The sequence below is a fragment of the Micromonospora sp. NPDC048935 genome, assembly GCF_043197875.1.
Lineage (GTDB): Bacteria > Actinomycetota > Actinomycetes > Mycobacteriales > Micromonosporaceae > Micromonospora.
Genome location: NZ_JBICTZ010000003.1, coordinates 515,032 through 556,315 on the forward strand (window position 1 = coordinate 515,032; position 41,284 = coordinate 556,315).

At 71.0% G+C, this 41,284-nt stretch carries 32 protein-coding genes and 2 pseudogenes (1 of these 34 cut by a window edge); 14 read left to right on the forward strand and 20 right to left on the reverse strand.

The genetic code is table 11. The features are described from left to right. From ACGFIW_RS13040 to ACGFIW_RS13055, 4 genes are all read right to left on the reverse strand, one after another. Positions 1-688: the 5' portion of an ABC transporter permease gene (locus ACGFIW_RS13040; RefSeq protein WP_393313908.1), read on the reverse strand. The gene continues 239 nt to the left of window position 1, outside the view; only the first 688 of its 927 coding nucleotides appear in the window; it begins with the start codon at positions 686-688; its stop codon lies beyond the left edge, outside the window. 148 nt (positions 689-836) lie between these two features. After that, on the reverse strand, positions 837-2,474 hold the full coding sequence (locus ACGFIW_RS13045; protein WP_393313911.1) for an ABC transporter substrate-binding protein: 1,638 nt from the start codon (positions 2,472-2,474) through the stop codon (positions 837-839). A 582-nt stretch (positions 2,475-3,056) separates the two neighbouring features. Next, on the reverse strand, positions 3,057-3,743 hold the full coding sequence (locus tag ACGFIW_RS13050) for a response regulator (RefSeq protein WP_393313914.1): 687 nt from the start codon (positions 3,741-3,743) through the stop codon (positions 3,057-3,059). Between the two features lie 2 nt (positions 3,744-3,745). After that, entirely contained in the window at positions 3,746-5,011 is a 1,266-nt protein-coding gene (locus tag ACGFIW_RS13055; RefSeq protein WP_393313917.1) for a PspC domain-containing protein, read from the reverse strand. Positions 5,012-5,167: 156 nt separating this feature from the next. Between ACGFIW_RS13055 and ACGFIW_RS13060 the strand changes: the two genes are divergently transcribed. From ACGFIW_RS13060 to ACGFIW_RS13070, 3 genes and pseudogenes are all read left to right on the forward strand, one after another. Next, positions 5,168-6,883 carry a PspC domain-containing protein gene (locus tag ACGFIW_RS13060; protein ID WP_393313920.1) on the forward strand — a complete coding sequence of 572 codons (1,716 nt, stop codon included), beginning with the start codon at positions 5,168-5,170 and terminating at the stop codon, positions 6,881-6,883. Further along, positions 6,880-7,101, forward strand: a pseudogene (locus tag ACGFIW_RS13065) (hypothetical protein); the annotation flags it as partial. The gene ACGFIW_RS13060 and the pseudogene ACGFIW_RS13065, both read left to right, overlap by 4 nt. A gap of 556 nt (positions 7,102-7,657) precedes the next feature. After that, entirely contained in the window at positions 7,658-8,911 is a 1,254-nt protein-coding gene (locus tag ACGFIW_RS13070; RefSeq protein WP_393313923.1) for a phosphatidylserine decarboxylase, read from the forward strand. A gap of 59 nt (positions 8,912-8,970) precedes the next feature. On the opposite strand, the gene ACGFIW_RS13075 is transcribed toward ACGFIW_RS13070, so the two are convergent. From ACGFIW_RS13075 to ACGFIW_RS13085, 3 genes are all read right to left on the reverse strand, one after another. Next, a complete protein-coding gene (locus ACGFIW_RS13075) occupies positions 8,971-9,984 on the reverse strand; it encodes a CDP-alcohol phosphatidyltransferase family protein (RefSeq protein WP_393313926.1) in 1,014 nt (337 codons plus the stop codon). Positions 9,985-10,256: 272 nt separating this feature from the next. Further along, positions 10,257-11,360: an NUDIX hydrolase gene (locus ACGFIW_RS13080; RefSeq protein WP_393313929.1), complete on the reverse strand. Its 1,104-nt coding sequence runs from the start codon at positions 11,358-11,360 to the stop codon at positions 10,257-10,259. Between the two features lie 866 nt (positions 11,361-12,226). After that, positions 12,227-13,177 (reverse strand): NUDIX hydrolase, encoded by a 951-nt coding sequence (locus ACGFIW_RS13085; RefSeq protein WP_393313932.1) that lies wholly within the window; start codon positions 13,175-13,177, stop codon positions 12,227-12,229. A gap of 143 nt (positions 13,178-13,320) precedes the next feature. Between ACGFIW_RS13085 and ACGFIW_RS13090 the strand changes: the two genes are divergently transcribed. Then, on the forward strand, positions 13,321-13,722 hold the full coding sequence (locus tag ACGFIW_RS13090) for a PspC domain-containing protein (RefSeq protein WP_393313934.1): 402 nt from the start codon (positions 13,321-13,323) through the stop codon (positions 13,720-13,722). A 7-nt stretch (positions 13,723-13,729) separates the two neighbouring features. On the opposite strand, the gene guaA is transcribed toward ACGFIW_RS13090, so the two are convergent. Together guaA and ACGFIW_RS13100 are read right to left on the reverse strand one after the other, a co-directional pair. Then, on the reverse strand, positions 13,730-15,286 hold the full coding sequence (guaA, locus tag ACGFIW_RS13095; protein ID WP_393313937.1) for a glutamine-hydrolyzing GMP synthase: 1,557 nt from the start codon (positions 15,284-15,286) through the stop codon (positions 13,730-13,732). Positions 15,287-15,433: 147 nt separating this feature from the next. Continuing rightward, positions 15,434-17,131, reverse strand: coding sequence for an FAD-dependent oxidoreductase (locus tag ACGFIW_RS13100; RefSeq protein WP_393313939.1), 1,698 nt, complete (start codon positions 17,129-17,131; stop codon positions 15,434-15,436). Between the two features lie 145 nt (positions 17,132-17,276). Here ACGFIW_RS13100 and ACGFIW_RS13105 point away from each other — a divergent pair, with 145 nt between their 5' ends. Continuing rightward, on the forward strand, positions 17,277-18,392 hold the full coding sequence (locus ACGFIW_RS13105) for an LCP family protein (protein WP_393313942.1): 1,116 nt from the start codon (positions 17,277-17,279) through the stop codon (positions 18,390-18,392). A gap of 5 nt (positions 18,393-18,397) precedes the next feature. On the opposite strand, the gene ACGFIW_RS13110 is transcribed toward ACGFIW_RS13105, so the two are convergent. From ACGFIW_RS13110 to guaB, 4 genes are all read right to left on the reverse strand, one after another. Beyond that, a complete protein-coding gene (locus tag ACGFIW_RS13110) occupies positions 18,398-19,852 on the reverse strand; it encodes a M1 family metallopeptidase (RefSeq protein ID WP_393313945.1) in 1,455 nt (484 codons plus the stop codon). Positions 19,853-19,950: 98 nt separating this feature from the next. After that, positions 19,951-21,366, reverse strand: coding sequence for a M1 family metallopeptidase (locus tag ACGFIW_RS13115; RefSeq protein WP_393313948.1), 1,416 nt, complete (start codon positions 21,364-21,366; stop codon positions 19,951-19,953). A gap of 150 nt (positions 21,367-21,516) precedes the next feature. Then, entirely contained in the window at positions 21,517-22,635 is a 1,119-nt protein-coding gene (locus ACGFIW_RS13120; RefSeq protein WP_393313951.1) for a GuaB3 family IMP dehydrogenase-related protein, read from the reverse strand. Between the two features lie 30 nt (positions 22,636-22,665). After that, positions 22,666-24,228, reverse strand: a complete 1,563-nt coding sequence (guaB, locus tag ACGFIW_RS13125) for an IMP dehydrogenase (RefSeq protein WP_393313954.1) — start codon at positions 24,226-24,228, stop codon at positions 22,666-22,668. 185 nt (positions 24,229-24,413) lie between these two features. Here guaB and ACGFIW_RS13130 point away from each other — a divergent pair, with 185 nt between their 5' ends. Then, positions 24,414-24,833 (forward strand): DUF5319 domain-containing protein, encoded by a 420-nt coding sequence (locus ACGFIW_RS13130; RefSeq protein ID WP_393313957.1) that lies wholly within the window; start codon positions 24,414-24,416, stop codon positions 24,831-24,833. 12 nt (positions 24,834-24,845) lie between these two features. Here the strand turns inward: ACGFIW_RS13130 and ACGFIW_RS13135 are convergent, their stop codons facing one another. Then, a complete protein-coding gene (locus tag ACGFIW_RS13135; protein ID WP_393313960.1) occupies positions 24,846-25,664 on the reverse strand; it encodes a response regulator transcription factor in 819 nt (272 codons plus the stop codon). Between the two features lie 252 nt (positions 25,665-25,916). Here ACGFIW_RS13135 and ACGFIW_RS13140 point away from each other — a divergent pair, with 252 nt between their 5' ends. Then, a complete protein-coding gene (locus ACGFIW_RS13140; protein ID WP_393313963.1) occupies positions 25,917-26,300 on the forward strand; it encodes a WhiB family transcriptional regulator in 384 nt (127 codons plus the stop codon). A 1,042-nt stretch (positions 26,301-27,342) separates the two neighbouring features. Next, positions 27,343-27,903, forward strand: a complete 561-nt coding sequence (locus tag ACGFIW_RS13145; RefSeq protein WP_393313966.1) for a hypothetical protein — start codon at positions 27,343-27,345, stop codon at positions 27,901-27,903. A gap of 130 nt (positions 27,904-28,033) precedes the next feature. Here ACGFIW_RS13145 and ACGFIW_RS13150 read toward each other — a convergent pair whose 3' ends face one another. The 3 genes from ACGFIW_RS13150 to ACGFIW_RS13160 all read right to left on the reverse strand — a co-directional run bounded on the left by ACGFIW_RS13150 (position 28,034) and on the right by ACGFIW_RS13160 (position 30,361). Next, complete coding sequence (locus tag ACGFIW_RS13150) at positions 28,034-29,473, reverse strand: MFS transporter (RefSeq protein ID WP_393313969.1); 1,440 nt, start codon at positions 29,471-29,473, stop codon at positions 28,034-28,036. A gap of 85 nt (positions 29,474-29,558) precedes the next feature. Further along, positions 29,559-29,795, reverse strand: coding sequence for a hypothetical protein (locus tag ACGFIW_RS13155; protein ID WP_030491902.1), 237 nt, complete (start codon positions 29,793-29,795; stop codon positions 29,559-29,561). 128 nt (positions 29,796-29,923) lie between these two features. Then, positions 29,924-30,361 carry a hypothetical protein gene (locus ACGFIW_RS13160; RefSeq protein ID WP_393313972.1) on the reverse strand — a complete coding sequence of 146 codons (438 nt, stop codon included), beginning with the start codon at positions 30,359-30,361 and terminating at the stop codon, positions 29,924-29,926. A 90-nt stretch (positions 30,362-30,451) separates the two neighbouring features. Here ACGFIW_RS13160 and ACGFIW_RS13165 point away from each other — a divergent pair, with 90 nt between their 5' ends. Then, positions 30,452-31,612, forward strand: a complete 1,161-nt coding sequence (locus ACGFIW_RS13165) for a geranylgeranyl reductase family protein (protein ID WP_393313974.1) — start codon at positions 30,452-30,454, stop codon at positions 31,610-31,612. Positions 31,613-31,696: 84 nt separating this feature from the next. Beyond that, positions 31,697-31,870, forward strand: coding sequence for a hypothetical protein (locus tag ACGFIW_RS13170; RefSeq protein WP_167362358.1), 174 nt, complete (start codon positions 31,697-31,699; stop codon positions 31,868-31,870). A 57-nt stretch (positions 31,871-31,927) separates the two neighbouring features. Here the strand turns inward: ACGFIW_RS13170 and ACGFIW_RS13175 are convergent, their stop codons facing one another. After that, complete coding sequence (locus ACGFIW_RS13175; protein ID WP_393313977.1) at positions 31,928-33,718, reverse strand: bifunctional metallophosphatase/5'-nucleotidase; 1,791 nt, start codon at positions 33,716-33,718, stop codon at positions 31,928-31,930. A 186-nt stretch (positions 33,719-33,904) separates the two neighbouring features. On the opposite strand from ACGFIW_RS13175, the gene ACGFIW_RS13180 reads away from it, so the two are divergent. Further along, the gene (locus ACGFIW_RS13180) at positions 33,905-34,807 is read left to right on the forward strand and encodes an SDR family oxidoreductase (RefSeq protein ID WP_393313980.1); all 903 of its coding nucleotides are present in this window, start codon (positions 33,905-33,907) and stop codon (positions 34,805-34,807) included. Between the two features lie 169 nt (positions 34,808-34,976). Here the strand turns inward: ACGFIW_RS13180 and ACGFIW_RS13185 are convergent, their stop codons facing one another. Then, complete coding sequence (locus ACGFIW_RS13185) at positions 34,977-35,636, reverse strand: nucleotidyl transferase AbiEii/AbiGii toxin family protein (protein ID WP_393313983.1); 660 nt, start codon at positions 35,634-35,636, stop codon at positions 34,977-34,979. Then, on the reverse strand, positions 35,633-35,974 hold the full coding sequence (locus ACGFIW_RS13190) for a hypothetical protein (protein ID WP_393313986.1): 342 nt from the start codon (positions 35,972-35,974) through the stop codon (positions 35,633-35,635). The genes ACGFIW_RS13185 and ACGFIW_RS13190 overlap by 4 nt, the downstream gene beginning before the upstream one ends. A 671-nt stretch (positions 35,975-36,645) precedes the next feature. On the opposite strand from ACGFIW_RS13190, the gene ACGFIW_RS13195 reads away from it, so the two are divergent. The 3 genes and pseudogenes from ACGFIW_RS13195 to ACGFIW_RS13205 form a co-directional block, all read left to right on the forward strand. Beyond that, positions 36,646-37,206 (forward strand): hypothetical protein, encoded by a 561-nt coding sequence (locus tag ACGFIW_RS13195; RefSeq protein ID WP_393313989.1) that lies wholly within the window; start codon positions 36,646-36,648, stop codon positions 37,204-37,206. A 387-nt stretch (positions 37,207-37,593) separates the two neighbouring features. Next, complete coding sequence (gene fdh / locus ACGFIW_RS13200) at positions 37,594-40,866, forward strand: formate dehydrogenase (RefSeq protein ID WP_393313992.1); 3,273 nt, start codon at positions 37,594-37,596, stop codon at positions 40,864-40,866. After that, positions 40,856-41,284, forward strand: a pseudogene (locus ACGFIW_RS13205) (4Fe-4S ferredoxin); the annotation flags it as partial. The gene fdh and the pseudogene ACGFIW_RS13205, both read left to right, overlap by 11 nt.

Consider the following 41,284-nt stretch of genomic DNA (forward strand, 5'->3'; position numbering starts at 1 on the left):
GCGAGTTGCGCAGCAGGTGCACGCCCACCACCCGACGCATCGGCAGACCCTTGGCGATCGCGGTGCGCACATAGTCGGCGCGGCGGTTCTCCGCGATGCTGGTTCGTGCCACGCGGGCGATGTAGGCGACCGACGCACTGCCGAGCACGAAGCCCGGCACGATCAGCTCGGACCACCTCATCTCGGAGGAGACGGTCGGCTTGACGATGCCCCACTGCACGCCCAGCAGCCACTGGAGCACGAAGCCGACGACGAAGACCGGCAGCGCGATCAGGAAGAGCGTGGAGACCAGGACAAGGTTGTCCAGGAAGCCGTTGCGGCGCAGACCGGTCAACACGCCGGCGCCCAGGCCGATCACGGCCTCGATGGCGAGCGCCACCAGGGCCAGCTTCAGCGTGTTCGGGTACGCCGTGGCGATGATGTCGCCGATATCGCGTTGCGAGAACGTCTGACCGAAGTCACCCTGGAGCAGATTCTTCATGTAGTTGCCGTACTGCACGAAGACGTTCTGGTCGAGGTGGTACTTCTCGGTCATGAAGGCGATGTACTGGTCCGGGCAGCGGCGCTCACCGCACTTGCCGGCGAACGGATCGCCGGGGACGGCCCAGACGAGCCAGTAGATCAGGAACGTCGTACCGATGAAGACGGGCACGAGTTGGAGCAGCCGTCTCAACAGATAACGGCCCATGGGGTGGTCCTCCAGACAGGGGGCGCGTCGGACGGCCGACACGGTGGTGACAACGTGCGCATCGAGTGTTGTAACACCCAATCGCGGAACGGCCCCGGGTCGGGCTCACCGGATGTGGCGAGCCCGACCCGGGGTCAGACCGTTCGGATCAGAGCTCGACCGAGGTGATGTCGAGTTCGCCGACGTTGTTCAGCTCGAGCTTCTTGATCTTCTCCGAGTGGCCGGACTGCTGGCCGTAGAAGTAGATCGGGATGCTCGGGACGTCCTGGTCGACCTTCTCGACGGCCTTGGCGAACGCCTCGTGCGAAGCCTCCAGGCTCGGCGCGGCGCTGGCCTGCTTCGCCAGGGCGTCGACCTCCGGGTTGCTGTAGAGGCCGTCGTTCGAGGAGCCACCCGTGACGTACAGCGGGTTGATCCAGTTCTCGACGTCCGGGTAGTCCTGCTGCCAGGCAGCGCGGTACGGGCCCTTCATCGAGTGGGCGTTCACGTTCTGACGGAAGACCGCGAAGGTCGGCACGCCCTCGGCCCGGGCGTTGATGCCGAGGTTGGTCTTGATCTGCTGCGCAACGGCGTCCATCCAGTCCTTGTGGCTGGAGTCCGAGTTGTAGTAGAAGACCATCTCACCGGAGAAGCCGCCGGCTTCGGTGAGCAGCGTCTTGGCCGTGGCCACGTCGAACTTGCAGGCGGTGCAGTTGCCCGGCTTGGCGCCCGGGGTCAGCGGGTTCGCCCAGCTGTCGGCCGGCTTACGGGTGCCGAAGAAGATCTTGTCCGAGATCTCCTGCCGGTTGATCGACAGGGACACGGCGCGGCGCAGCTTCGCGTTCTGGAAGCGCTTGTCGTAGAGCGGGAACGCGATAAGCGCGGTCGTCGGCGTGACGGTGTTGCGGCCCCGCTCACCGAGGTCGGTCTTCCACTTGTCGCCGGCGAGCGCCGAGGTGGGGATGACCTCCATGAAGTCGAGGTTGTTGGCGAGCAGGTCGGCGTAGGCCGCCGTCTCGTCCTGGTACAGCTTGACGTCGACGTCCTTGACCTTCATCTTGTCGCGAAGGTTGTAGTCGTCGAAGCGGGTCAGCTTGACGAGGACGTTGTCATCCCACGACACGAACTTCACCGGGCCGTTGCCGATCGGCTTCTTGCCGAACTCGTCGGGCTTCATGGTGAAGAAGGCGTCCGGCAGCGGCATGAAGGCCGCGTAGCCGAGCTTGGTCGGGAAGACCGCGGTCGGCGCCGCCAGGGTGACCTCGAAGGTCTGCTCGTCGATGATCTTCAGGCCGGACATCTTCTCGGCGGTCGGGGCGGGGGCCTTCTTCGGGCCGTCCGCGCCATCCGGGTCCGACGTGTAGGTCTGGTCGAAGCCCTGGATGTCGGAGAAGAAGCTGCCGTTCTGCGCGCCGTTCGGCGAGTAGGCGGCCCAGTTCCAGGCGTCGACGAAGTTCTTCGACTTCACCTCGGTACCGTCGTGGAACTTGGTACCCTTCTTGATCTTGATCGTGAAGACCTTGGAGTCCGTGGTGTTGATGGACTCCGCAAGCGCGTTACGCGGGGCCCCACCGTCGTTCGGGTACTCGACCAGGCCGGTCCACAGCCAGTCGACGATCTTGCCGCCGCCGGTCTCCGTGGTGTTCGACGGGACCAGCGGGTTCTCCGGCTGGACACCGTGGATGACAATCGCGCCGTCGCCGCTGGCGGCATTCTCGCCGTCGCCACCGCTCGAGCAACCGCTCGCGACAAGCGCGGCAGCCGCGCTGAGCGCGATCGCGCTCGTCGCCCGCTTCGAGACTCTCATTCCGAGGGGCCTCCTCTTTCTAACCAGGTTCCGTCGTGGGTTTCACGCACGTTTGGGGGTGACACCGCCCGACCACCCCGGGGCGCGGGTCGCCGGGACCACAGGGAAGTTGGAGACACCCCTGATGTTCCGATCCGCCGGGCTCCCCCGCCAACGAGGCGTGACACGACGCGGAAGGCACGGCCACGAGCCGCCGCGAAGGGCGGGGACATGGTCATGGGCCGTACGGAGTGCCACACACCGATGGTGAGGTGCTGCCACTGTGACACCAACTGGCCTCTTCCGTGAAGGTGCCGTTATCAAGCCGTTAGTTGCCCGCCACGCTGCCGATACTTGAAAAATGATCATAAAACGGTCGACGCGGGCCGCACTGAGCAGGAAATACGTTGCGCCACCCGAAGAAGCGCACCTGGGCGGCGCGCGGGCCCCGGGCCCACCTCTGCCCGTTAGGACGTCCGTTCCGACCCGCATTTCGACCCATCCGGACAGGTCGACTACGGCTGCACGGACACGATCACCGGCTGGGTGGACGAGGGCGCGATGATCGCCTGTCTGATCCTCGCCGACCCGGACGGGGCGAGGTCACACCAGCCGGCGATCCGCCGCCCACCGGGAGAGCTCGTAGCGGTTGGACATCTGGAGCTTGCGCAGCACGTTCGACACGTGCGTCTCCACCGTCTTGATGGAGATGAACAGCTCCTTGGCGATCTCCTTGTACGCGTACCCCCGGGCCAGCAGCCGCAGCACCTCCCGCTCACGGTTGGTGAGCTGGTCCAGCTCCGGGTCGGCCACCGGGGCGTCCGGACGGGCCGCGAAGGCATCCAGCACGAACCCGGCAAGCCGTGGGCTGAACACCGCGTCCCCGTCGGCGACACGGCGGATCGCCGCGGCCAATTCGTCCGGGGAGATGGTCTTGGTCACGTAGCCCCGGGCACCGGCACGGATCAACCCGATCACGTCCTCCGCCGCGTCGGAGACGCTCAGCGCCAGGAACTTGACCTGCGGGTGCGTACGCCGCATCGCCTCCAGCACCGCGCGCCCGCCGCCGTCGGGCATGTGCACGTCGAGCAGCACCACGTCCGGGCCGACAGCCGCGATCCGGGTGACCGCCTCGGCCACCGTGCTCGCCTCGCCCACCACCTCGACGTGGGCGCCCAGCTCCGCGCGCACCCCGGCCCGGAACATGGCGTGGTCGTCCACCAGGAACACCCGGAGCCGCTCGGGGCGGGCCTGGGCCGGGTCGACGTGCTCGGTCGGCTGCTCGGCCATGATCATCTGTTCCTCTCCGCTGCGGACGAGTCCCGGGAGATCGGCAGGATCAACCGGACCTCGGTCCCCTCCCCCGGGCCGGACCGGATCTCGGCCCGTCCGCCGTGCCGCTTCATCCGCCCGATGATCGAGCCGCGTACGCCGTGCCGGTGGTCCTCCACGGTATCCGGATCGAAGCCCTTCCCCCGATCCCGGACGAAGGCGCTTACCTGTTCGGGCTCCACCTCCGCGTACAGCGAGACAGTCTGCACCCCGGCGTGCCGGGCCGCGTTGACCAGCGCCTCCCGCGCGGCCGCGACCAGCGCACCGACCTTCTCGTCGGTCTCCCGGTCCCCCACCACGACCGCCTCCACGGTGATCGCGTAGGTGTCCTCGACCTCGGCGGCGGCCTGCTCCAGCGCGGCGGCGAAGCGCTCGTTCGGCGACGCCGTGGGCTTGTAGAGCCAGTTACGCAGGGAACGCTCCTGCCCCCTGGCCAGCCGCTGCACCATCTTGACGTCACTGGCGTTGCGCTGGATCAGCGCCAACGTGTGCAGCACCTGGTCGTGCACCATGGCGGCCAGCTCGGCCCGCTCCTGCTCGCGGATGCGCCCCTCGCGCTCCGAGCGGAGCTGACTGTACGTCCGCCACAGCACGGGCGCGGCGACCACGCCGACCCCCGCCAGCCCGACCAGCGCGAAGATCACGCCGTTGATCACCGCGTCGAAGTTCTGCGCCGGCGAGTAGACCGCCGCGACACCGATGATGCCGACCGCGACCAGCACCCCGCCGCCGATGAACCGGAGGACGAACGCGCGCCTGTCGCTCTCCTCGACCACCGCGCCGAGCCAGGGCACCGGCATCGCCTCGCCCCACTGTCGCCGCCGTTCGGGTGCGGACTGGTGCCAGATGACCCCGGCGCCGACCGCGATGATGGCCACGAGCCAACCGGCGGTGCCGGCCGCCCCGACCGAGTCGAAGACCATCACCTGGATCAACAGGACACCGAGCCCGATCCCCACGAACGGCAGGAGTTGGGCGACGTCGCGACGCGGCGGCACGGCGGTGTCGCCCGGCCGCAGCGGCACCACCGCCCAGAAGGCCGCGTAGAGCAGCAGGCCGAGCCCACTCAGGCCGAGCAGCACCATGAACGCGACGCGCACCCGCAGCACCGAGATGCCGAGATGGTCGGCGATACCGGCGGCGACGCCGGCGGCCATCCGGTGCTCGGGTGCGCGGTAGAGGCGCGGGGTTGGAGTCACGGTGCTGATCGGAGGCTCCCTGGTCACGGTGGCGGGTGTGGTTCGGGTCGGTGATCCGATCGTCACACGCTGCGGCGCCCACGACCACGGGGACGCCCCCGACATTCCGGCCGCCGGATCTCAGGGTGGGGTCAGGGTCGTGTCCTGAGGTCGCTCGGGCTCACCTGGCAGCAGGATCGAAGCATGACCCAGGAAGCTGCCCCGCCGCCCCGACCGGGGTCGGCACAGCCGGGCGGTTCAGCACCGCCCCCGCCCGCCGCGACGCCCACCGAATGGACCGAGCCCACCACGTTCGGTCCGCACACCGGCAGCACACCAGCCGATCCAGCCGGCGGCCACTACCCGGGCCCGGGGTTCGCGGCCGGCACCGGCTACGGTGCCGGCGGCACGCCACCCGGGCCGGGTGGTCCCGGTCCGTCCGCGCCGCCGCCGTTCACCGGCACCGGCTTCACCTCGCGGTACGGGTTGGTCCGGCCCCGCGAGGGGCGGTATCTGGCCGGTGTCTGCGCGGCGATCGGGCGGGCCACCAACACCGATCCGGTGCTCTGGCGGGTGCTGCTCGCGGTGCTCGGGTTCTTCGGTGGCATCGGCATCCTGGTGTACGTCGCCGCCTGGTTGATCATCCCGAACGAGGGCGACACGGCGTCCCCGATCGAGTCCATGCTCGGCCGCGGCCGGTCCAGCATGTCGCCGGTGACCGTCATCATCCTGGGCATCCTGGTCGCGGCCAGCTTCGGCTACATCGTCACCGACGCCTTCCGCGCGGTGCTGCTCGGCGCGGCCATCCTCGTCGCCGGCGCGCTGCTGCTCAACCGGGACAGCCGTAACCCACAGCCGGGCACCCCGGGAGGGCCGACACCGGCCGGCAACCCGCCCGGTCCGGTCCCGCCGGTGACCTGGCCCGCGCCGACGTACGGCATGCCGCCGTCAACCACGCCGGTGCCGGCCACACCGGTGGTCAGCGGCGCTCCGGCGTACGCCACCACGGCCATGGCGCCCACCGTCACCACCCCGGGGTACGACGTACCGCCGGCCGCCCCGGCCCAGCCGGTGTCCGGGCAACCGGCCGACACGACGGTCGCCGGAGCCGGCTGGCCGGTCACCAACACGCCCAGCGCCGGATGGCCGACGGCGCCGGTGACGGGCGCACCCGCCACCCCGCCCGGCTATCCGACCGCCGCCCCACCGTCCGGCTACCGTCCCCCGTTCGCGCCGCACGGCCCGTACGCTTCGCCGGCCCCGGCCGCGTCCCCCCCGCCCAAGCCACCGAAGCCACCGAAGCGGCCCAAGGAACGCTCTCCGCTCGGTGCGGTGACCTTCTCCCTGATCTTCCTGGCCCTCGGCGTGGTCGCCCTGCTCGACCTGCTCGACGTCTTCGCCATCAGCGCCGCGTCGTACTTCGCGGCCGCGCTGGCCACGATCGGGCTGGGCCTGCTGGTCGGCACCTGGTTCGGCCGGGCCCGTTGGCTCATCGCGCTCGGTCTGGTGACCGCGGCGGCGCTCGGCACGGCGACTGTCGCCGATTCCTACGACCGGATCCGCGGGGTCGACGGCGCGGTGACCTGGGCACCGACGGACTACCGCGATCTTGCCGACCGGTACGAGAACAGCTTCGGTGACGCCGTACTCGACCTGCGCGGGATCGACTTCGCGAAACGGGACAGCCAGGTGACGGTCGCCATCAACTTCGGCAAGGCGACAGTGGTTGTCCCACCGAACGTGGACGTCACCACGGTGGCCGACGTCAACGCCGGCGACGCCGTCGTCTTCGGCAATCACTCCGGCGGGCTGGACGGCCGCCAGCAGGAGTCCACCGACCTCGGCGCCGACGGTGCCGGCGGCGGAAAGCTGCGCCTGTACATCCACGTCAACGCTGGCAACCTGGAGGTGACCCGGTGAAGGCTCACCGCACGGATCTGGTGTCGTTCGCCTTCGGGCTCGTGTTCCTGGCACTGTCGGCCTGGTGGCTGCTCGCCCAGATACTCGGGTTCGCGCTGCCGGCGGTCGGTTGGTTCCTGGCCAGCGCTCTCATCCTGATCGGGGTCTTCGGGCTGGTCGGCGCACTGCGCTCGGGTCGGTCGGGCCCGCCGAAGCAGACCGCCGAGGCCGGCGTCACCGAGGCCACCGTGCCCGTCTCCGGCGCGTCCGCTCCGGTTTCCGGTGCCGGCACGCCGACCTCCGGGGCGCCGCTGCCGGTCTGGGAGGCGGAGCGCTCCACCTGGGACACTCCCCTGCCGGCAGCGACCCCACAGCCGGCGACCACCGAGGTACGAGCACCGGCGGCACCGACCACCGACGTGATCCACCCGGCCTGGCTGGCCCACCAACCGTCGGAGCCGCAGACCGTTCCGATTCCCGGCCGCTCCGACGAGCCGACCATCGGGATCGCCACCCGAACGACCCCGCCGGACGACGACGAGCCGACCCGGCCCGACCAGCCGACAGCCGGCGCGAGCGGCGACCAGTCGGGTGACGGGCGGGAGGGTCGACGCGGAGAGATCTGATCCTCGGGCACCCGCCGGCCTCGGCTCCTCCAGCACCACGGCGGTGCCGCCGGCACGGACGGGCGCATATGCTGGCCGGTGGAGATCTCGCCTCCGCCGGCCGGCCCGTCCCCGCCGTGGCGGGCCCGCCGCGATTCCCGTCTCTACCCCCGTCAGGAGCCCGCCCGACATGACCCAGTCCCCCGCCGTGCGTACGACCGGCCGGTCCGGTCCGGTCCGCATCGGCGAGCGAGCCGCCCGTACCCTCGTCACCGAACTGGCCCGGATCAACGACCCCAAGGCCGCCCTTCTGGTCGGGGTGGGCCCGGAGTCCGCGGTGCTGGCCGCGGCGATCGACGCGCTGCTCCCCGGTGACCGGCTCACCGTGGTGCCCGCCGAGCCGTTCGGCGCTGCCGCCCTCCGCGAGCACGTCAACGCCCAGGGCCGGTGGGTCGCCGACCGGGTGGGCGTCGTCGACTCCCTGGCCGAGGCCGAAGCCGCCGAGGTCGTCATCGCCGGCGAGGTCTTCGGCGGCACCGCCGAGGAGACCCGCGACGGCATCGAGGGCCTGACCAAATACCTGTCCGACGGTGCGGTGCTGAGCGTGGCGACCCCTGCCACGCCCGGCCGGACCAGCGGCGCCGCCGCGGAGCTGGCTCGGCAGGACGCCCTCTACGGCGTCGGCGCCGACCTGGTGCTGCGCAACTCACCACCGATCCGGGTCCACCGACTGCGCTTCACCCCGGCCAGCCCCGCCACGGCCGACAGGTTGGCCCCCGCGTACCGGCCGTCGAGTGTGCCGCTGACCCGCGGCATGCACATCGACTCCAACGGCGTGGCCGCCGCCGGCATCACGCTGGGCCTCGCCGCGCTGGCCCGGGTGGCGCGTCCGTCGTCCAAGCTCTGGCTGCTGCCGGCGCTGGCCGCCGGGCCGGTCGCCGCGTTCTTCCGGGACCCGGAACGCGACGTGCCGGAAGACCCGAACGCCGTGGTCGCCAGCGCGGACGGCAAGGTCCTGTCGGTGCAGCGACTGCACGACGAGCGTTTCGGCGACGGCGAGTGGCTGCGGGTCGCCGTCTTCCTGTCGGTGCTGGACGTGCACGTCAACCGTTCCCCGGTCGCGGGCAAGGTGGTGGACTACTTCGTCGCCGACGGCGGCTTCGTCAACGCGATGAAGCCGGACGCCGAACACAACGTCGCGGCGTACACGGTGCTGGACACCGCTCGCGGCACGGTGGTGGTCGCGCAGCGCACCGGGCTGATCGCCCGCCGGATCGTGCAGCGCGCGCCGATTGGCGCGCTGCTGGCCAAGGGTGAGCGTTTCGGGCTGATCCGTTTCGGCTCGCGGACCGACGTCTACCTCCCGGCCGACGCCGCGGACCCGCTGGTCGGGCCGGGCGACAAGGTGGTGGGCGGCTCCACGGTCATCGCCCGCTGGCGCTGACCCACACAAACGAGGAACGGGGCACCGCTGTCCGCGGCGCCCCGTTCTGTGTCCGAAAATCAGGCGGTACGACGCTGCCGCAGCCAGAGCACCGGCCCGCTGACCAGATAACCCACCACGATCAGCGCGAACGTGAGCCGGATGTCGATGAGCGCGCCGATCACCGGGGCCAGCCACAGCCACGGCGGCAGCTTCACCAGGCGGGCGAGCTTGGCGTACGGGAAGCTGGAAACCATCGCGAAGGCGAGCAGCGCGACCCCGGCGACCAGCACGGCACCGGGCACCGGCAGCCCGATGGCCACCGTCACGGCGAGCACCGCCGCCGCCATCGTGGTGGGCACGCCGCAGAAGAAACGGCCGTCCTTCGGCGAGACGTTGAAGCGGGCCAGTCGAATCGCGGCGCACGCCGCGACCAGGGCACACGCCACCGCCGCCGCGGCCGTGGAGACGGAGCCGGCGAGTGAGGCGTAGACCACCACCGGTGCGGCGAGGCCGAACGAGCACATGTCGGCGAGTGAGTCCATCTGGGCCCCGAACGGGCTGGCTACGCCCAGTCGGCGGGCCAGTGCGCCGTCCAGACCATCGAAGCCGACGCAGGCGATCAGGCAGAGCGCGGCGATGCGAATCTCGCCCTGCATGGCCAGGAAGATGGCCAGCATGCCCAACATCAGGCTGGCCAGCGTGCAGGCGTTGACCAGACCGAACTTCACCCGGCGGGCGATGGTGCGCTCGCCGGGAAGCAGCGGGATCGACCGCGACGAAGCCTCGTCGACGGGCGTCATGGGCGGCATCGCCGGGCTGACCGGCATGATCGCCTCGATCTCGGCGCGACCGACGCCCAGAGCCGGACGGCTCAGCCGGTCCAGGCCGTAGCGGCGACGCTGCCGGTCGGCGTACCGATGCTCGGTCGGGGCCATGTTGGTCGCGTGCAGGTCGCCGTCGCGGCGACCGACGCGGACCAACAGCACCTGGCGGGCGAATGTGCTGCTGCGGCGTAACGGGCCCGCCCAGCGACGCCCTGCGGGGCGCGGACTGTCAGTAGTACGACGCCGGCGCCATGGGGCTCTCGGCACGTTTCCTCCATCACCGGATCGGCTGGCCGCCGCGGGGCGGGTGTCCGGCTGTCTCGTGCCGGACCGTGCGTGGCCCGGCAGCCGTTTTGCGCGGAGTACACCATCGCATAGGGGGACATGGCTTGGCGATAGCTGCCGGCGGTGCTTACAACTGGTCTAAACCGCTCGAACCGCTCGCTTATTCCCATCCCGGGCTTCATCGCCCTTTTCCTCCATCATTCCCGCCTTTGACTGTACCGGAGGGTCACCAACTCGGCTCATCGAGCGGAGTGCTATCGGCCACCCTGTCCGATTGCCGAGGCAGCGATATCGCTCAACGGCAGGTCGAGAGCCTGCTCGCGGGTGAACCACCCCGCCCGAGCCGTCGACCCTCCGGCAGACTCGGTGACCACCGCATCAGTGGGTACGTCCACCAGCACCCGATAGATCACCCGTACGCCATGCCAGTCCAACGGACGACCCTCCGGGCCGAGCGCGGCAGGATTGTGCAGGTTGTCCACGCCGAGGATCTCCCCCACCCGACCCCGCTGACCACCCTCCTCGACCAACTCCCGGAGCAGACCGGTCGCCGGCTGCTCGCCATGGTCGGTCCCACCGCCGGGCAGGTGCCACAGGCCAGCCCCGGGATAACCGGCCGCGATCTCGGTCAGCAGGATCCGCCCAGCCGGGTCGGTGACCAGCCCGTACGCCCCGAAGCGCAACCTGCGGTCGGGATGCGCCGGCGGAAACGACTCACCCGACGGGCGCGTTCCGGGCGGCAGCGCGGCGACCGGCAGGCCGAGCACCCCGGCGGTGAACGGTGCCAACGGCACCCGCGCCGCCTCCTCCAGGGTGAGCCAGCGCACCTCGTCGACCACTCCACCCCCGGCCGCGTCGGACAGCAGGCCGTCGTGCGGTGCGCCGTCGCGTAGTGCGCCGTCGCGTAGTGCGCCGTCGCGCGGTGCGCCGTCGCGCGGTGCGCCGTCGCGCGGTGCGCCGTCGCGCGGTGCGCCGTCGCGCGGTGCGCCGTCGCGCGGTGCGCCGTCGCGTAGTGCGCTGCCGTGCGGTGCGCTGCCGCGCCGAACGCCGTCGCGTAGTGCGACGTCGTGCGCCGCAAGGTCGAACAGCAGCCGGTCGGTGTGCAGCGCGACGGTGTCCTCCGGGTAGGTGACCACGTCGGCGAGCACTGCCCGGAGCCGACCGACCGTCACGGTCAACCCGGCCTGCTCGGCGAGTTCACGGACCACGGCGTGCTCCGGGTGCTCGGCGTGCGCCACAGCACCGCCGGGCAGCCGCCAAATCCCCGGGAACTCACCCTCGCCCCCGTCCCGGACCACCAAGACCCGGTCCGAATCCCACAAAATGCCATAAACGCCAACTCGCCGCAGAAGGTCCATCCCCACCAACTCCGCTCCCCCGCCGACCGCCCCGGCCAACTCATCCGACCAACCCGACCGTCCACCCCACCCAGCCGCCCCGCCGACCCGCCCGGCCAGCCCGACCGCCCGGCCAGCCCGACCGCCCGGCCAGCCCGAGCGCCCGGCCAGCCCGAGCGCCGGAGCGCCGGAGCGCCGGAGCGCCGGAGCGACCGCCCGACCGCCCGACCGCCCGACCGCCCGACCGCCCGACGATCATGAGGTTATTGCCGTCCGTCTCGGCGTGTCCTGACAATAACCTCATGATCGACGCTGGGAGCCCGGAGATCCGCGCAAAGGGTGTCCGCTTTGGGCCGTTAGGTCCGGCCTGTGTTCCCCGGCCGCGCCGCAGGAGACTGATCCAGGGATGATCGACTCGGGTTCATGAATGTCGGGGGCATCCTGGCGCTGGGACCCCCCGACATCAGCAAAACCGAGTCGATCATCGGGCCCGTACCGCTCTTCGGGACTCCTCGGCGATCCCCATCCCAGGGAGGGCCGGATAGCCGTCGGACCACCCGGCACCGACGCCCGGCACCCGGACACCCCGACACCCGGCAGCACGCCGCCCGGCACCCGGACACCCCGGCACCCGGCACCACGCCGCCCGGCACCCGACACCCAACGCCGGACACCCGGCACCACACCGCCCGACACCACGCCACCCGGCCAGATGCGCTGCCGTCAGCGAGCACCCGCGCCGGAGACTTCCCACCAGCACCAGCACGCACCACCACCGGTCAAGCGCCTGTCCAGCACACCCCACGACCGGTCAAGCGCCCAGCCAGCACAGTCACCACCGACCACCAGCCGTGCGACCCGCTCCAACGGCGGAACGGGGCCGGGGGTCAGGTGAGCTGGGCGGCCTGGACCGCTTCGGCGGTTACCTCGGTGAGGTGGTGGGTGGGGAGAGCGCCGAGCTCCTCCCGGGCGAACCAGCGGGCTTCGCAGGTGGAGCCACCGACGTCGGCCACGGTCAGCGGGTTGGGCTGGTCGACCACGACCCGGTAGAAGGCACGCACCCCGTGCCAGTCGATCGGGTAACCCTCGGGGCCGAGCGACGCGGCGTCCCGGTGGCTGGCCACGCCGAGCAGCTCGACCAGTCGGCCGGTCTGCCCGGTCTCCTCGACCAGCTCGCGGATCAGCGCCGCGCCGGGCTGCTCGCCGTAGTCGGTGCCACCGCCGGGCAGGTGCCAGCAGCCGGCGCCCGGGTAGCCGTCGGAAACCCTGGTGAGCAGCACTCGGCCGGCCGGGTCGGTGCACACCGCGTACGCGGCGAAGCGCTGCGCCCGGTGCAGCCCGTCCGGGCCGGGCACCGCGTAGAAGGAGGGGAATTCGGGTGCCTCGTCGGGGACCACGTCGGCGGAGGACGCGGGCAGCCCGAGGGCACGTGCGGTGAACGAGCGCAGCGGCAGCTCGCGCGCCTCGTCGAGGGTGTACCAGCGGGCCAGGTCGGTGGGGCGCTCGCCAACCCGGTCGGCAAGCGTGCCGCCGCGGACCCCCACCCGGTAGATCAGCCGGTCGGTGTGGATGGTGATGCCGCGTTCCGGCAGCGCCCGCATGTCGGCGAGGACGTCGGCCAGGCCCGAGACGGCGACCGAGAGGCCGGTCTCGGCGGCGGTTTCGCGGACCACCGTGTGGTTGGGGTCCTCGCCGTGGTCGACCGCCCCGCCGGGCAGGGACCACGTGCCGGGGGTACCGGAGCGCTCCGAGGCGCGAACCAGCAGGACTCGGCCTGTCGAATCAGCACAGACTGCGTATGCCGCGATCCTGCGGAGCGGCTCCAGCAAGGTGGTCACGAAATCAAATTCTCCCCGGGCCGGGTTACCGGGACGGAAAAGAGTCGGATTCCTGACTGTCTGGCCCCGATCAGGGATTGGTCAGGGTAAGGATCCGGGCGGTCACCGAGGGCGGGGCGGGCATCGGCGCGGACCGTGGAGTCATGACATCGACCACCGCTCCCCACGCCCCGTACAAGCAACTCCGTCGACCCACCACCGACCGCATGGTCGCGGGGGTCGCGAGCGGCGTCGGCCGCTACTTCGCCGTCGACCCCACACTGGTCCGGGTGGCCTTCGCGGTCACCGGCCTGCTCACCGGCGGGCTCGCGCTGCTCGCGTACCCGATCATGTGGTTCCTGATGCCCGAGGAGCCCAGCAGCGCGCCGGCCTGGCCGCACGCGGCGGGCGTCGCGCCGCAGGCGGGTCCGCCGCCGGCCGCCGGGCCCGCGCCGGGCGGGCCGATGCCGGGGTACGCCCCGACGTCGTCGCCCTACCCGCCGACGACCCCGTTCAACGCGCCTCCGAGCCCGCCGCACGACAGCAGCCCACCGCCGGCGGCGTGAGCGGCGGTCACTCCCACTCGATGGTGCCCGGTGGCTTGCTTGTCACGTCCAGCACCACACGGTTGACCTCGGCCACCTCGTTGGTGATCCGGGTGGAGATCCGGGCCACCACCTCATAGGGCAGTCGTGACCAGTCGGCGGTCATGGCGTCCTCGCTGGAGACGGGGCGCAGCACGACGGGGTGCCCGTAGCTGCGCCCGTCTCCCTGCACACCGACGCTGCGCACGTCGGCGAGCAGCACCACCGGGAACTGCCAGACGCCCCGGTCCAGGCCGGCGGCGGTCAACTCCTCGCGGGCGATCAGGTCGGCCTCGCGCAGCAGGTCGAGGCGCTGCTGGTCGACCGCGCCGATGATCCGGATGGCCAGGCCGGGCCCCGGGAACGGGTGCCGCCAGATCATTGCCTCGGGCAGGCCCAACTCCAGGCCGAGCGCGCGGACCTCGTCCTTGAACAGGGTGCGCAGGGGCTCGACGAGCGCGAACTTGAGGTCTTCCGGCAGGCCGCCGACGTTGTGGTGGCTCTTGATGTTGGCGGTGCCGGTGCCGCCGCCGGACTCCACCACGTCGGGGTAGAGGGTGCCCTGGACCAGGAACTCCACGTCGCCGTGCGAGGCGATCTCGCGGGCCGCGGCCTCGAAGACCCGGATGAACTCCCGCCCAATGATCTTGCGCTTCTGCTCCGGGTCGGTCACCCCGGCCAGCGCGCCGAGGAACCGGTCGGCCGCGTCGACCACCTTCAGCTTGATGCCGGTGGCGGCGACGTAGTCCTTCTCCACCTGCTCGGCCTCGCCCGCGCGCAGCAGGCCGTGGTCGACGAAGACGCAGGTGAGCTGATCGCCGACGGCCTTGTGCACCAGCGCGGCGGCGACCGCCGAGTCCACCCCGCCGGACAGACCGCAGATGACCTCCTTGTCGCCGACCTGCGCGCGGATCCGGGCGACCTGCTCGTCGATGATGTTCTCGGGCGTCCAGGTCGGCTCGATGCCGGCGATGTCGTACAGGAAGCGGGTCAGCATCTCCTGGCCGTGCGAGGTGTGGCCGACCTCCGGGTGGAACTGCACACCGGCCCGACGCCCGGCCAGGTCCTCGAAGGCGGCCACCGGAGCGCCCGCCGACTCGGCGGTCACCGTGAAGCCCTCGGGCGCCTCGGTGACGGCGTCGCCGTGGCTCATCCAGACCGGCAGGTCCGCCGGCAGGTCGCGCAGCAGCACGCCGGGGTCGAGCAGGCGGGGGCGCAGCGGGGTGCCACCGTACTCCCGGTTGCCGGTCCTCGCGACAGTGCCGCCGAGCGCCTGGGCCATCGCCTGGAAGCCGTAGCAGATGCCGAAGACCGGCACGTCGGCGGTGAACACACCCGCGTCGATCTGCGGCGCGTCCGGCGCGTAGACGCTGGACGGGCCGCCGGAGAGGATGATCGCGGCGGGGTTCTTCGCCAGCATCTCGGCGATCGGCATCGAGTGCGGCACGATCTCGGAGTAGACCTTCGCCTCGCGGACCCGGCGCGCGATGAGCTGGGCGTACTGGGCTCCGAAGTCCACCACGAGGACGGGGCGAGGCAGGCTCATGTGCGCAAAGCCTACCGACTGCCAGGACCAGATCCGGCACCGCCACACACCCCCGCCCCCTCCCCTCGCGATCTTGCACTTTCTGCCGGGACAGAAGCGCAGAATTGCCGCATAAGGGCGACAGAAACTGCAAGATCGCGGGGGAGGTCAGGGGTGGAGCGCGCCCGGGGCGTTTGCCGGGACTGCCGGGTTCTTGGGGGGTACGGGATTCAGCCTGCGGTACGGGGTTCCCAGGGTCGGCCTGGGGTCCTTCTCGTCCTTGTTGGGCCAGAAGGACATCGCCCGTTCCGCCTGGGCGGTGATCGTCAACGAGGGGTTCACGCCGAGGTTGGCCGAGACCGCCGCGCCGTCGACCACGTGCAGCCCCGGGTGCCCGTACACCCGGTGCCAGGGGTCGATCACCCCGTCGGCCGGGGTCGCCCCGATCACCGCCCCGCCCAGGATGTGTGCGGTCATCGGGATGTCGAACGGCTCGGTGAGTGAGCCGCCGGGAGTGCCACCGATCTCGTCGGCGAGCAGTCGGGCGGCGGTGTTGCCGGCCGGGATCCAGGTCGGGCTCGGCGTGCCGTGCGCCGGCCCGGTGACCAGCCTGTGGCCGAGCGCGGCGCGCCGCCACCGGGTGGTCAGTGAGTTGTCGACCGACTGCATCACCAGGGCGATCACGGTCCGTTCCGACCAGCCGCGCACGGACAGCATCCGGGCGGCCAGCCCCGGTTGTCGCACCATGCTGCCCAGCCAGCGCCGCACCCGGTGCGGACCGCCGTCGACGAGCAGCGACTGGAGCAGACCCATGGCGTTGGAGCCCCGCCCGTAGCGGACCGGCTCGACGTGGGTCTGCGGGTCGGGGTGGAACGAGCTGGTGATGGCCACCCCCTCGGTGTAGTCCAGGCGCTCGGACCGGGCCCGGTGGCGGGACACCGAGGCACCCAGGATCGCCTCCGAGTTGGTCCGGGTCAGCTCACCGAGGCGGGACGAGAGCCCGGTCAGCACGTCGTCGGCCCGCATCCTGTGCAGCAGCCGCTGGGTGCCGAGCGCACCGGCGGCGAAGACCACCTGGTCGGCGTGGATCACCTGCCGTCGCCTGCGCAGCCAGGCCCCCGTGCGCTCGGTGCGCACCTCGTACCCGCCGTCGACGGCCGGCCGGACGGCGGTCACCGTGGTCAGCGGGTGCACTGTGACCCCGAGCCGTTCCGCCAGCCAGAGATAGTTCTTGACGAGCGTGTTCTTCGCCCCGTGCCGGCAGCCGGTCATGCACGCGCCGCAGTGCAGGCAGCCGGTGCGCTCCGGGCCGGCACCACCGAAGTACGGGTCGGCGACCCGCTGGCCGGGGCGGCCGATGTGGACACCGACAGGCGTGGCGTGGAAGGTGTGCCCCACCCCCATCCGCTCGGCCACCGCGCGCATGGCCCGGTCCGCGGCGGTGTCCAGGGGGTACGTGGTGACCCCGAGCATCCGCTTCGCCTGGTCGAAGTGCCGGGCCAGCTCGGCACGCCAGTCGGTGATGTCCCGCCACTGCGGGTCGGTGTAGAAGGCCGGCAGCGGCTCGTAGAGGGTGTTCGCGTAGACGAGTGAACCCCCACCCACACCGGCGCCGGACAGCACCAGCACTCCGCCGCCGGAACGCCTGTCGGCCGGGCGGAGCAGGGTGAGCCGCTGAATGCCGTAGCAGCCCAGCCTCGGCGCCCAGAGGAAACGGCGTGCCCGCCACGACGTCTGCGGGAACTCGTCGTCGGCGAAGCGCCGGCCGGCTTCCAGCACGGCGACGGAGTAGCCCTTCTCGGCCAGCCGGAGCGCGGTGACACTGCCGCCGAAGCCGGACCCGATGACGACCACGTCGTACCGCATGGACGCATCATTACCCGTCGGTAGCAGTCGCGCCAGCGGCAGTTTTGCGCGATCATGCACCGGCCAACCGACCCGACACCTCCGGGGCCGCAACCCGGAGTACCTGTCGGAGCGTTGTTCCCCCGACGGGTGGAAGGAATCCAAGATGATCCTCGGGTCGATGGCACCGCGCCGGCGGTGGCTGCTTCTGGGCCTGGCGGCTCTCGCCGTCGTCGCGTTGATAGCGGGCGGCGCGGTGGTGATCACCCGACTGACCGGCGACAACAAACCCGACGCTCCGGTGGCCGGCTCGCCGACCCCGTCGCCACTCGGCACGCCCACCCCCAGTCCGAGCGGCCCACCGCCGGGCGCGGACATCACCGGCCCGCTCAACCTGCTGCTGGTCGGGGTGGACACCCGGGTCAGCGTGCCCGGGTGGGAGCCGCACGGGGACGCCGTGCTGGTGCTGCACGTACCCAAGGGTCTGGGTCAGGCGTACCTCTTCTCGCTCCCCCGCGACCTGCTGGTGGACATCCCGGCGTTCCCGAAGGCCGGCTACAAGGGCGGCAAGACCAAGCTCACGCACGCCATGAGCTTCGGCAGCCGGGTGCCGGGCAAACCCAAACAACCAAGCACCGCCCAGGGGTACGAGCTGCTGCGCAGCACGGTCAGCGGCTACACCGGGCTACGCATCGACGCCGGCGCGGTGCTCACGTTCAACGGGTTCGACCGGCTGGTCAACGCGCTGGGTGGGGTGGACATCTACGTCGATCAGCGGGTCGCCTCGCTGCACCGCCGACCGGACGGCAAGTACCGGGAGAGCGCACCCGGCGGATACACGGGGCCGCAGCAGGTCTACGAGAAGGGCAACCAGCACCTCAACGGCTGGCAGGCACTCGACTACGCGCGGCAGCGCTACATCACCGGCGGCGACTACGCCCGGCAGCGCCACCAACAGCAGCTCATCCGGGCACTGACCCGCAAGATCCTGGACGAGGGTCTGGCCCGGCAACCGGAGCGCGTCGACCAGGTGGTCGCCGCGCTCGGCGACACCCTCGTGTACGCGGGTGGGCCTCGGATCGTCGACTTCGCGTACGCCCTCGGTGGGGTGCCGCAGGACCGTTTCACGCTCGTCGGCCTGCCCGGGTCGGGTGTCGGCAAGGGCAGCGCCTACCGCGGCGAACAGCTGACCAAGGACGGCCGGCAGTTCCTCACCGAACTCCGCGCCGGGCGCGCCGACGCCTACCTGGCGTCCCACCCCGCCCTGGTCGTCAGGAACTGAGCCGGTCAGAGCCGCTTGGGCAGGGCGGGGCGCTGGGTGCCGTAGAGCCAGGCGTCGAAGAGCGCGTCGAGCTGTTTGCCGGAGACGCGCTCGGCGAGGGCCACGAACTCGGCGGTGGTGGCGGTGCCGTTGTGCTTCTCCGCTGCCCAGGCCCTGACGATCTGGAAGAACGCCTTGTCACCGACGGCCACCCGTAGCGCGTGCAGCGTCATGGCACCGCGCTGGTAGACCGACTCGCCGAACAGCTCCTTCGCCCCCGGCTTGCCCGGCGGCGTCTTCCACACCTTCGCGGACGCCCCGGCGTACCGGCTGTCGAACGCCTGCTTGGCTGTCGAATTCCTGGTGTGCTCGGCCCAGAGCCACTCCGCGTACGTGGCGAAGCCCTCGTTGAGCCAGATGTCCTCCCACCTGCCCAGGGAGACGCTGTCCCCGAACCACTGGTGCGCCAGCTCGTGGGCGACCACCTCGGTGTTCACGCCCTGCCGGAAGAAACCCGCCGAGTAGACCGGGCGGCTCTGCGTCTCCAGGGCGTAGGAGATCCGGCTGTCGGAGATCACCACACCGCCGTACGCGTCGAACGGGTACGGCCCGAACACGGTCTCCAGGTAGTCGGCGACCTTGGTGGTCTCGGCGATCGACGAATCCGCGGAACCGTTGGCCGCGATCGCGACAGCGTTGTAGACCGGCTTGCCCCGGTGCGTGGCCGTGGTGATCCGGAACTCGCCGATCACCAGCGTGCTCAGGTAGCTGGCCATCGGCGACTTCTCCGACCACTTCCAGGTGGTCCAACCGTCCTTGCTGGCCTTGCCGCCGGGTACGCCGTTGCTGACCGCGGTGAGACCGTCGGGGACGGTGACCTCGAAGTCGTAGGTCGCCTTGTCGGACGGGTGGTCGTTGACCGGGTACCAGGTGCTTGCCGACTCCGGCTGCCCGAGGGCGATGGCCCCGTCGGCGGTGTGCAGGAACCCGCCCTCACCGAGGGTCTCGTTCCTCAACGGCTTCGGCACGCCCTCGTAGGCGATCTCGGCGACGAACCCGTTGCCGTTGACCAGGCCGGAGGCTGGCTTGATCACCAGCTCGTTGCGCTCCCGGCGATGGCTTGCCGGAGCGCCGTCCACGGTGACCGCGGTGACGGTCAGGCCGGCCAGGTCGAGGTTGAACGTCGACAGGTCCGCCGTCGCGGTGGCCTGCACGGTGGTCGTACCGGTCAGGTGGTCCTTCGCGGGGTCGTAGCGCACCTTGACCGCGTACCGGGAGACGTCGTAGCCGCCGTTGCCGTAGCTCGGGAAGTAGGCGTCGCCGGCCCCCGGCGCGCCCGCGGCGAACGTCCGCGACGGCGTGGGGGACGTGCTCGGCGACGGTGCCGCCTCCGTGCCCGTCGAGTCGCATCCGGACAGTACGAGTGCCCCGGTCACCAGCAGAGCCGCGCCCACCCGCAACCTGCGCCGCGTCACCCGCATCCCACATCCTCCCCGTGACGGCCTACGCCGCTCGCCGCGAGCGGGCCTGTCCCCGCCGTCCCCGGGCGGCAGCATATCGACAGGCCGGCACGGCGCCGTCACGGCAGTGTGGGCGCCGACCCGCCCACCAACCAGGCGTCGAAGAGCGGTCGGAGCTGCCGACCCGCCACCCGCTCGGCCAGTGCGACCAGGTCCGCGGTGGTCGCGTTACCCGCCGCCCGCTCGGTGGTCCAGGTACGCAGGATGCGGAAGAACGTGTCGTCACCGACGGTCCGTCGCAACGCGTGCACGGCGAGCGCGCCGCGCTTGTAGACGGCCACGCCGAACATCTGTTCCCGCCCCGGCTCGACCGACGGCTGCGACCAGTCGGTGGCCGCGTACTGGAGCTCGAAGGTGCGCTGGGCGGTGCGACCGCCGTCGTGTTCCTCCCACAGCCACTCGGCGTAGCTGGCGAAGCCCTCGTTCAGCCAGATGTCGCTCCACCTGCCCACCGACACGCTGTCGCCGAACCACTGGTGCGCCAACTCGTGCGCGACGACGCCCGGGTTGGGCCGGTCGTCGGTGAAGAACGCGGGTCCGTAGACCGGGCGGGACTGGGTTTCCAGCGCGTAACCGATCCGGTCGTCGGCGACCGCGATCCCGCCGTACGAGTCGAACGGGTACGGGCCGAAGCGGCTGGCCAGGAAGTCGGCGATCGCACCGGTGCGGGCCAGGGAGCTGGCCGCGCCGCCGGCCGGGGGCAGGCTCGCCGCCACCGCCGTGACCATCGGCCGACCGGCGTGCGTGCCGGTCACCACCCGGTAGTCGCCGATCACCAGCGTGCTCAGGTAACTGGCCATCGGGGTGCGCTCCGACCAGCGCCAGGTGGTCCAACCGTCGGCGTTGCTCTTCGGCCCGGGCACTCCGTTGCTCAGCGCGGCCAGCCCGTCCGGCACGGTCACCGCCAGGTCGTAGCTGGCCTTGTCGGACGGGTGGTCGTTGACCGGGAACCAGGTGGCGGCCGAGTCGGGCTGGCCGAGCGCGACCGCGCCGTCGGCGGTGTGCAGGAAGCCGCCACTGCCCAACGGCCCGTCGACGACCGCGGTGGGCACGCCCGCGTACTCGACGGTCACGGTGAACTGCTGACCGTGCGGGAGCCCGTCGGGCGGGGTCACCACCAGCTCGCCGTCGTCGCGGCGGTGCTCGGCCCGCGCGTCGCCCACCCGGACGGCACTGACGGCCAGGCCGGAAAGGTCCAGATTGAACCGGGACAGGTTCTGGGTGGCCGTGGCGGTGATGACGGCGCGGCCGGTCAGCCGGTCGGTCGACGGGTCGTAGCGGACGTCCAGACCGTAGTGCGAGACGTCGTAGCCGCCGTTGCCGCGCCCCGGCACGTACGGGTCACCGGCGTCGGCCGCACCCGGTCGGAAACCGTCGGGCCGCGCGCCCGTACAACCGGCCAACACCAGCCCGATGACGCAGGTCAGCGCGGCGGCGAGCCGGGTGCCGGCGGGTGTCCGTCCGGTCCGGACCATGCACACACCTCCCGCGCGGGGTCCCGAGTCAGGACGAGCGTAGCCAGCGGTACCGGTCCTGCGACCGGCCTTTGGTGGATTCTCGCCGCAACGCACCGAAGGCCGACCCCGCATCGCGCGGGGCCGGCCTTCCGGCGTCTGACGGATCGGTCAGCGGTCGAGGACCAGGCCGACCTTCTGGAACTCCTTCAGGTCGCGGTAGCCGCACTTGGCCATCGCCCGACGCAGCCCACCGAACAGGTTGAGCTGGCCGTCGGCCTCGTCCGCCGGGCCGAAGAGCAGCTCCTCCATCGACCCGAGCGGCTCACCGGCCACCTCGAACGCGCCCCGGGGCAGCGACGGGTGGCTCGCCGCCGAGTGCCACCAGGCACCACCGGCGGGCGCCTCGTCACACAGCGACAGCGGCTCACCGAGCATCACCGCGTCCGCACCGCAGCCGAGCGCCTTGGCGATGTCACCCGACGTCTGGATGTCACCGTCGGCGATCAGGTGCACGTACCGGCCGCCGGTCTCGTCGAGGTAGTCGCGGCGGGCCGCCGCGGCGTCGGCGATCGCGGTGGCCATCGGCACCCGGATGCCCAGCACCGACTCGGTGGTCGACCACTCGTCGCCGCCGATGCCCACGATCACGCCGGCCGCGCCGGTACGCATCAGGTGCAGAGCCGTCTTGTAGTCAGTGCAGCCACCGACGATCACCGGCAGGTCGAGGTCGGCGATGAACTCCTTGAGGTTGAGCGGCTCGTCGGTGGTCGACACGTGCTCGGCCGACACGATGGTGCCCTGGATGACCAGGATGTCCACCCCCGCGTCCAGGATCACCGGGGCCAGCGCGAGGGTGTGCTGCGGAGAGACCCGCACCGCCACCGTGCCGCCACCGGCACGCAGCTCGCGCACCCGCTCGGCAATCAGGTCCGGACGGATCGGCTCCGCGTACACCTCCTGGAGCCGCTTGGTGGCGCGGGCGTCCTCGTCGAGACCGGCCAGCTCGTCCAGCACCTTCGTCGGGTTCTCGTAGCGGGTCCAGAGACCCTCGACGTTGAGCACGCCGAGACCGCCGAGCTGGCCGAGCCGCACCGCCGAGGCCGGGCTCATGGTGGCGTCGGAGGGGTGGCCGACGCACGGAATGCCGAACGGGTACGCGTCGAGCTGCCAGGAGGTCGACACGTCGTCGACGTCCCGGGTGCGGCGGCTCGGCACGATGGCGATGTCGTCCAGGTGGTAGCCGCGCTGCGCGGTCTTGCCCAGCCCGATCTCGACCACGTCACGCATGGGGGACTCCAGGTGGTTGGGGGTGTTGGGTCAGCGGGTGTGGTAGTTGGGCGCCTCGACGGTCATCTGGATGTCGTGCGGGTGGCTCTCCTTCAGCCCGGCCGCGGTGATCCGGATGAGCTGGCCCCGGCGGTGCAGATCGGGGATGTTCTCCGCACCGGCGTACCCCATGGCCAGCCGCAGCCCGCCGACCAACTGGTGGGCGACCCGGGACAGCGGCCCCCGGTAGGGCACCTGGCCCTCCACGCCCTCCGGGACCAGCTTGTCGTCGCTGAGCACGTCCTGCTGGAAGTAGCGGTCCTTGCTGTACGACTTGGCCTGGCCCCGGGACTGCATCGCGCCGAGCGAGCCCATCCCGCGGTAGGTCTTGAACTGCTTGCCGTTGACGAAGATCAGCTCGCCGGGGCTCTCCTCGCAACCGGCCAGCAGGCTGCCGAGCATCACCGTGTCGGCGCCGGCCACCAGGGCCTTGGCGATGTCGCCGGAATACTGGATGCCGCCGTCGGCGATCACCGGCACGCCGGCCGGGCGGGCGGCCCGAGCCGCCTCCATGATCGCGGTCACCTGCGGCACGCCGACCCCGGCGACGATCCGGGTGGTGCAGATCGCGCCCGGCCCCACACCCACCTTGACACCGTCGGCGCCGGCGTCGACGAGCGCCTTCGCGCCGGCGTACGTGGCCACGTTGCCGCCCATGATGTCGACGCTGACGTCGGCCTTGAGCCGGCGGACCATGTCCAGCACGGCCCGCTGGTGACCGTGCGCGGTGTCCACGATCAGCACGTCGACGCCCGCGTCGACAAGGGCACGGGCCCGCTTGTACGCGTCCTCGCCCACGCCGATGGCGGCGGCGACCCGCAGGCGGCCGGCGTCGTCCTTGCTGGCGTCCGGGTACTGCTCGCTCTTGGTGAAGTCCTTCACCGTGATCAGGCCACGCAGCCGGCCCGAGTCGTCGACGATCGGCAGCTTCTCGACCTTGTGCTGGCGCAGCAGCGCCAGGGCGTCGTCCTTGCTCACACCGACCCGGGCGGTGATCAGCGGGGTGTGGGTCATGATCTCGCGGACCGGAGTGTCCGGCTCGGAGACGAACCGCATGTCCCGGTTGGTGACGATGCCGACCAGTTGGCCGTCGCCGTCCACCACCGGCACGCCGGAGATGCGGTAACGCCCGCACAGCTCGTCGACCTCGCGCAGCGTGTCGTTCGGGCTGGCGGTCACCGGGTTGGTGATCATGCCGGACTCGGAACGCTTGACCAGGTCGACCTGGAGCGCCTGGTCCTCCAGCGAGAGGTTGCGGTGCAACACGCCGATGCCGCCCTGGCGGGCCATGGCGATCGCCATCCGCGCCTCGGTCACCGTGTCCATCGCGCTGGACAGCAGCGGGATGGACAGCTCGACGTTGCGGGTGAGCTTCGTCCGGGTGTTGACCCGGCTGGGCACCACGTCCGACTCGCCCGGCTGCAACAGCACGTCGTCGAAGGTGAGCCCGAGCGGAACCACGCGGGCGGAGCCGGCCGGCAGCTCGGGCAGGTGGCCGCCCAGGTCGGCGTGCTCGACGCCGGCCGGAAGATCGTTGCTGGGCGAATTTTCCACGATTGCTCCCCTGAGCTGCTCGGATGGGCTTCAGCGAGGTGGCGCGGACGGGCACCGGAGCGCACCACGGTGCCGGCACGTCGCCTCATCGTACCCAGTGAGCTGGGCGACTCGTCCGTGGCGGGCCGGGCCGTCCCAAGGCCCGGGGGCGGACGTCCCCGCCGCCTTGGGTCTACGGTGAGGGGGTGCACGACGAGCCCATCGACCCGTTCAACGGCGACCCGGCCGATCCAACCGCGGATCTGGATGACCCGGGCGACGTCGCGACGCCGGATCCGCTGACCGACGTCGAGCGGCAGGATGTGCTGGAAGACCTCGCTGACCTGGAGATCTACCAGGCTCTGCTGGCCCCGATCGGGGTCCGCGGGCTGGTGATCGAATGTGAGGACTGCCGGGAGCCGCACTACTTCGACTGGGACCTGCTCCGTGGCAACCTGCGGCACCTGCTCAACTCGGGTCGCCCCCGCGTGCACGAGCCCGCGTACGACCCCGACCCGGACCACTACGTGACCTGGGACTACGCCCGGGGGTATGCGGACGGGGTGCACGACACCCTGAGCGAGGGCACCGAGGACGAGCCGGGCGGTCCGACCGCCGCCGAGTGACGGCGGCGCGCCTCAGGCGACCAGGCCGGCCCGGAAGCCCGCGGCCACCGCGTGCGCCCGGTCGCGGGCGCCGAGCTTGCGGAACAACCTGCGGGCGTGTGTCTTGACGGTGTCCTCCGACACGAACAACTCCCGGCCGATCTCCGCGTTGCTCTTGCCCTCGGCCATGCCGAGCAGCACCTGAAGCTCTCGCTCGGTGAGCCCGATCGACGCCCGGGTGGGCCGGGTGGTCGGGCCGGGCCGGGTCTGGTCGGTCTGGTCGGCCGCCGGTTCGCCGGTCGCGGCCTCGGCCTCGTCGTCACCCCGCTGCACCGGCACCGACGGCACACCCGCCTGCCCCTCGCCGGGCGTACCCGTCCAGCCGGGCTCGGCCGAGCCACGCGGCGACGGCCCGGAGCGACCCGAACCGCCCACCGCCGCGGCATCCCGGGCCGGATCGGTGATCCGCTGCCGCGACGCCCGTCCCGGGGCGGTGAGCAGCAGCAACGCCTTCGCCACAGCGCTGGTCAGGTCGTGGTCGACATTCTGGATGAGACCCCGAGCACCGGCGCTGATGGTGGCCGCCGCCGCCTCGGACTCCTCGGTGCCGAGCAGCAGCACCGCGGCCTGCGGCGCACGGGCCAGCACCCTGCGGACGAAGCCGGCGCTGTCCGGCCGGGTGAGGGCCGTGTCAGCCAACACCACGTCGGCCGGTCGCTCGGCGAGCCGCAGCATCACCTCGGGATCGGAGACGGCGGTACGAACGATCGCGGACAACCCCAGTCGCGCGGCAGCAGAAGTAAGGTGCTGGGCCGCGAGTGGTGTCCGAACGCACACAAGAACGGTACGCACTATGGTCTCCTCTCCGCCAACGAGCAGACCATGACGGGGTCGGCTGGGGAGGAGGTTCCCGGCAATCCTTCGAACTTTTCCGACAGTTGGGGCAAAAGCCGCAATTTCTAGGACGTTTTCGATCACAGAAGTGTGAGACGACGACGGCCCGGGTACCGGGGGGTCCAGGCCGGGACGGTGCGCCTGCGCGGCCCGCCGCCCGGATGCCGGCCACATGGATTCTCGCGGAGCCGCGCGGGAGGAGGGGTGCTGATGTCGAACGTACGTAGACTGCCCGGACCCATCGTCGACCTCTGGGACTGGCAGCGACTCGGTGCCTGCCGAGGTCGGGACAGCGCCCAGTTCTTCCACCCCGACGGCGAGCGAGGCTCCTCCCGACTGCGTCGGGAGTCTTCCGCCAAGTCGGTCTGCCGCGCCTGCCCGGTCCGGGCCGAGTGCGCCGCGCACGCCCTGTCCGTCCGCGAGCCGTACGGCGTATGGGGTGGTTTCAGCGAGTCTGAGCGACTTCGACTGCTCGCCGTCGGCTGGGAGGACCTGGCCGACCGCCGGCACGCCCGGGTCGACGTCGGACGACTGGAAGCCCGACTGGGCCGCCCACACAAGTCGACAGTCCCGGCCCAACGCAACGTCGCCTGACCCCGCACGCCCCCTGACCCTGACCGCACACGTTCCCTGACCGCACACGTTCCCTGACCGCACACGTTCCCTGACCGCACACGTTCCCTGACCGCACACGTTCCCTGACCGCACACGTCCCCGAACCGCGCCCCCGTCCCCGGAGGCGCGGTTTCGTGTCGCATGGCCAGATCCCACAAGCCCCCGCCGTCGCGACCCGACCCCCGACAAGGGCTAGTCGACCGTCGCCGCCGTCGCGATCGGCCCGCCGGCTTGATCGACTCGGGTTCCTTGAAATCGGGGCATCCCGCCCACTCGGACACCCCGATTTTCATGAACCCGAGAGGATCAAGCCGAGTGCCCGGCCCGAAAGGCGAGCGACGACGAGGGATTTGGGACTTTTGCGCGGTATAGGGTGTTCGGACTGGACGCCGAGCCTAGGCTCTGCGCACCATGCGAGATTTGTCCGGTGACCGGTCGCATCCGTGGGCCGGAATCATGGCCGGGCCGGGGTCGTTACACACCCTGACGATCGCAGCACGACCTGCCGCGCCCGACCCGCAAGGGTTGGGAGGCTGGTCCCGCAGGTCGGAATGCCTACCCGGGCCCGGTCGTTACAGTCCCGACGAACGACCGTCGGTACCGCCTTGACGAGGGTGCCGTGCGATGGGCCGACCCGGAATGACCCCCGGCCCCCGGTCGTTACAGTCCCGAGGAGCGACGACCGTCGGCACCGCCTTGACGAGGGTGCCGTGCGATGGGCCAACCCGGAATGACCCCCGGCCCCCGGGTCGTTGCAGTCCCCCCGAACGACCGCCCGGCGACCGCCTCCACGTGGGTGCCGGCAGGTGGGCCCCCGGAATGACCCCGGCCCGCCGGTCGTTACACCGGGACCCGGTGCCCCGAGCCCCGCTCGCAGGCCGCCCGGCCCCGACGCCGACACGGCGTCACCCCCCAAACTTTCCCCCTGTATGTGCAGCGCCGGACGAGGTGCTCACACCCACCGTCACCGTTCCCCCCATCGGTGCGGCCGGGTGGTCCTACCCCCGAAGGAGCTACCCCCATGAACACGATCTTCCGTAAGAGCATGCTGTCCGTTGCTGGTCTCGCGTTCGCCGGTGGTGTGTTCGCCGGCCCGATCGCCGCCCACGCCAACCCCGTCGACGCCAAGCCCGTCGCCGCCGCTGTGCAGAACACCGCGCCGAAGCCGCAGGGCGACCAGTCCCACATCAGCCTCAACGACGAGCAGACCGCCAACGTCAAGGCGATCATCGCCGCCACGAAGAAGGCCGGCCTGCCCGAACGCGCCGCGGTCATCTCGATCGCGACGAGCCTGCAGGAGTCGAAGCTGGAAAACCTCGGCCACCTCGGCGACGCCAACGACCACGACTCGCTGGGCCTGTTCCAGCAGCGTCCGTCCAGTGGTTGGGGCACCCCCGAGCAGATCACCGACCCGGCCTACTCGACGACGGCGTTCCTCAAGGGCCTCAAGCAGGTCGACGGGTGGCAGGACATGCCCCTGACCGAAGCCGCGCAGACCGTGCAGGTCTCCGCCTACCCGGACGCCTACGCCCAGTGGGAGCAGCAGGCCACCGACCTCGTCGCCCAGCACTGGAACAGCTGATACCAGCACACCACCGCACAACAGCACCTCCGCACCACGGCACCAGCACCAGCACCCACCGCACGACACCGACCGCTGGCCGGCACCCCGCAACTCGGGGGTGCCGGCCAGCGGCGTACCCCTGGTGTGGTCAGGTCTTGTGGCGGCGCGTGCGGAGGATGTCGATAAGCGCGCAGATCAGCGCGAGCGCGATGATGCCGGTGGCGAGGACGAGTGACCGTTCGAAGGCGGTGGTCCAGTTGCCGCGGCTGTCGGCCAGCGATGAGAAGAACATCGAGCCGACGGCGGCGATGCCGGCCGCGGCGCCGATCCGCTGACCGGTCTGGAGCATGCCGGCGCCACTGCCCGACTGCGCTACCGGCACCTCGGCGAGGGTGATCGTCTGGTTGGGGGCGATCACGAGTCCACTGCCGATGCCGGCGATGAGCAGTGGACCGGCGGTGACCCAGGGCGCCGGCGCGTCCGGCGCGAGGTGCAAAGCGACCACCGTCGCGGCGAGCCCGACCACGACGGTGAGTAGACCGATGGCGACGAGTGGTCGGCCGATGCGGTTGACGATGCGGCCACCGAGCACGGCGGCGGCGGCCGAGCCCAGGGCGAACGGCGTGATGGCGAGACCCGCGACGAGCGCGCTGTAGCCGAGGCCCATCTGGAGGAACAGGGTGAAGATGAAGAAGATCGCGGTGAAGCCACCGAAGTAGACGAGCGCCAGGAGTGAGCCCAGGGTGTACGACTGGAGGCTGAACAACCCGAGGTCGAACAGCGGCTGGTGGTTGCGTGCGTACCGCCGCTCCCAGAACCCGAAGGCGACAAGCACCGCGAGGCCGGCCGGGATGAGCGCCCATTTCCAGGGGCTGTGCCACTGCTGCTCCTGGACGAGGGGCAGCAGGACCAGGACGACACCGACACCGAGCAGGAGTACGCCGACCGGGTCGAGTCGACGCCAGCCGGGTTGACCCGCGGGACGGCCGGGCAGCAGCCGCCAGCCGAGGATCACCGCGAGGACGCCGACCGGCACGTTGACGAAGAAGACCCAGCGCCACCCGTGTTCCTCGCCGCCGACGGCGATGAGGAGCCCGCCGAGGAGCGGCCCGACGGCGGTGGAGATGCCGATGGTGGCGCCGAGCAGCCCGAACGGGCGCGCTCGCTCCGGCCCTCGGAAGAGTTGCTGGATCAGCCCGATGACCTGCGGGTTGACGATGCCGGCGGCGGCGCCCTGGAGCAGGCGGGCGACGACCAGCCAGGTCGGCGAGGTGGCGAGGCCGGCGAGCGCACTGGTCACGGTGAACAGGGCGATGCCGAAGACGAACGCGTTGCGCCGGCCGCGGGCGTCGCCGAAGCGGCCGGCGGGCACCAGCGCCAGGCCGAAGGTGAGCGCGTACCCGGAGAGGATCCACTGCAGGTCGCTCGACGAGGCGTGCAGCGCCCGGTCGATGGACGGCACCGCGACGTTGACGATGCTCACGTCGAGCAGCGTCATGAACGCGGCGACCAGCCCGACGCCGACCGCCTGCCAGCGTCGTCGGTTCGCGGCCGCGTCCACCGGCTGCGGCGGTTGCGCCGCACTCATCGCGCCCCCCGTTGACAGTCGATCAGACATTGTTGACCGCTACCCGGGTCACCGGGGGGCGAATCGTCCCGGCTGGTTCCGCGCGTCAGGCCATCTGGCGGGCGCAGAACCGGGGACCGAAGTCGAGACCCGCCATCGGCGAGTCCTCGCGGTGCAGCAGGCCCTTCTCGGTGAGCAGGTGCAGGGGGCTGCCCACCTGTTCCTCGGTCAGCCCGGATTCCTCGGCGATCAGGTCCGGGTACGGCACCTGTCCGCGTGCCTCGAGAGTGGTGACCGCCTGGTACACCCGTTGCTCGGCTTCCGACAGTTGCACCTGCTGCATGCTTCCTCCTTCGCTCGTCCGCCGTCGTGCGGCGGTTGCCGTGCGCCGGTTACCCCCTCGTTGACCGAAGATGCACACCCGATCGGGCGGTGCGGATCAGGTGCGGCCAGCGGGCGACGGGGGGCGGCTCAGAGCCGCCACACCACGGTCACCGCTCTGGTGACAGCCGCGCGGGCGGAGCGACCAAGACGTTCACGGGTCCGGCGCGTCGCGGACGCGGTGAGGAACGCGGTCAGCACGACAATGGACACGACGGCCTGAACGGCCACGGCGATACCAGCGAAGCCGCCGGCGGTGATCGCGGTCAGGGCCGGCAGGGTGCCGATCAGCGCCACGTCGAACGCTTGGGCGACCCAGAGTAGCGGTCCGCTCGGTACCACTCCCTGCGGTGTGACGATCAGGGGGTAGTCGTGGCGGACGAACGAGCGACGGCAGGAGCGCAGCGCGCCGGTGGCGAGCGCGGGGCCGGCCGCCGCGCCGAGAGCGGCGCCCCACACCGTGTGCGCACCCGCCGGCCTGACGAGCATCGCCGTGGATCCGGCGCCCCAGACCACCGCGACGCCCACCGGTACGACGGGGATAGCCGTGCGAGAACACGTCGACGGTGCGCGGTCGCGCGGCTCGGTCGGACCCTCGCCATCCCCTAGGCTGCTTCCGTGATCATTTGGGATCTCGTCGTCGTCGGCGCCGGCCCCGCCGGGCTCTCCGCGGCCTACGTCGCTGCTCGCGCGGGTGTCTCCACCCTGGTTGTCGAGCGTGCTGCTCATCCGCGGTACAAGACCTGCGGTGGTGGTCTGATCGGCACCTCACTGGCGGCCGTTGAGGGTCGGATCGAGGTGCCCGCGCACGACCGGGTGGACCGGGTGACGTTCACCCGCGACGGCCGTCGGGAGTTCACCCGGCGCAACGACAGCCCGGTGGTGACGATGGTGCGCCGCGAGGAGTTCGACGACCGGCTGCGCGCGGCGGCGGTGGCCGCCGGCGCGCAGGTGCGGGAGCGGGTCGCGGTCCGCGCGATCGAGCAGGACCCCGAGGGGGTACGCCTGCGGCTGGCCGACGGTACGACGATCGCGGCTCGTGCGGTGATCGGGGCGGACGGTTCGTCGGGGGTGACCGCCCGGCACGTCGGGGTGCGGTACCGGCAGGTGGATCTGGGTCTGGAGTTGGAGATTCCGGTGCCGCCCGCCGAGCGGGAGCGGTGGCGGGGTCGGCTGCTGCTGGACTGGGGTGCCATGCCGGGCTCGTACGCGTGGGTCTTTCCCAAGGGTGACCGGTTGACCGTCGGTGTGATCGCCGGCCGGGGCGCGGGGGAGGGGACCCGGGAGTACCTGCGGCAGTTCGTCGACCGGTTGGGGCTGACCGGGTTGCCGGCCGAGCACGACTCGGGCCACCTGACCCGGTGCCGCACGGACGATTCGCCGTTGCGTCACGGTCGGGTGCTGGTCGTGGGGGATGCGGCGGGGCTGCTGGAGCCGTGGAGCCGGGAGGGCATCAGCTTCGCGTTGCGGTCGGGTGAGTTGGCCGGTGCGGCGGTGGCGGCCAGAGATCTGGCCGGGTACGAGCGGGCGGTGGCCGAGAGTCTGCTGCCGGAGATGCGGGCGGGGTTTCGGCTGCTCGACGTGTTCACCCGCCGTCCGGACGTGTTCCACGCCCTGTTGGCGACCCCGCCGGGCTGGCGGATGTTCGTCCAGTTCTGCCAGGGGCGGGCGAGCTTCGCCGAGATGCTGCGCCGTCGGCCGATCCGGGCGGCCCTCGCGGTGCTCGACCGGTTGTCCCATCCGTCGCGCCAGGCCACCACCGCTCACCCAGGATCCTAGGACGCCTAACAGGGTGTGCGCGCGGCCACTGGTGCCGACCGGCGTGACCGCCGGACAATCACAGCGGAGCAGGAGGAGACGCTGATGACCGAGCAGCCGTTCACCGACGACGAGTACGCGTTTCTGCGCCACGCGCGGTTCGGGGAGTTGCCACCCGCCGTGCGTCCCGACGAGCGGGTGGCCCTGACCGAGACCGATCCGGGGCGCGACCGGCCGGAGGAGTCCGAGGATCCGATCCGCTGGAACGTGCAGGGCTGAGAACGCGCGACGGGCCGCGGGTGTCGCCACCCACGGCCCGTTCGTGCTGCGCTGCGATCAGAAGACGGGCATGCCCTCGCGTACCAGCCGCCAGTTCGGCTGGAAGAAGTCGTCCGGGTTGATCGTCCCCTTGGCCTGCGCCCAGTCGATGAGCAGCTGGCGGATCTCCTGCTGCGCGTTGTAGACCTGGGTCTTCACGATGCCGGGGAAGTTGCCGCCGCCGCTGCGCCGGTAGTTGTTCACCGCCACCACGAACTGCGCGTTGTCCGCCACCGGGGTGTCGGTGCCGGCCAGCACCAGGCGGGTGATCCGCTGCCCGACCGGCTTGGCGATGTCGATGTCGTAGTCCACGCCGGAGAAGACGTCGTAGTTGTAGTCCGGCACGGCCGGGTCACTGATCTGCTCCGGGTCGACCGGGGTGCCCGGGGCGAGGGTGCGGAAGAACTTCGCCGAGTACTCCAGGTACGCCCGCACCTCGGCGCCGCTGAGCACGACCGCCTCAAGGGTGTTGTCGTACACGTAGAGCCCGGCCACGTCGCGGATCTTCACGTCGCCGGCGGGGAAGACCGCGGTGCGGCTGAACGGCGCCGCGATCGACAGCACCGGCAGGTCCGCGTACGCGGTGCCGGCCAGCGCCGCGCCCACCACCTCGGTCTGCACGTGGTTGATGAAGTCCAGGATCGGTGTGTCCTGGTAGCGCGACTGCGCCGCCGACAGCTCCACGGTGGACTGCGCGACGACCTGGTTGACGTACGCGATGGTCTTCTGGTGTTGGGTCCGCACGGCGGCGAGCACCTTCGGGTCCTCGACCACCGTGTTGGTGTTGAGCATGGTGGCGGCCTTCTTGGTGATCGTCCAGCGGCCCCGCTCCCGGGTGAGGGTGAAGTCCATCCGGGTCAGCCGCTGGCCCCACTTCGACGGCTCGGAGAGCAGCACCTGCGCGCCGGTCTGCTCGTTGGTGACGAACCGTTCGACCACCTCGTTGTGCGCGTGACCGAAGAGGATCGCGTCGATCCCCGGCACCTGCTGGGCGATCAGTGCCACCGGGTTCTCGTTCGGCAGCTCGGGGCCGTAGCTGGAGGTGCCGCTGTCACCGCCGTGCGCGGAGATCAGCACGACGTCCGCGCCGCGCGCCCGCATGATCGGCACCCACTTCGCGGCGGTCGCGATCATGTCGTCGAAGCGCAGCTTGCCCTCGACGTTGCCCCTGTCCCAGATGGCCACGCCGGGGTTGGTCAGCCCCAGGATGCCGACCCGCAGGGTCGGCGCGGCGAGACCGAGGGAGACCTTCTTGATGACGTACGGCAGGAAGGCCGGCTTGCCGGTCTTCGCGTTGACGGCGTTCGCGGCGAGCGCCGGAAAGCCGAGCTGGCGGATCCACAGGTCCAGCAACGGTAGCCCGTAGTTGAACTCGTGATTGCCCAGGGTCACCGCGTCGTAGTCGATGACGTTCATGGCGCGGGCCATCGGGTGCTTCTCCCCGGTGGCGGTGATCGGCTCCTGCTTGGCGTAGTACGTCGCGAGGGGCGTGCCCTGGATCGTGTCGCCGGCGTCGAGCACCAGCGTCGCCCTGCCGCGCCGCTCTCGGCGGATCTGGTTGATCAGGGTGGCCAACTTCGCGACGCCGATGTCGTTGTGCTTGCTGTCGTCGTACTCGGCGTCCCGGTAGTAGTCCCAGTTGTGGACGTTGCCGTGCGTGTCCGACGTGCCCAGGAGGGTGAGGTCCCAGGTGCGTGGCCGGGGCCTGCCGGCCGCCTGCGCGGGCGCTGCGGCGATCAGCGGAGCGGTCGCCGCGGCAGCGGCGGCGACCAGCACCTGACGACGCGACGGGCCGGAGGGAGAGGTCATGACGTGCCTTTCCGTGGGGGTGGACGCGCTTCGTGGGCGCCTCGCGCACCATAACCAGCGGTGGCACCTCCCGCCACGCCAGCCCCGGCCGTTTCTGCGGTTTCCGCATGCCACGGTGGGGTAGGGCGATCCGGGACGACATTCGTGGGAGAGCGCCGCCTCCCGCGCGCACCGAGGAGTTGTTCAGTGAGCGAGGACCAGCACACCCAGCAGGATCCGACCAGCCAGTACGGTCAGCAGTCCGGTCAGCCCGCACAGCAGCAGTCACCGCCCGGCTCGACCGGGGACATGTTCCCGAAACCCGACCACGGGGAGGAGTCGTACCGGGGCAGCGGCAAGCTGGACGGCAAGCGGGCGCTGATCACCGGAGGTGACTCCGGGATCGGCCGGGCCATCGCGATCGCGTACGCCCGGGAGGGCGCCGACGTGCTTATCTCGTATCTGAGCGAGGAGGAGGACGACGACGCCCGGGAGACGATCCGGCTGGTCGAGGCCGCCGGCCGGCGGGGCGTCGCGGTCCGTGGCGACATCACCGACGAGGCGCACTGCCAGGAGCTGGTCGACCGGACCGTGCGGGACCTGGGCGGCATCGACATCCTGGTGAACAACGCGGCGTACCAGATGTCGCAGGACAAGGGGATCCTCGGGATCAGCACCGAGCAGTTCGACCGGGTGTTCAAGACCAACCTGTATGCGATGTTCTGGCTCTGCAAGGCCGCCATCCCGCACCTGCCCGAGGGGTCGGCGATCATCAACACGGCGTCGATCCAGGCATTCGACCCGTCGCCGCAACTGCTCGACTACGCCACCACCAAGGCGGGGATCGCCAACTTCACCAAGGCTCTCGCCGCCGACCTGGCCGAGCAGGGCATCCGGGTCAACGCGGTCGCTCCCGGCCCGGTCTGGACGCCGCTGATTCCGGCCACCATGCCGCAGGAGAAGGTGAAGCAGTTCGGCACCGACACCCCGGAGGGTCGCCCCGGCCAGCCGGCGGAGCTGGCTCCGGCGTACGTCTTCTTCGCCTCGCAGGAGTCCAGCTACGTCACCGGCGAGATCCTGGGGGTCACGGGCGGTCGACCGACCAAGTGATCCGCCGTCGGGGCGGGCGCCGCTCGGCTGCCCGCCCCGAGGCGGCTCGTCCGGTCGCCGCCGGGCTGGGGCTGGGGAGTTCTTGCGTGCTTCGTCGCCGTCGGCGCGGCCACGGGGCGAACTGGTTGGTCCGGGGCGTCGTTGCGTGAGGTGACGAGCGGGGGTCGCGTCAGCGCGGCCAGGTGGCGAAACGCTGCCGAACCTGGGCGATGTCGGCTGCGCTCAGGCCGTAACGGCCGAAGCGCTGCTCGGACAGCCGGTCCAGGTAGCGGCCGGCGGCGCGCACGTCGTCCGGGTCCAGTGCGGGGTCGACCTGCCGTGCCAGGACCAGCAGCTCGGTCACGTCGTAGTGGTCGAGGGCCGCCGCCACGTCGATGAAGTCGCGGACCTCCCGCCGGTTGACCAACGCCGCGATCTTGTTGGCCACCAGGTCGCGGACGTCCATCACCGGGCCGAGGTCCATCACCACCGGGCTCTGTTGGCGGTCCAACCGGGCGAGGCTGAGCCGGATCTGTCGTCCGTCGCGGCTCACCACGAAGTCCTTCATGTCCTGGTCGTACCCGTCGAACAGCTCGGCGAGGTCGCTGTCCGGGTCGGCGTCGGTGACGGTGAAGCCGGCGTGTTCCAGTGCCGTCCGCACCCCGGCGGACGCTGCCGCGGCGGCGCCCTCCACGTCGGCGAAGAGGTCGACGTCCTCCGTCGGGCGGGCGACCAACCCGTGCGCGGCCCAGGCCACCCCACCGCCGAGGACGAACCGGTACGGTCCGGCGGCGGTCAGCGCCACCCGCGCGACCTCCCGGTAGAACTCGTGCAGGTGCGACCCGATCACGCCGCGCGCAGGCCGGGGTGTCGGCTTTCCCACGCCTGGCGGACGCCCCGAGGCAGGTTGAGCAGTCGCCACACCCGGCGCAGCGTCCGCCCGTTGATCAGCGCCCGCAGATCCTCGGCCCGGGTGGTCTCGCGCAGCACGTTCTCGTACATCCAGAGCAGTTGGTCGGGGTCGCCGAGGTCGAAGGTGCGCTCGGCGTTCCACATCAACCGCACGGGCAGTTCCACGACACCCCGGGTCGGGCCGGCCAGCTCGGCGAGCGTGCGCGCCACCACGGCCGGGCGACCCGGGCGGGCCAGGAAGGCCACGCCGGTCGGGGTGGGGGAGACGGCCTGCATGGTGTCAGGGTAACGCCCACCAGGCCGGGTGTCGCTCAGGTCGATCCCAGCGCGCTGCTCCAGGCGCGCTGGCCTGACCCTCATCACCTCCAATTTTGTCCGGTTTGCGCGTAGTGGTGCGCTCGGCCGGTTCGTGATCGACTCGGGTTCCTTGATGTCGGGGTGTCCGGGCGCCCGGGATGCCCCGACTTCCGTGAACCGGAGTGGATCACGCGGGTGAGGGGCGATTCGACGCCTTGGACGCGGCGCTGGATGGGTCGTTTGTCCGTCGGTGGGTGTTTGTGGGGTGTGGCCGGGCGCACCCGTGGGCCGGAATCATGGCCGGGCCGGAGTCGTTACATACCCTGACGATCGCAGTACCACGGGCCCGACACCGGACCCCTGAGGGCTGGTCGCGCAGGTGGGAATGCGGGACCGCGCCCGGTCGTTGCAGTCCCCACGAACGACCGCAGGCACCGCCACGATGAGGGTGCCGGCAGGTGGGCCATCCCCCGGAATGACCTCGGCCCCCCGGTCGTTACACAGGGACCCGGCGCCCCGAGCCCCCGCTCGCAGGCCGTCGACCCCGAAGACTTTCCCCCTTTGTTTGTGCAGCGCCGGACGAGGTGCTCACACCCTGCCGCCGCCCCCCTTTGGCGGTCGGGTGTCCTACCCCCGAAGGAGCTACCCCCATGAACACGATCATGCGTAAGAGTGTGCTGTCCGTTGCTGGTCTCGCGTTCGCCGGTGGTGTGTTCGCCGGCCCGATCGCCGCCCACGCCAACCCCGTCGACGCCAAGCCCGTCGCCGCCGCTGTGCAGAGCACCGCGCCGAAGCCGCAGGGCGACCAGGCCCACATCAGCCTCAACGACGAGCAGACCGCCAACGCCAAGGCGATCATCGCCGCCACGAAGAAGGCCGGCCTGCCCGAACGCGCCGCGGTCATCTCGATCGCGACGAGCCTGCAGGAGTCGAAGCTGGAAAACCTGGGCCACCTGGGCGACGCCAACGACCACGACTCGCTGGGCCTGTTCCAGCAGCGCCCGTCCAGCGGTTGGGGCACCCCGGAACAGATCACCGACCCGGCCTACTCGACGACGGCGTTCCTCAAGGGCCTGCGCCAGGTGGACGGCTGGCAGGACATGCCGCTGACCCAGGCCGCGCAGACCGTCCAGGTCTCCGCCTACCCCGACGCCTACGCCCAGTGGGAGCAGCAGGCCACCGACCTCGTCGCCCAGCACTGGAACAGCTGACCCACCACGGCACCACCAGCACACCACCGGACGACCGACCGATGGCCGGCACCCCAACACGGGGCGCCGGCCATCGGCATGTCCGCACCCCGCCACACCCGACTGGTCCGGCATGGGCGGGTGCGGGAACACGGGCGGGTTCCGGCTGGTTGTGGACCGTGTCGGTGTGACTCAGTGTCCCCGGGCCTCACCTAATATCGCCTTCGCGGAATACCGTTCGGCTGGAGCCGCGTCGTGCCACTCGCCGAGAGGCGACCTGCACACCGACACCAGCGCCGCCCCCGGCCCACCGGCCGGGGGCGGCGCTGTCTGTCTGCCCCCGCTCGCGAACATGTCTCGGTTGACCTATGTTCATGGGGTCGCTCGCGTGGGAGGGGGTGTCGGGGCATGGGTCTGCGGACCTTTATCGAGGGTTGGCCGGTCTACCGCCAACTCACCGGCACCGACCCGTTGGGTCGGGGTGCGGCGGCGAAGTCCGACGGTTCGCGTGCGTTGACCGCCCGTACCGAGGACGCCGACTCGGTGGCCCGTTCGATCTGCCCGTACTGCGCGGTGGGGTGTGGTCAGCGGGTGTTCGTCAGGGACGGGCAGGTCAGCCAGATCGAGGGCGATCCGGACAGCCCGATCTCGCGGGGTCGGCTCTGCCCGAAGGGCTCGGCCAGTAAGAGTCTGGTGACCAGTCCGCTGCGGCAGACGACGATCCGCTACCGGCGTCCGTACTCGACGCAGTGGGAGGATCTGGAGCTCGACACCGCCCTCGACATGATCGCCGATCGGATGCTCGCGGCTCGTGAGCAGACCTGGGAGGACGTCGACACGCAGGGTCGACCGCTCAACCGGACGCTTGGTTTCTCCAGTCTGGGTGGGGCGACGCTGGACAACGAGGAGAACTACCTCATCAAGAAGTTGTTCACCGCGATGGGGGCGCTCCAGATCGAGAACCAGGCCCGTATTTGACACTCCGCCACCGTCCCCGGTCTGGGGGCCAGCTTCGGTCGTGGCGGTGCGACGGATTTCCAGCAGGACATCGCCAACGCTGACGTGATCGTCATCCAGGGTTCCAACATGGCTGAGGCGCACCCGGTGGGCTTCCAGTGGGTGATGGAGGCCAGGCGTCGGGGCGCGAAGGTGTTCCACGTCGACCCCCGGTTCACCCGGACCAGCGCGGTGGCCGATGCGTACCTGCCGATCCGGGCCGGCACCGACATCGCGCTGCTCGGCGGCGTGGTGCGCTACATCCTGGACAACGAGTTGGACTTCCGGGAGTACGTGCTGTCGTACACGAACGCGGCGACCATCGTCAGCGAGGAGTTCAGCGACACCGAGGACGGCGACGGCTTCTTCTCCGGCTTCGACCCGGAGACCGGCAGCTACGTGCAGGACAGCTGGCAGTACGCGGGGCACGAGGGTTCGTCCGGCAGCGGGCACACCGCCCAGGAGCGCGACAGCGCCGCGGGGCTGACGCACGAGTCGCACGGCGCGCAGGTGGGCGGGCAGACCGAACGCGACGAGACGTTGCGGCATCCGCGCTGCGTCTACCAGATCCTCAAGCGACACTTCGCCCGCTACACCCCGGAGATGGTGGAACAGGTCTGCGGGATCCCGCGGGAGCAGTTCCTGGAGTTGGCACAGGCGTGGACCCGCAACTCCGGCCGCGACCGCACCGGCATGCTGATCTACTCGGTGGGGTGGACGCAGCACAGCGTGGGTGTGCAGTACATCCGCACCGGCGCGATCATCCAACTGTTGCTGGGCAACATGGGCCGTCCGGGCGGGGGCGTGATGGCTCTGCGGGGGCACGCCAGCATCCAGGGTTCGACGGACATTCCGACGTTGTTCAACCTGCTGCCGGGCTATCTGCCGATGCCGCACCACGCGGAGCATCCGACCTTCGACGAGTGGGTGGACAGCATCCGGCACCCGGGGCAGAAGGGTTTCTGGGGCAACGCGCGGTCGTTCGCGGCCAGCCTGCTCAAGGCGTACTGGGGTGACGCGGCGACGCCGGAGAACGACTTCTGCTACGGCTACCTGCCCCGGCTGACCGGTGACCACGGCACCTACCAGCAGGTGCTCAACATGATCGACGGGAAGATCAAGGGCTACTTCCTGCTGGGGCAGAACCCGGCTGTCGGTTCGGCGCACGGCCGGGCGCAGCGTCTCGGCATGGCCAACCTGGACTGGCTGGTGGTCCGCGACCTGTTCATGATCGAGAGTGCCACGTTCTGGCAGAACGGTCCCGAGGTGGCCACCGGCGAGATCGTGCCCGAAAAGTGCCGCACCGAGGTGTTCTTCCTGCCGGCGGCCTCGCACGTGGAGAAGGAGGGCACGTTCACCCAGACGCAGCGGCTGTTGCAGTGGCGGGAGAAGGCCGTCGAGCCGCCGGGTGACGCCCGCTCCGAGCTGTGGTTCTTCTACCATTTGGGCCGCAGGCTGCGGGAGAAGCTGGCCGACTCGAAGCTGCCGCGCGACCGGGCGCTGCTCGACCTCACCTGGGACTATCCCACGCACGGTCCGCACGAGGAGCCGAGCGCCGAGGCGGTGCTGCGCGAGATCAACGGGTACGACGTGGCGACCGGCCGCCCGCTGTCCGGCTTCGCCGAGGCCCGCGCGGACGGTTCCACCGCGATCGGCTGCTGGATCTACAGCGGGGTGTACGCGGACGGGGTGAACCAGGCGGCCCGGCGCAAGTCCCGACACGAGCAGGACTGGGTGGCCGCCGAGTGGGGTTGGGCGTGGCCGGCGAACCGGCGGATCCTCTACAACCGTGCGTCCGCCGACCCGGACGGCAACCCGTGGAGTGAGCGCAAACGCTACGTGTGGTGGGACGCGGAGAAGGGCGAGTGGACCGGTTACGACGTGCCGGACTTCGAGAAGACCAAACCACCGTCGTACCGGCCGCCACCCGGTGCGTCCGGGACGGAGGGCATCGCCGGTGACGACCCGTTCGTCATGCAGGGCGACGGCAAGGGCTGGCTGTACGCGCCCAGCGGTGTGCTGGACGGTCCGCTGCCGACCCATTACGAGCCGGTGGAGTCACCGGTGCGCAACCCGCTCTACCGGCAGCAGGCGAACCCGACCCGCAAGATGTACGCGCACCCGGTGAACTCGGTGAACCCGAGCCCGCCGCAGGAGCACAGTCAGGTGTTCCCGTACGTGTTCACGGTCAGCCGGCTCACCGAGCACCACACCGCCGGCGCGATGAGCCGGACCGTGTCGCCCCTCGCGGAGCTGCAACCGGAGATGTTCGTCGAGGTGTCCCCGGCCCTGGCCGGCGAGGTCGGGCTGACGCACCTGGGTTGGGCGCACCTGGTCAGCGGTCGTGCGGTGATCGAGGCGAGGGTGTTGGTGACCGATCGGCTGACGCCGTTGCGGGTGGACGGTCGGATCATCCACCAGGTGTGGTTGCCGTACCACTTCGGTTTCGAGGGTCTGGTCACCGGCGACTCGGCGAACGACCTGTTCGGCATCAGCCTGGACCCGAACGTGCTGATCCAGGAGAGCAAGGTCGGCACCTGCGACGTGCGGCCGGGCCGGCGGCCCATCGGGCCGGCGCTGCTCGACCTGGTGGCCGACTACCAGCGGCGCGCCGGGATCACCCCGGGCCAGCACGCGCCGGCCGTGACCACCGACGACGAGGGGAAGGAGCACGGTGCTTCCTGACCCGCACAGCCTGTACGGCCCGCTGGACCCGGCACCCGAGGCCGGCTACGAGGACGCGCCGCCCCGGATGGGGTTCTTCACCGACACCACCGTCTGTATCGGCTGCAAGGCCTGTGAGGTCGCCTGCAAGGAGTGGAACGGTGTCCCGGAGAGCGGTCTGGACCTGCTCGGCATGTCGTACGACAACACCGGCGCGTTGACCGCGAACTCGTGGCGGCACGTCGCGTTCGTCGAGCAGCCCCGCCCGGCCGGGCAGCGCGCCGTGGACGTCCTGGGCGCCCCGGTCGACGCCAACCCGGCCCGGCCGGTCGACGCGGGCCCGCAGTTCCTGGGGATGCCGGGTGCGCAGCCGCCGGGGCGGGGTACCGGTGTCGAGGAGCGCACGGATTTCCGGTGGTTGATGATGTCGGACGTCTGT

Bases quoted from the DNA above. Each gene is read 5' to 3' on its own strand.
- ACGFIW_RS13110 (WP_393313945.1), bottom strand. From the start codon at position 19,852: ATGCGGGTGACGCGGCGCAGGTTGCGGGTGGGCGCGGCTCTGCTGGTG.
- ACGFIW_RS13080 (WP_393313929.1), bottom strand. From the start codon at position 11,360: ATGGACCTTCTGCGGCGAGTTGGCGTTTATGGCATTTTGTGGGATTCG.
- ACGFIW_RS13175 (WP_393313977.1), bottom strand. From the start codon at position 33,718: ATGACCTCTCCCTCCGGCCCGTCGCGTCGTCAGGTGCTGGTCGCCGCC.
- ACGFIW_RS13170 (WP_167362358.1), top strand. From the start codon at position 31,697: ATGACCGAGCAGCCGTTCACCGACGACGAGTACGCGTTTCTGCGCCAC.
- ACGFIW_RS13145 (WP_393313966.1), top strand. From the start codon at position 27,343: ATGAACACGATCTTCCGTAAGAGCATGCTGTCCGTTGCTGGTCTCGCG.
- ACGFIW_RS13150 (WP_393313969.1), bottom strand. From the start codon at position 29,473: ATGAGTGCGGCGCAACCGCCGCAGCCGGTGGACGCGGCCGCGAACCGA.
- guaA (WP_393313937.1), bottom strand. From the start codon at position 15,286: ATGAGCCTGCCTCGCCCCGTCCTCGTGGTGGACTTCGGAGCCCAGTAC.
- ACGFIW_RS13100 (WP_393313939.1), bottom strand. From the start codon at position 17,131: ATGCGGTACGACGTGGTCGTCATCGGGTCCGGCTTCGGCGGCAGTGTC.
- ACGFIW_RS13070 (WP_393313923.1), top strand. From the start codon at position 7,658: ATGACCCAGTCCCCCGCCGTGCGTACGACCGGCCGGTCCGGTCCGGTC.
- ACGFIW_RS13120 (WP_393313951.1), bottom strand. From the start codon at position 22,635: ATGCGTGACGTGGTCGAGATCGGGCTGGGCAAGACCGCGCAGCGCGGC.
- ACGFIW_RS13060 (WP_393313920.1), top strand. From the start codon at position 5,168: ATGACCCAGGAAGCTGCCCCGCCGCCCCGACCGGGGTCGGCACAGCCG.
- ACGFIW_RS13115 (WP_393313948.1), bottom strand. From the start codon at position 21,366: ATGGTCCGGACCGGACGGACACCCGCCGGCACCCGGCTCGCCGCCGCG.
- ACGFIW_RS13195 (WP_393313989.1), top strand. From the start codon at position 36,646: ATGAACACGATCATGCGTAAGAGTGTGCTGTCCGTTGCTGGTCTCGCG.
- ACGFIW_RS13190 (WP_393313986.1), bottom strand. From the start codon at position 35,974: ATGCAGGCCGTCTCCCCCACCCCGACCGGCGTGGCCTTCCTGGCCCGC.
- ACGFIW_RS13090 (WP_393313934.1), top strand. From the start codon at position 13,321: ATGACATCGACCACCGCTCCCCACGCCCCGTACAAGCAACTCCGTCGA.
- ACGFIW_RS13045 (WP_393313911.1), bottom strand. From the start codon at position 2,474: ATGAGAGTCTCGAAGCGGGCGACGAGCGCGATCGCGCTCAGCGCGGCT.
- ACGFIW_RS13140 (WP_393313963.1), top strand. From the start codon at position 25,917: ATGTCGAACGTACGTAGACTGCCCGGACCCATCGTCGACCTCTGGGAC.
- ACGFIW_RS13050 (WP_393313914.1), bottom strand. From the start codon at position 3,743: ATGGCCGAGCAGCCGACCGAGCACGTCGACCCGGCCCAGGCCCGCCCC.
- ACGFIW_RS13105 (WP_393313942.1), top strand. From the start codon at position 17,277: ATGATCCTCGGGTCGATGGCACCGCGCCGGCGGTGGCTGCTTCTGGGC.
- ACGFIW_RS13155 (WP_030491902.1), bottom strand. From the start codon at position 29,795: ATGCAGCAGGTGCAACTGTCGGAAGCCGAGCAACGGGTGTACCAGGCG.